This is a genomic window from Microbulbifer sp. NBRC 101763 (genome assembly GCF_040371615.1).
GTDB lineage: Bacteria > Pseudomonadota > Gammaproteobacteria > Pseudomonadales > Cellvibrionaceae > Microbulbifer > Microbulbifer variabilis.
On the sequence record NZ_BAABQV010000005.1, the window covers coordinates 230,685 to 288,355 of the forward strand.

The 57,671-nt window shown below is 49.7% G+C and carries 46 protein-coding genes (1 of these 46 only partly in view); 16 read left to right on the top strand and 30 right to left on the bottom strand.

Annotated elements, in window-relative coordinates; genetic code table 11:
• Positions 1–457 precede the first annotated feature (457 nt).
• Positions 458–1,573, top strand: coding sequence for an agmatine deiminase family protein (locus ABWV76_RS13880; RefSeq protein ID WP_282953363.1), 1,116 nt, complete (start codon positions 458–460; stop codon positions 1,571–1,573).
• A 159-nt stretch (positions 1,574–1,732) separates the two neighbouring features.
• Positions 1,733–2,149 carry an EamA family transporter gene (locus ABWV76_RS13885; protein ID WP_353376492.1) on the top strand — a complete coding sequence of 139 codons (417 nt, stop codon included), beginning with the start codon at positions 1,733–1,735 and terminating at the stop codon, positions 2,147–2,149.
• An 84-nt stretch (positions 2,150–2,233) separates the two neighbouring features.
• Here ABWV76_RS13885 and ABWV76_RS13890 read toward each other — a convergent pair whose 3' ends face one another.
• The 7 genes from ABWV76_RS13890 to ABWV76_RS13920 form a co-directional block, all read right to left on the bottom strand.
• Positions 2,234–2,479, bottom strand: coding sequence for a DUF2164 domain-containing protein (locus tag ABWV76_RS13890; protein ID WP_020412969.1), 246 nt, complete (start codon positions 2,477–2,479; stop codon positions 2,234–2,236).
• Between the two features lie 173 nt (positions 2,480–2,652).
• Positions 2,653–5,280 (bottom strand): TonB-dependent receptor, encoded by a 2,628-nt coding sequence (locus tag ABWV76_RS13895; protein ID WP_353376276.1) that lies wholly within the window; start codon positions 5,278–5,280, stop codon positions 2,653–2,655.
• 438 nt (positions 5,281–5,718) lie between these two features.
• Positions 5,719–6,897, bottom strand: coding sequence for a 2-methylaconitate cis-trans isomerase PrpF (prpF, locus tag ABWV76_RS13900; protein ID WP_353376277.1), 1,179 nt, complete (start codon positions 6,895–6,897; stop codon positions 5,719–5,721).
• A 3-nt stretch (positions 6,898–6,900) separates the two neighbouring features.
• Positions 6,901–9,498 carry a Fe/S-dependent 2-methylisocitrate dehydratase AcnD gene (acnD, locus tag ABWV76_RS13905; protein ID WP_353376278.1) on the bottom strand — a complete coding sequence of 866 codons (2,598 nt, stop codon included), beginning with the start codon at positions 9,496–9,498 and terminating at the stop codon, positions 6,901–6,903.
• A 126-nt stretch (positions 9,499–9,624) separates the two neighbouring features.
• Positions 9,625–10,752: a bifunctional 2-methylcitrate synthase/citrate synthase gene (gene prpC / locus ABWV76_RS13910; protein ID WP_353376279.1), complete on the bottom strand. Its 1,128-nt coding sequence runs from the start codon at positions 10,750–10,752 to the stop codon at positions 9,625–9,627.
• Between the two features lie 84 nt (positions 10,753–10,836).
• On the bottom strand, positions 10,837–11,715 hold the full coding sequence (prpB, locus tag ABWV76_RS13915) for a methylisocitrate lyase (RefSeq protein ID WP_353376280.1): 879 nt from the start codon (positions 11,713–11,715) through the stop codon (positions 10,837–10,839).
• A 3-nt stretch (positions 11,716–11,718) separates the two neighbouring features.
• Positions 11,719–12,384, bottom strand: a complete 666-nt coding sequence (locus tag ABWV76_RS13920; protein ID WP_026305046.1) for a GntR family transcriptional regulator — start codon at positions 12,382–12,384, stop codon at positions 11,719–11,721.
• A gap of 124 nt (positions 12,385–12,508) precedes the next feature.
• Here ABWV76_RS13920 and ABWV76_RS13925 point away from each other — a divergent pair, with 124 nt between their 5' ends.
• On the top strand, positions 12,509–13,228 hold the full coding sequence (locus tag ABWV76_RS13925; RefSeq protein WP_353376281.1) for a DUF2062 domain-containing protein: 720 nt from the start codon (positions 12,509–12,511) through the stop codon (positions 13,226–13,228).
• On the opposite strand, the gene ABWV76_RS13930 is transcribed toward ABWV76_RS13925, so the two are convergent.
• The 6 genes from ABWV76_RS13930 to ABWV76_RS13955 form a co-directional block, all read right to left on the bottom strand.
• Positions 13,221–13,634 carry a hypothetical protein gene (locus tag ABWV76_RS13930; protein WP_157533447.1) on the bottom strand — a complete coding sequence of 138 codons (414 nt, stop codon included), beginning with the start codon at positions 13,632–13,634 and terminating at the stop codon, positions 13,221–13,223. The two genes, ABWV76_RS13925 and ABWV76_RS13930, sit on opposite strands and share 8 nt — an antisense overlap.
• Positions 13,635–13,645: 11 nt before the next feature.
• Complete coding sequence (locus ABWV76_RS13935) at positions 13,646–14,905, bottom strand: lipoprotein-releasing ABC transporter permease subunit (protein WP_353376282.1); 1,260 nt, start codon at positions 14,903–14,905, stop codon at positions 13,646–13,648.
• A complete protein-coding gene (lolD, locus tag ABWV76_RS13940; RefSeq protein WP_282953354.1) occupies positions 14,898–15,650 on the bottom strand; it encodes a lipoprotein-releasing ABC transporter ATP-binding protein LolD in 753 nt (250 codons plus the stop codon). Before lolD ends, ABWV76_RS13935 begins: the two co-directional genes overlap by 8 nt.
• A 72-nt stretch (positions 15,651–15,722) precedes the next feature.
• A complete protein-coding gene (locus ABWV76_RS13945) occupies positions 15,723–16,964 on the bottom strand; it encodes a lipoprotein-releasing ABC transporter permease subunit (protein WP_020412980.1) in 1,242 nt (413 codons plus the stop codon).
• Positions 16,965–17,015: 51 nt separating this feature from the next.
• Positions 17,016–18,653, bottom strand: a complete 1,638-nt coding sequence (locus ABWV76_RS13950) for an alpha/beta hydrolase (protein WP_020412981.1) — start codon at positions 18,651–18,653, stop codon at positions 17,016–17,018.
• A gap of 131 nt (positions 18,654–18,784) precedes the next feature.
• On the bottom strand, positions 18,785–20,419 hold the full coding sequence (locus tag ABWV76_RS13955) for an alpha/beta hydrolase (RefSeq protein WP_020412982.1): 1,635 nt from the start codon (positions 20,417–20,419) through the stop codon (positions 18,785–18,787).
• 174 nt (positions 20,420–20,593) lie between these two features.
• Here ABWV76_RS13955 and ABWV76_RS13960 point away from each other — a divergent pair, with 174 nt between their 5' ends.
• The 3 genes from ABWV76_RS13960 (at position 20,594) to asnS (ending at position 23,344) form a co-directional block, all read left to right on the top strand.
• Positions 20,594–20,890, top strand: a complete 297-nt coding sequence (locus tag ABWV76_RS13960; protein WP_020412983.1) for a hypothetical protein — start codon at positions 20,594–20,596, stop codon at positions 20,888–20,890.
• A gap of 417 nt (positions 20,891–21,307) precedes the next feature.
• Positions 21,308–21,781, top strand: a complete 474-nt coding sequence (locus ABWV76_RS13965; protein ID WP_353376283.1) for a L,D-transpeptidase family protein — start codon at positions 21,308–21,310, stop codon at positions 21,779–21,781.
• 156 nt (positions 21,782–21,937) lie between these two features.
• Positions 21,938–23,344, top strand: coding sequence for an asparagine--tRNA ligase (asnS, locus tag ABWV76_RS13970; RefSeq protein WP_020412985.1), 1,407 nt, complete (start codon positions 21,938–21,940; stop codon positions 23,342–23,344).
• A gap of 60 nt (positions 23,345–23,404) precedes the next feature.
• Here asnS and ABWV76_RS13975 read toward each other — a convergent pair whose 3' ends face one another.
• A complete protein-coding gene (locus ABWV76_RS13975) occupies positions 23,405–25,366 on the bottom strand; it encodes a GMC family oxidoreductase (RefSeq protein WP_353376284.1) in 1,962 nt (653 codons plus the stop codon).
• 715 nt (positions 25,367–26,081) lie between these two features.
• On the opposite strand from ABWV76_RS13975, the gene ABWV76_RS13980 reads away from it, so the two are divergent.
• The 3 genes from ABWV76_RS13980 (at position 26,082) to ABWV76_RS13990 (ending at position 27,848) form a co-directional block, all read left to right on the top strand.
• Positions 26,082–26,465, top strand: coding sequence for a hypothetical protein (locus ABWV76_RS13980; protein ID WP_020412987.1), 384 nt, complete (start codon positions 26,082–26,084; stop codon positions 26,463–26,465).
• Positions 26,466–26,753: 288 nt separating this feature from the next.
• Positions 26,754–27,395: a hypothetical protein gene (locus ABWV76_RS13985; protein WP_020412988.1), complete on the top strand. Its 642-nt coding sequence runs from the start codon at positions 26,754–26,756 to the stop codon at positions 27,393–27,395.
• Between the two features lie 183 nt (positions 27,396–27,578).
• Positions 27,579–27,848, top strand: coding sequence for a DUF1330 domain-containing protein (locus tag ABWV76_RS13990; protein WP_353376285.1), 270 nt, complete (start codon positions 27,579–27,581; stop codon positions 27,846–27,848).
• A gap of 134 nt (positions 27,849–27,982) precedes the next feature.
• Here ABWV76_RS13990 and ABWV76_RS13995 read toward each other — a convergent pair whose 3' ends face one another.
• The 12 genes from ABWV76_RS13995 to ABWV76_RS14050 form a co-directional block, all read right to left on the bottom strand.
• Complete coding sequence (locus tag ABWV76_RS13995; RefSeq protein ID WP_353376286.1) at positions 27,983–28,855, bottom strand: alpha/beta hydrolase; 873 nt, start codon at positions 28,853–28,855, stop codon at positions 27,983–27,985.
• Between the two features lie 182 nt (positions 28,856–29,037).
• Positions 29,038–30,390, bottom strand: coding sequence for a M23 family metallopeptidase (locus tag ABWV76_RS14000; RefSeq protein ID WP_353376287.1), 1,353 nt, complete (start codon positions 30,388–30,390; stop codon positions 29,038–29,040).
• An 18-nt stretch (positions 30,391–30,408) separates the two neighbouring features.
• The gene (locus ABWV76_RS14005; protein ID WP_353376288.1) at positions 30,409–31,905 is read right to left on the bottom strand and encodes a peptidoglycan DD-metalloendopeptidase family protein; all 1,497 of its coding nucleotides are present in this window, start codon (positions 31,903–31,905) and stop codon (positions 30,409–30,411) included.
• A 21-nt stretch (positions 31,906–31,926) separates the two neighbouring features.
• The gene (locus tag ABWV76_RS14010; protein WP_020412993.1) at positions 31,927–32,304 is read right to left on the bottom strand and encodes a BlaI/MecI/CopY family transcriptional regulator; all 378 of its coding nucleotides are present in this window, start codon (positions 32,302–32,304) and stop codon (positions 31,927–31,929) included.
• A 461-nt stretch (positions 32,305–32,765) separates the two neighbouring features.
• Positions 32,766–32,930, bottom strand: a complete 165-nt coding sequence (locus ABWV76_RS14015; RefSeq protein WP_083922707.1) for a GNAT family N-acetyltransferase — start codon at positions 32,928–32,930, stop codon at positions 32,766–32,768.
• Positions 32,931–33,602: 672 nt separating this feature from the next.
• Positions 33,603–34,196, bottom strand: coding sequence for a L,D-transpeptidase family protein (locus ABWV76_RS14020; protein ID WP_353376289.1), 594 nt, complete (start codon positions 34,194–34,196; stop codon positions 33,603–33,605).
• 503 nt (positions 34,197–34,699) lie between these two features.
• The gene (locus ABWV76_RS14025; protein WP_353376290.1) at positions 34,700–37,828 is read right to left on the bottom strand and encodes an efflux RND transporter permease subunit; all 3,129 of its coding nucleotides are present in this window, start codon (positions 37,826–37,828) and stop codon (positions 34,700–34,702) included.
• Positions 37,825–39,186, bottom strand: coding sequence for an efflux RND transporter periplasmic adaptor subunit (locus ABWV76_RS14030; protein WP_353376291.1), 1,362 nt, complete (start codon positions 39,184–39,186; stop codon positions 37,825–37,827). Before ABWV76_RS14030 ends, ABWV76_RS14025 begins: the two co-directional genes overlap by 4 nt.
• Complete coding sequence (locus ABWV76_RS14035; RefSeq protein ID WP_353376292.1) at positions 39,176–39,868, bottom strand: TetR/AcrR family transcriptional regulator; 693 nt, start codon at positions 39,866–39,868, stop codon at positions 39,176–39,178. The genes ABWV76_RS14030 and ABWV76_RS14035 overlap by 11 nt, the downstream gene beginning before the upstream one ends.
• Positions 39,869–40,189: 321 nt before the next feature.
• Positions 40,190–41,587 carry a tryptophanase gene (locus tag ABWV76_RS14040; protein WP_020412999.1) on the bottom strand — a complete coding sequence of 466 codons (1,398 nt, stop codon included), beginning with the start codon at positions 41,585–41,587 and terminating at the stop codon, positions 40,190–40,192.
• Positions 41,588–42,436: 849 nt separating this feature from the next.
• Entirely contained in the window at positions 42,437–42,802 is a 366-nt protein-coding gene (locus ABWV76_RS14045; RefSeq protein WP_353376293.1) for a VOC family protein, read from the bottom strand.
• Between the two features lie 107 nt (positions 42,803–42,909).
• Complete coding sequence (locus ABWV76_RS14050; RefSeq protein ID WP_353376294.1) at positions 42,910–44,133, bottom strand: CaiB/BaiF CoA transferase family protein; 1,224 nt, start codon at positions 44,131–44,133, stop codon at positions 42,910–42,912.
• Between the two features lie 143 nt (positions 44,134–44,276).
• Here ABWV76_RS14050 and ABWV76_RS14055 point away from each other — a divergent pair, with 143 nt between their 5' ends.
• Positions 44,277–44,594, top strand: coding sequence for an Mpo1-like protein (locus ABWV76_RS14055; RefSeq protein WP_353376295.1), 318 nt, complete (start codon positions 44,277–44,279; stop codon positions 44,592–44,594).
• A 7-nt stretch (positions 44,595–44,601) separates the two neighbouring features.
• Here ABWV76_RS14055 and ABWV76_RS14060 read toward each other — a convergent pair whose 3' ends face one another.
• Positions 44,602–46,026: a TyrR/PhhR family helix-turn-helix DNA-binding protein gene (locus ABWV76_RS14060; RefSeq protein WP_353376296.1), complete on the bottom strand. Its 1,425-nt coding sequence runs from the start codon at positions 46,024–46,026 to the stop codon at positions 44,602–44,604.
• Positions 46,027–46,221: 195 nt separating this feature from the next.
• Here ABWV76_RS14060 and phhA point away from each other — a divergent pair, with 195 nt between their 5' ends.
• The 3 genes from phhA to ABWV76_RS14075 all read left to right on the top strand — a co-directional run bounded on the left by phhA (position 46,222) and on the right by ABWV76_RS14075 (position 49,063).
• Positions 46,222–47,028: a phenylalanine 4-monooxygenase gene (gene phhA / locus ABWV76_RS14065; RefSeq protein WP_353376297.1), complete on the top strand. Its 807-nt coding sequence runs from the start codon at positions 46,222–46,224 to the stop codon at positions 47,026–47,028.
• Between the two features lie 302 nt (positions 47,029–47,330).
• Positions 47,331–47,807: an Lrp/AsnC family transcriptional regulator gene (locus ABWV76_RS14070; RefSeq protein WP_020413005.1), complete on the top strand. Its 477-nt coding sequence runs from the start codon at positions 47,331–47,333 to the stop codon at positions 47,805–47,807.
• 86 nt (positions 47,808–47,893) lie between these two features.
• A complete protein-coding gene (locus ABWV76_RS14075) occupies positions 47,894–49,063 on the top strand; it encodes a cation:proton antiporter (protein WP_020413006.1) in 1,170 nt (389 codons plus the stop codon).
• A 21-nt stretch (positions 49,064–49,084) separates the two neighbouring features.
• On the opposite strand, the gene ABWV76_RS14080 is transcribed toward ABWV76_RS14075, so the two are convergent.
• From ABWV76_RS14080 to ABWV76_RS14090, 3 genes are read right to left on the bottom strand one after another with little or no spacing between them, the layout of a single operon-like run.
• The gene (locus tag ABWV76_RS14080; RefSeq protein WP_353376298.1) at positions 49,085–52,240 is read right to left on the bottom strand and encodes an efflux RND transporter permease subunit; all 3,156 of its coding nucleotides are present in this window, start codon (positions 52,238–52,240) and stop codon (positions 49,085–49,087) included.
• The gene (locus ABWV76_RS14085; RefSeq protein WP_353376299.1) at positions 52,233–53,462 is read right to left on the bottom strand and encodes an efflux RND transporter periplasmic adaptor subunit; all 1,230 of its coding nucleotides are present in this window, start codon (positions 53,460–53,462) and stop codon (positions 52,233–52,235) included. The genes ABWV76_RS14080 and ABWV76_RS14085 overlap by 8 nt, the downstream gene beginning before the upstream one ends.
• On the bottom strand, positions 53,462–54,898 hold the full coding sequence (locus ABWV76_RS14090) for an efflux transporter outer membrane subunit (protein WP_353376300.1): 1,437 nt from the start codon (positions 54,896–54,898) through the stop codon (positions 53,462–53,464). The genes ABWV76_RS14085 and ABWV76_RS14090 overlap by 1 nt, the downstream gene beginning before the upstream one ends.
• A gap of 320 nt (positions 54,899–55,218) precedes the next feature.
• Here ABWV76_RS14090 and ABWV76_RS14095 point away from each other — a divergent pair, with 320 nt between their 5' ends.
• The 3 genes from ABWV76_RS14095 to ABWV76_RS14105 all read left to right on the top strand — a co-directional run.
• The gene (locus ABWV76_RS14095) at positions 55,219–56,403 is read left to right on the top strand and encodes an acyl-CoA dehydrogenase (protein ID WP_020413010.1); all 1,185 of its coding nucleotides are present in this window, start codon (positions 55,219–55,221) and stop codon (positions 56,401–56,403) included.
• Positions 56,404–56,624: 221 nt separating this feature from the next.
• Entirely contained in the window at positions 56,625–57,242 is a 618-nt protein-coding gene (locus ABWV76_RS14100) for a trimeric intracellular cation channel family protein (RefSeq protein WP_020413011.1), read from the top strand.
• A 60-nt stretch (positions 57,243–57,302) separates the two neighbouring features.
• A protein-coding gene (locus ABWV76_RS14105; RefSeq protein ID WP_353376301.1) for an alpha/beta fold hydrolase crosses the window boundary here: on the top strand, positions 57,303–57,671 show its 5' portion. Its footprint extends 1,311 nt past the window's final position; only the first 369 of its 1,680 coding nucleotides appear in the window; the start codon lies at positions 57,303–57,305; the stop codon falls past the right edge of the window.

The following is a 57,671-nucleotide window of genomic DNA, read 5'->3' on the forward strand; positions in this document are numbered from 1 at the left end:
GGTTTCACCCCTATACATAAAGCTCAGGTGGTTATCGATACAAAGGGTACACTCCACCAATGAAAGGAGTAATTATTCTCCCTTACAACTAAAAAGAGTGCTGAAATCAGGAAGCTTTAGCTACTAAATCCTGGACATTATCATAACCACCCCGTGATATGTAGCGGCTAATACGAACCGAGCACTGCAGAAATAAATTATTTATTTATTTTAATATTTGATTAATTATATCTTAAATTAATAAAAAAATTATAAAGATATAGACCGCCAACCCACAGGATAAACCCTCCCCTTAGACGCAGCAAATCCACCTAAAAAGAAAGAATCAGCAAGCCCCTTGAACTATCACTTTCCACAGAAATATCACATAAATATGTAGCCTAAGACGCAAAAGAATATTAAACTCAACTCCATGAAACTGCAAAAAAGCAACAATCTGAAATAACAGAAAACCACCATGATTGACCGAAGACTATTTATTAAGATTAGCAGCCTTTTACTTGCAGCCCCGCTATTCGCAAAAAAATCATTAGCCATGCAGGACTTAACCTTCAGCTCGCTGCACATGCCAGACGAAAGCGATCAACACAAGAGAACATGGATGGCTTTTGTTGCCAATGATTATATTTGGTCACATAAGCAAATTCCTGAGGTAAAAAGGAATCTGGCATTAATTGCAAATACAATTGCCAAATATGAGCCCGTATCTCTCCTGGTGAGCAGAAAAAATTTACATGAAGCAGAAGAGCTACTGGATATAGATAATTCAAATTTTAAAATCGAGCTTCACACTTTTGAAGTCGATGATCTATGGCTTCGTGACACGGCCCCTATCTTTGTAAGATCCACCTATGGGGAGAAAATTGCACTAAATTTCAATTTCAATGGTTGGGGCAACAAACAGGAACACTCGTTAGACAAACAAGTCGCCAGGTATATTGCCAATACATCTGGAGCAATCCATGAGAGAGCCAACATTGTACTAGAGGGTGGGTGCTTTGAAGTTGATGGAAATGGCACAGCGATTATGACTGAGAGCTGCATCCTCAATAAAAACCGTAATCCAGGATGGTCAAAAATAGATATTGAGAAGGAACTCAAGGCACTGCTCGGATTACGTAAAATTATTTGGCTCAAAGGCATTAAGGGAATGGATATCACAGACGGCCATACCGATTTTTACGCACGTTTTATCAAACCTGGGGAAGTTATAGTCAGCAGGGATAATTATCAATCCTCCTATGACTATGAGGTTACTCGCGAAAATATCAACACATTAAGCAATAGTGTCGACGCAAATGGAAATCCGCTAAACCTACACGTCCTGGATACACCAGAAATTATTAATGAGAGATTTGGTACTAAAGACTTTGCCGCAGGCTATATTGGTTACTATGTTTGTAACGGCGCAATAATTGCTCAAAAATTTGGCGATAGAAATGCAGATGAGAAAGCCAGAGCTGTTTTGCAAAGCGCCTTTCCCAATCATATAATTGAGCAAATAGCAATTGATGGAATTGCTTCAGGTGGAGGCAGCGTCCACTGTTCTACACAGCAAGAGATTATTGTTTGATTCTGCTTTTCTTTAAAAATTTTCTGCATCACTTGCAAAACTTTCCATAAGTACCCAGAAAATTATTGGGTTATTTCTGGGAACCCTGGGTGCAGCCTGGATAGGCTTCAAGAGAAATATGGCTGCATTAACACTGGACCTAAACCGGGGGCGAGCTGGATCTTCTTATCAGGTGCAATTTCACTTAGCCTGTATAACCCACTGGTTAAGCGGGTTCACTCTGATGAACCTACAGAGGTCATGGCCTATTGGGTAATTTTATTCGGTGCACTCTGGTTATTGTTTTTTACCCTCCCCCTCTTAGGCACCATAAACTGGCAAAATACATCTTTTCAACTCAATGGCAGCTTACTTTATTTAGCGCTATTCACCACACTAATGAGTTTCTTTCTGCTGCAGTTCGACACGGTAAAAATTGGTCCCACCAAGGTAGCCGCTTATGGATTCTTGAACCCGATTTTTGTACTGGTACTAACCCTGCTTCTGGAAATGTCAGAATTCAGTAGTTCCTTTTTTCCAGGCATTATTCTGGTCTTCTTGGCTATGTTATTTATTCAGGCAGAAAAGACAGCATAAAAGGCACCCCAAATATTGAACTACAGATCACTGTTGTACCCTCTTAACCCTCCCCTTACCCACACTGCAGGAGGAGTGATAGATCTAATTCACAGGCTTCTCAATCTCATAAATTGCATCAGATATATCTTCCAGTTTTGAAGACACAATAGCCAGTGCATCATGCAGCCCTTGATTGTAGAAGCCAGCCCCCATCTCCCTTGCAAGAAAATCGATCAAGAACTCCACCTCAAAGCCACCAGCTTCGAGATCAAACTCCTCAGAAAGGTATTTCCTTATCTTCTCCACCAATACAGATTTACGTTCTTTTTCAAGTACAATTTCTGGCATAAGAATAACCCTGTCATTACTTCATTTTTACCCGGAAAAGCTATTAAACATATACTGGGATATATTAGTAAACAAAGACTACGATGACTTCCATAGGTATACAAGACAGAATGAAAAAAATCCGAGCAGCCCAAGGCTGCTCGGATTTGAGGGGCTCTTATTGGGAACTTTACTTAAAAATTGTAGTTGAAACGTACTCCGTAGCTCACAGGTGTGGAGAATGGACCGGATACCAGGCCATCACTTCCATCTGCGTAGTACGGAACAATTTCATCGGTAATATTGTTACTATAAGCTTCAACATTCCACTGATCATCTGGGCTTGCATACTTGATGGACGCATTGATCATCCAGAAAGAATCTCGGCTATCACCATAAGCCGAAGTATCACCAACCGGGAAATCATGCTTATCAACATTCCAATAAGTCAGGTAAGACTCATCCTCCCAGTGAATGCCGATAAACGGAATAATTGCACCGCCGTGGGCCAGCTCAAAAGTGTGATCGTAATTGATAGTGAAGCTGAAATCCGGTGATACCGGCAACTCATTATCCTTCAAATTTCTGAAGAGTCCTTCATTAGTATTGTCGTGAGCTAAACCATAATCCGAAAGTTCAAACAACGCTTGGTTGTTGAAATTCCAGCGGTTCCAAAAATCAGAGGTGATTTCTGTTTGCATCCAGGTAGCAAAACCACTGATTCGGCCATTCGGATAGGGAGCCCAGTCAAACTCTAATTCTAACCCCATAATTTTTGCGCTAGCAGCATTCTTGGTAAGGTAAATAACAACAGGCTCGGTCGTAATTTCACCGGCATTCTCACCTTCTCGCTCTACCGCATAGTACGAGTACGCGGTATCAGGTGCAGCTAGCTGCATATCCTTATAGTCGGAGAAAAAGAAGGTACTGGCCAGATTCAGGCGTCCATCCAAGAAGGTACCTTTTGCTCCTAGCTCCCAAGTAATGACCTTCTCCTCATCATAGCTAGTGTCAATTACCTGTTGAACAACCCGATTTCCTTCATCATCGTAGATGTACTCAGCCGTACCCGGGTCTTGCTCATATTGGATGACAACGTCACCCAAACCTCCGGATTTAAATCCACTTGCAACATATGCATACAGCATGACGTCATCTGTCAGGTCATAATCAAGACCAATTCGGAAGTCTGATGAATCCCAGCTCTTGCTGACATCATTGTAAGTATCGATTGTATAAATTGAACTATCGACGAAGTGACTAATAGAAAAGCTATTAAAGGTGTCCTGTAAATAGGCAGGGAAGCAACCATACACTTCATCTGATCCAGTGGACCAGTCACGAGTACAGCTCAGGTTATTACCACCTTCATCACTCTTCTTATCTTCAGTATAGCGACCACCAAGAGTCAGGTGCAGGGTATCAGTAAGGTCATAGGTAGCCTGAGCAAATACCGCGCTGGCCTCTACAGTTCTGTCTGGCTGTCTCCAAAATACGGCATTATCTAATGAGGCCAGGAAGTAGCCATTCAGATCAGTGGTCTCATGGAAATAAAACAAACCTGTAATCCACTGTAGGGGACCATCACCTGTAGATTGCAGCTGCAACTCATGGGAGTAGGAGGTATTTTCTGAGCCTGTAATGCTCATACTCATATCCCAGGTATTGCGACCAGCATCAATATCAATCAGATTACTTCGTTCCTGAACTGCATATCCGGTGTTATACACAAAGGCCATTGTATCGCTGAGATCCCAGCGGAAGTTAGAACGGAATGAAGTCATGGTGAGATCAAGTTCACCTGGTACATTCACAGCTACGCTGTACTCATCAGCACCAAAGCCGTAGTAGGTTTCACAAGTTGTTCCATCTTCGCGCTGCTCAGCCTTTTCACAGTCGATAGTGTTGATGCCGCCCGCACTGCTATCCTGATAGTGTTCCGCTAAGGCATACCAAGAAATATCGTTTGTCGGCTCCCATAGCGCACCAATACGTACTGCCTGCTGATCAATATTCCCATAAAAATCTTCAGCATCAGCCCTGACCAGCTGGTAGTCTCTCGCTTCTTCAGTATTATTCGCCTGAATAAAAGTTCTGGTCGCGTTATCAGCTAATACACCCGCACCTACAGATTCAGCATCAATATAGCGATTATCCCACTGGTTAACGTCATAAAACCCGGTAAGGTAGGAGTCCCGTGTCTCATCCATAAAGGACGCACGAAGAGCAAAGGTGTCTGAAACTGGAATATTGATAACACCTTTTACCAGCTCTTGATTCCAGCGACCAAGTTCAACTCCGACTGAACCTTCAAACTCGTCAATTACCGGTCTCTTGGAGATAACATTAATGGCACCAACAGTAGAGTTACGTCCATAAAGGGTACCCTGCGGCCCACGCATGGCTTCAACCCTTTCGGAGTCAAACATCATTGCCATAGCAGACTGGGGGCGCGAAGAATAAATACCGTCGAAGTGCAGACCAACAGCAGGGTCACCAAACTCGGTAGTGTTAGTTGAGCGCACGCCCCGCATAGAAATTACTGGTGAAGACTGGGAGGCATCATAGCCAATATCCACATTAGGGATAGTGTTGCCCAAATCCTTTACGTTCTTTATCCCTTGTCGATCCAGCTCTTCTTGAGTAAATGCACTGATCGCTACCGGGGTTTCCATCAGGTTGGTTTCGCGCTTGGTTGCGGTAACCGTTACTTCTTCTAGTACCCAATCATCATCCTGTTGGCTTTCTTCCTGAGCCCAAGCCGACACTACCGCAACATTTGCCATTGCAATCGCAAGGGTAAGTGGTTTTTTAATTCTCATTGATGTCTCTCCAATCTGCTGTAAAAGGAAAGCCAAATTTGATTGTTATACGTGGCTAACCCTAAAGGCCGTCGGCTATACGGCGACTAGATTAAAATCTCAGAAAGGAGAGCTCTGTGAAACCAAGATACGACGGGAGGGATCGCGATTAGGACAAATCGGACCAATCTGCTTTAAGCCAGGATATCAGCCAACTACTTAAATATTTGGAGGAATGGAAGCAGACTCTAGAAGTATTTTTTTATTTTACATAAATTAAGGAGACAAATTCCCACAGAAAGCGGTGAAATTTTTTACACCAGCCAGAGAGAAAAATGTCTTGGCTTCAGATCAAGCTTACTCAATTGGAAAAAGCACTTATTAAATAACTAGAAGTAAAGGAGATAAGCAGTGAAAAATAGCGGGAACCTTACAGGGCCCCCGCCAAAGTGACGCCACCTAGAAACTATCGCCAGGCACCCTTACCCACCCCTCCATCAGGATCCGGGCACTGCGACTCATAATGGCTTTGGTAGCAGTCCATTGACCACTCACCTCTTTTGCCTCCGCGCCAACGCGTAGAGTGCCAGAAGGATGGCCAAAGCAGACGGAACTGCGCTCACCACCACCAGCGGCAAGATTCACCAAAGTACCAGGGATAGCCGCAGCTGTGCCGATAGCTACCGCTGCCGTGCCCATCATGGCATGGTGCAGTTTGCCCATCGAGAGCGCTCGCACAAGCAAATCAATATCTTGCGCCGCTACCTTTTTTCCACTGGAGGCAATGTAGTCCTGCGGCTTGGCGACAAAGGCAATCTTCGGCGTGTGCTGCCGGGCCGCGGCCTCCTCCACAGAGGAAATCAGGCCCATCTTCACTGCACCGTAGGCACGGATGGTCTCGAACATGGCGAGTGCCTTGCTATCGCCATTAATGGCATCCTGAAGCTCAGTGCCGGTATAGCCAATATCTTCCGCATTGACGAAGATGGTGGGGATACCGGCACTGATCATGGTCGCCTTGAGCACACCGATCCCGGGCACGTCCAGATCATCGACGGGGTTACCGGTGGGAAGCATGGCACCCTCGCCGTCCGAGGGATCCATAAACTCAATTTCTACTTCGGCTGCCGGGAAAGTTACGCCATCCAGCTCGAAATCTCCGGTTTCCTGGACTTCACCGTTGGTAATAGGCACATGGGCGATAATGGTTTGGCCAATATTGGCCTGCCAAATGCGCACTGTACAAATACCATTCTCTGGAATCCGCGCAGCATCCACAAAGCCGCTATTAATCGCAAAGGCTCCAACAGCCGCAGTGAGATTACCGCAGTTGCCGCTCCAATCGACCATGGGCTTATCGATGGAAACCTGGCCAAACAGGTAGTTCACATCGTGATTGGGCTTATCACAGGCAGACAGGATCACCGTTTTGCTGGTGCTCGAAGTGGCGCCACCCATACCATCGGTTTGCTTACCGTAGGGGTCCGGACTGCCAATCACGCGTAGCAGCAAGTTGTCACGGGCCTGCCCGGGTACTTGGGCAACTTCGGGTAGATCCTGTAAACGGAAGAAAACACCCTTGCTGGTTCCCCCGCGCATATAAGTCGCGGGGATTTTTACTTGAGGAATAAACTTCATAACTCAGGCCGTCGCTTCTGCTTCGAGGAAATCTTTAGCAAAGCGCTGCAAAACACCCCCAGCCTCATAAATGGAAACCTCTTCTGCGGTATCCAGGCGGCATGTAACTGGAGCCTCAACTGTCTCACCGTTGGCGCGGTGGATTAGCAAGGTCAGCGTGGCATGGGGAGTGCGCCCACCAACCACATCGAAAGTTTCAGTACCGTCGATATCCAGGGTTTCACGGGTAGTGCCCGGCTTAAACTCCAGCGGCAACACGCCCATGCCAATCAGGTTGGTGCGGTGAATACGCTCGAAGCCTTCGGCAACAATCGCCTCCACGCCGGCCAAGCGCACACCTTTCGCAGCCCAGTCACGGGAAGAGCCCTGCCCGTAATCAGCGCCCGCAATGATAATCAGCGGCTGCTTGCGATCCATATAGGTCTCGATGGCCTCCCACATACGGGTAATCTGCCCTTCCGGCTCGACACGAGCCAGAGAGCCCTGGCGAATCTCGCCCTTATCATCACGCACCATTTCGTTGAGCAGCTTCGGGTTGGCGAAAGTTGCACGCTGGGCAGTGAGGTGGTCACCGCGGTGGGTTGCGTAGGAGTTAAAGTCCTCTTCCGGCAATCCCATCTTCGCCAGGTATTCACCGGCAGCACTGCTGGCCAGAATGGCATTGGAGGGAGACAAGTGGTCGGTAGTGATATTGTCACCCAGCACCGCCAGCGGGCGCATGCCCTTCAAGCTGCGCTCGCCTGCCAGGGCACCTTCCCAATAAGGTGGACGGCGAATATAGGTGCTCGTTGGACGCCAGTCATAGAGTGCGTGACCCTGCTCTTCTGCGGCATCCCGCTCTTCAAACATGGGAATATACACATCGCGGAACTGCTGCGGCTTCACGCTCTGACGTACGATCGCATCGATCTCTTCGTCGCTGGGCCAGATGTCTTTCAGGGTAATCGGATTGCCATCGGCATCGTATCCCAGCGCATCTTTTTCAATGTCGAAACGGATGGTACCGGCAATAGCGTAGGCAACGACCAGCGGAGGTGAAGCCAGGAAAGCCTGCTTGGCATAGGGGTGAATACGACCGTCGAAGTTGCGGTTGCCAGACAGGACTGCAGTAGCATACAGATCGCGGTCGATCACTTCCTGCTGGATTTTCGGATCCAGGGCGCCGCTCATGCCATTACAGGTGGTACAGGCGAAAGCCACTACGCCGAAGCCCATCTGCTCCAGATCCGGTAGCAGGTCGGCCTCTTCCAGATACATTTTTACCGTTTTGGAGCCCGGTGCCAGGGAGGATTTCACCCAGGGTTTGCGGGTCAGGCCGAGCTTGTTGGCATTGCGGGCAATCAGGCCTGCGGCAATCATATTGCGCGGGTTGCTGGTATTGGTGCAGCTGGTAATCGCCGCAATAATTACAGCACCATCGGGCATCTCACCAGCTTTCTCTTCCCAGGCCTTGGCGATACCGCGATTGGCCAGTTCCGAGGCCGGCAGCAGCGCGTGGGGGTTGGAGGGGCCAGCAAGGTTGCGACCCACTGTGTCCAGATCGAACTTCAGTACGCGCTCGTACTCGGCACCCTTCAAGGTGTCGGACCAGAGGCCCGTTTCCTTGGCAAACTTCTCTACCAGGGCTACCTGCTCATCATCGCGGCCGGTGAGTTTGAGGTAGTCGATAGTTTGCTCATCGATAGAGAACATGGCCGCAGTAGCGCCATACTCCGGAGTCATATTGGAAATAGTGGCGCGATCGCCCAGGGTCAGGTTGGAAGCCCCTTCGCCGTAGAACTCCAGGTAGGCACCAACCACGCGCTCGCGGCGCAGGAATTCAGTGAGAGCCAATACCAAATCGGTACCGGTAATACCCGGCTGCAATTTTCCGGTGAGCTCCACTCCAACAATATTCGGCAGACGCATATAAGAGGCGCGGCCGAGCATCACACTCTCAGCTTCCAGGCCACCAACGCCCACAGAAATCACACCCAGGGCGTCTACCATCGGTGTGTGGCTATCAGTGCCGACACAGGTATCCGGGAAAGCTACGCCCTCGCGCACCTGCACCACCGGAGACATTTTCTCCAGATTGATCTGGTGCATGATGCCGTTACCGGGGGGAATCACATCGACGTTTTCAAATGCGGTTTTGGTCCAGTTGATAAAGTGGAAGCGATCTTCGTTGCGGCGTTCTTCTACCGCACGGTTTTTTTCAAAAGCATCCTTCTCAAAACCGGGATGCTCTACCGCGAGAGAGTGATCCACAATCAACTGGGTGGGAACAACTGGATTTACCTTGGCGGGATCACCGCCTTTATCGGCAATGGCATCGCGCAGACCGGCCAAGTCTACCAGCGCAGTCTGGCCGAGGATGTCGTGGCATACAACCCGGGCCGGAAACCATGGGAAGTCCAATTCGCGCTTGCGTTCGATAATCTGTTTCAGGGAGTCGGACAGTTTTTCCGGCTCGCAGCGACGCACCAGGTTTTCCGCCAGAATACGTGAGGTATACGGCAGTTTGGCATAGGCTCCGGGCTGGATCGCGTCAACGGCGGCGCGGGTATCGAAAAAATCGAGGTCCGTACCGGGCAGTGATTTGCGGTAATCAGTATTCATAGCAGGTAAATCAGTCGAATCTTTTTTTAAAATCGTGTCTCTTCTGAGAATGGCTTCAGGCCACCAATCACTGGTAACCTGAAACCTGCACACTGGGTGTGCATCACTTCAATAATGAAATGAAAATTAACCACGCTCGGCGATTGGAGTGACTGTACGAGGCTCAACACCTACGTACTCTGCACTCGGGCGAATAATGCGGTTGTCAGCGCGCTGCTCAAATACATGTGCAGCCCAGCCAGTAACGCGGGACATTACAAAAATCGGCGTGAACAACTTTGTGGGAATCCCCATAAAGTGATACGCGGAAGCGTGGAAGAAGTCTGCATTGCAGAATAATTTTTTCTCGCGCCACATCACTTCTTCACAACGGACTGATACTGGGTAAAGCACAGTATCACCCACATCTTCAGCCAGCTTTTCGGACCAGGCCTTGATGATCACATTGCGTGGATCGGACTCGCGATAAATAGCGTGCCCAAAACCCATAATTTTTTCTTTACGCTCCAGCATTCCCAGCAGTTCTTTTTCTGCCTCATCAGGGCTGGAGAAACGCTCGATCATTTCCATCGCCGCTTCATTAGCACCACCGTGCAAGGGCCCACGCAGGGTACCGATCGCTCCAGTAATACAGCTAAACAGGTCAGACAGAGTGGATGCACAAACACGTGCGGTAAAAGTAGATGCGTTGAACTCGTGCTCTGCATACAGGATCAGGGAAACGTTCATGACCTGCTCATGCAGTGCGTTAGGTTTTTCACCACGCAACATATGCAGGAAGTGACCGCCGATGCTGTCATCATCGGTTTCAGTTTCAATACGCACATTGTCGTGGGTGAAACGGTACCAATAGCAAATAATGGATGGGAAAGCAGCCAACAGGCGGTTGGCTTTCTCCAGTTGCTGCGCGAAAGACTCTTCACCTTCCAGGTTACCCAGCATGGAGCAACCGGTACGCATGACATCCATCGGGTGGGCATCAGCGGGGATGCGCTCAAGAACTTCTTTCAGCGCTTGCGGCAGGCCGCGCATGCTTTTCAACACCGCCTTGTACTCAGCAAGCTGACCGCTAGTAGGTAACTCTCCGTAGAAAATCAGGTAGGCCACTTCTTCAAACTGACAGTGCTCAGCCAGATCTTTGATATCGTAACCACGGTAAGTTAGGCCGGAACCGGATTTGCCCACTGTAGACAGTGCAGTTTTACCCGCAACCTGGCCGCGCAGACCGGCACCACCCAATGCTTTCTCTACCATCTTCTTATCTCCCCTTTTTAAATACGCAGTTTCTTTATTCGTTGAGTAAATACCACGCTGGTATCTACTCGAAACGAAAATCCGTTACTTCTTGAACAGCTCGTCGAGTTTCTGCTCAAACACGTGATAATTGAGGTAGTCGTACAGCTCCTCACGGGTTTGCATGGTATCCACAACCGCTTTTTGGTCGCCATTTTGCAGAATGCTGGTGTACACATTTTCCGCAGCACGATTCATAGCGCGGAACGCCGACAACGGATACAGTACGATATCTGCACCGGCGTCACCCAACTCTTTGGTGTTATACAGTTCGGTTTTACCAAACTCGGTAATATTTGCCAAAATCGGCACGTTCAATGCCTCTTTAAACGCTCTGTAGTGCTCTAATTCAGTGACTGCTTCAGCAAAGATACCGTCGGCACCGGCCTCAATGCATGCCTGGGCACGCTCAATGGCCGCATCCAGCCCTTCCTGAGCAAAGGCATCGGTGCGGGCCATAATAAAGAAGTCATCATCGGTACGGGCATCTACTGCAGCCTTGATACGATCCACCATTTCCTGCTTGGAAACGATTTCCTTATTTGGGCGATGGCCGCAACGCTTTTGTGCAACCTGATCTTCAATATGCACTGCACCTGCGCCTGCACAAATCATCTCTTTAATGGTGCGAGCGATATTGAAAGCACCGCCCCAGCCAGTATCTATATCTACCAACAGCGGCAGGTCACTGGCAGCGGTAATACGGCGAACATCCTCGAGTACATTGTCGAGGCTCGTCATACCCAGGTCGGGCAGACCGTAGGAGGCGTTGGCAACACCTGCACCGGAAAGGTAAATTGCCTTGTGGCCAATACGTTCGGCCATGATCGCGGAATACGCATTAATGGTACCGACTACCTGTAACGGTGAATTTTCTGCAAGTGCGGTGCGAAAACGCGCGCCGGCGGAAGGCTTTTTGCTCATACTCTACCTCAGTTTATTTTCAATATTCTGCCTGGAAGCGCGGATATGCCGGCGCATTAATAACTCTGCCAGCTCCCCATCCCCCGCTTCTATGGCTTCGATGATATGGCTGTGTTCGCGAAACGCACGCTGGGCCCTGGGACTGGCCATACCCAACTGGTAGCGATACATACGAACACGGTAGTAAAGACGATTGCATAGCGTGTCGATCAGTAAATCATTTTTGGACGCCTGCACTATGCGAAAATGAAAGTCGAAATCCCCTTCCGGTTGGAAATAGGCCTTGCCAGCCTGCAGCTCCTCCTGTTGCTCGTGGCCCGCAAGCATTCTGCGCAAAGCCACCAAGTCCTCGTCACTGCGCTGTTCAGCTGCCAGCCTACAGGCCATGCCCTCAAGGGCTTCACGCACCTCATAGAGCTCCAATAGGCCCCGCTCACTCAGCTCGACCACACGGGCGCCCACATTCACTCTGCGCTCCAACAAACCCAGGGACTCCAGGCGCATTAGAGCCTCGCGCAGGCTCCCCCGGCTAGCATTGAAACGCCGGGCAAGCTCAGGCTCACTAATTTTGCTGCCCGCAGCGATGCGCCCCTCTACAATCTCACCGCGCAGTGTCAAAAAAAGACGCTCAGCCAGACTCTGATGGGCTTCACGTATCGGGACGTTCATACCAATAGTAGCCATTTGCCCTTAACATTGTCGACAATCTTAAAATCCCGCAGACCTTAAAACACTACGACCTGAGCGTCAACTAATGTACTTAAGACAGATTGTTGACAATTTGAAGTGAAGAATGACTTTTGCGGCAGCAGTAGTCTTGCAACACCGAAGTGGGCATAATAGCGCCCGCGCCAGATACGCCATGCTCCACTACCGGGGGCGCTCTATGCTTATCTGGGGTGGGAAAAAATCCCTACGCAAGAATTTCCAAACCCCGGTACAGCGCTCATTTAAAAAGGCTGCCAGCACCCAGGTTTCAGACAGAGTTATGCCGAAGAGTATTATCAGGCGATGGCTGCCAAGCCCCGAAGAAATCCGAGCCAAGAACGGGCTCAAGTTTCTGGGGACTCTTCTCCACGATCCCAACCTATTTCATCTGAATAGGCACTCGGTTTCAGTTGCATTCGCAGTTGGCGTATTTACCAGCTTCCTGCCCTTGCCCGGACAGATGATTATTGCCGCACTGTTAGCCCTATGGCTGCGCTGCAATTTGCCGCTATCGATAATTCTGGTGTGGATTAGCAATCCTCTCACCATGCCGGCTATCTTCTACAGCACCTATAAACTGGGTGCCTGGATTCTGGGCACCCCACCAGTGGACTTTGATATCGAGCTATCCTGGGAGTGGCTCACGGAAGAAGTAGGAAAGATTTGGATGCCGCTATTTTTCGGCTCACTATTGGCGGGTATTTTCTTTGCTACCCTGGCCTATTTTTCTATGCGCGCCCTTTGGCGCTGGCACGTGGTAAAACGCTGGAAACTGCGCCTGGAACGGCGCTCCGCTGTCAGCTAGCACCCCTACGGCAAAACTGCCTGACACTCCATAAAGCCCCTGCGCCCACACCAACAGCTACTAGCGCGGGTAGAGAGTAGTCGGTAGCGATACCCAGCCCCAGTGCAGCAAGAGCCCCAAACAGGAAAGCTATGGTTGCCGCCTTTGCACGATCTCCGCTGGCAGAAAGTGCAACGACCCAAATAACCGCAAGGGCAGAAAGGGCGGCTCCCATACTCACCAACCAGAGAGGGTGCATCTCCCACCCCTCCGCATAACAGACGGAACCTTCACGCAAGCCAGGTGGACAGAAGGTTTTCACCCGCCACTCATCAAACCACAAAGTACCGAACAATACTGCTACCCACGCTGTGGCCGCCAAAGGAACAGGTAATAATTTACGCATCACTCCGGCAACGCTTCTCACGCTTGGGCCCTCTACTCATTGCGTAACGCCGCGGCTGGCTGCACACGGCTAGCCTGCAACGCAGGGTAGAGAGTAGCCAGGAGACTGAGCAGGAACCCTGCACCTACGACTAACGCTACATCTGCCCAGGATAATTCCGAGGGCAGGTAGTCCACCGGATAGACATCAGACTTGAGGAACTGGATACCAAAGAGTGACTCAAGGCCCGCCACCAGGTCTGTCACTGTGAGCGAACCCAAGACCCCAAGGGCACCGCCAACTAGAGCCCCGACCAGGCCGACTAATGCGCCCTGGCTAACAAAAGTGAGCAGGATCTGGCGGGTGCTGGCACCCATGGTACGCAGAATGGCGATATCCGTGTGCTTATCTATCACCACCATTACCAGTGTGGAAACCACATTGAAGGCAGCGATGGCAATTATCAGCAAGACCAGCAGCCCCACCAGATTGCGGGACATCTGGATCGCCTGGTAAAGATTGCCATGGGTTCGACTCCAGTCCGTGCCATAGAAACCCTCCCTGGGCAGCTCCTGCAGCAGTCGGCGCATAATCCAATTGGCCTCCAGCATCTCTGTAACGCGCAACTGCACCCCTGCTCCGCCCTTACTGCCTGCCAGTGCCTTGGCCTGGTCCCAAGAGACCAGAGCCAGCGTTTGGTCAAGGGCGGTTCCAGAGTGAAACACCTCCGCAACCCTAAAACCAGCCACCCTGGCAGCACGGCGACCACCAGAGGCCGCATCGTTGTTTGGCACAATCAGGGAGAGGTAATCGCCCTTTTCCACCCCTAGCTTCTCGGCGATACCACGCCCGAGCACTACGCCGGGCTCAACAGTATTAAGCATTGCCGGAAATGCCTCGGGGCTCAGAAACTCGCTGATATTCGAAACTTCAACAATGGTTTCGGGGTTAACCCCCTGGACCAGCAGTGGTGTTACCTCGGCGCCACGCCGAGCTAGTGCGTTTACCTGCCAAACCTCAGCCGCAGACATTACCTGAGCATCGGCAGCCAGCTTTTTTCGCATCGCTGCCCAATCTACCTCGGAGCTGGCGTTGTAAATGGTTGCATGGGGCATAATGCCGAGAATTCTGTCGCGCAGCTCACGATCGAAACCGTTCATCACCGACATCACCACAATCATCAGAGCGACGCCGAGGACTAGGCCGATCATCGACAAGCCGGAAATAAAGGAAACCAGTCCGGCGGAGTCATCACTTCGCCGCTGGGCGCCGGCATAACGCAGGCCAATAAATGCGGGAAGCGGCTTAAACATGGTCACCCTGATGCCAGTCGCTGAGAAGTTCGCCATCTATCAAGTGCAAACAGCGATCCAGTGCTGCAGCAAGGTCCGGGTCATGGGTAACGATTACAAAACTGATACCCATATCCTGGTTGAGTTGATCCATCAGCCTGTGAATTTCCTGGGCTGTTGCCCTATCCAGGTTGCCAGTAGGCTCGTCCATTAACACGCAGGCTGGACGGGTAACCAGCGCACGCGCGATAGCCACACGCTGGCGCTCACCACCGGAAAGCTGCGAGGGCTTATGGCCAATTCGCTCACCTAGACCCACTGCCTCCAACATGGCTTTTGCCTCGGCACGGGCATCCGCCACACTGTGCTTTCCAATCAGCAGTGGCATAGCCACATTTTCCAGGGCGGTGAATTCATTAAGAAGATGGTGAAACTGGTAGACGAAGCCAAGACTGGTATTGCGCAGCCAGCCGCGTTCATTGGCATTCAAGTCCGCCAGATTTTGGCCCGCCACCCGCACTTCGCCAGAGCTTGGCGTATCCAGGCCGCCCAACAGATTGAGCAGAGTGGATTTACCAGACCCGGAAGCACCAACAATTGCCAGCTTTTCGCCACGCTTCACTTCCAGCTCAACACCTCGCAAGACTGCGAGATCCCTACCCCCCTGTCGGTAGCTCTTGCACAGCTTATGACAGGCCAGCACGGCATCATGGGTATCCAGTGCCGGACGAGCTTGCTCGGTATCTATTTCCACTCGGCTATTCATCAATCTATTCGTCGTCTCTCAATTCGTATAAATCATGTCAACAATCATTACTAATCAATTGATTTTTGACATTTATTCGTAGCGCAAAGCTTCTGCAGGCTCGATCTGAGCCGCGCGCCAAGCTGGAAAAAGGGTCGCCAGAAGACTCATGCAAATAGCCACGGAAAGCACAACAACGGCGTCACCAACTCGGAATTCTGATGGCAGATAACTGACAAAAAATACCCGCGGGTCAAATATTTTGGCCCCCAGCAGGTTCTCAACCCAAGTAACCATCTCGGTCAGGTTGAGTGCTATCAATATCCCCAATACCGCGCCACTAAAAGCACCTATCAGGCCGATTGCACTGCCCTGCACCACGAACACCGCCATAATCTGCCGGGATGTAAGTCCCAGGGTCCTAAGCACTGCGATATCAGAGCGCTTATCTGCCACCATCAAGACTAGGGCCGATACGATATTAAAAGCAGCGACGGCAACGATAATCATCAGCATCAATGTGACTACCGTCTTCTCCATCTTCACCGCCTGGAACAGGTTGCCCTGGGAATGGCTCCAGTCTTCACCGCTAAAACCCTCTCCCAACTCGCTGGCATACAGGGGAACCCTACCTAAAGCGTTATCCATATCATCGAAGCGCAGCTGCAGCCCCTGGACCTTGCCCGGTATGCGCATTAGACGGGCCGCATCTTCAATATTCATCAGGGCAATATTTTGATCCACCTGGGCACCAACGGAAAATACGCCAGCTACTGTAAAACGTTTAGTACGGGGAAAAATACCGGCAGGGGTTACCGAAACTTGAGGCAGAGTGAGTATCACAGACTCACCGGGCATCACATTCAACTGCTGAGCCAGGATACGGCCAAGCACAATGCGATAGCTACGCGGCTTCAACTCATCCAGGCTGCCCAAAATCATGTTCTCGCCCACTTGGGAGACATTGCGCAAGGCAGCCGGTTCCACTCCCTGAAACTGCACTCCATGACTGTCACCATAGGCGCTCAACAGAGCAAAACCCTTAACGAAGGGGCTGACCGCCTCAACGTGGGGCTGCTGCTCAATCTGCTCTGCCACCCCTTGCCAGTTCTGTAGTCCCCCTTCACGCTCAATAAAACCGTGGGGAACCACACTGAGAATCCGTGTTTTAAGCTCACGATCGAAGCCATTCATTACAGAAGTCACAACGATCAGCGCAAGAACGCCCAGCGCCATGCCCACCAAAGAGAAGCCATTGATAAAGGAAATGAACTGCTGCCGACGCCGGGCAGCCACATACCTCAGGCCGATAAATAGGGGTACAGGTTTTAACATAGAGCAGATTTAAACGGAAAAGGACTAAGAAATCCAAGCATTTACACAACATCAGCGCTTTGACTGAGTTTTTAGCGTCATCCGCAGGCGTTTGAGTTCCGCTTCACTCCAATCGGGAGGCTCCGTCAGGGCTATCCAAGCGAGGGTGTATCCAGCCGGTGAATAGCGATGCCCAAAATCCCGCGGTGTTACCCCCACATTAAAGTCCGCGATCAACTGCAGCATGGTAACTACAGGAAACCACCGAAGATCCGGGGACACATCCGGTCCTCTGGGGCGCTCCAGCCAATCAGGCCTTCGGAACATCCAGCGTAAATCAAAGAAGACTATTGGATCACTGGCGTGCTGAAGGAATGCAATGCGGAACCTACCCCAGGGTTCTTGCCCCAAGTAGCCACCGTATTGATTGCCAAAGCGCACTACCTCACCACCCTTAAACTGAGGTAACCAGGCGGGCGTGCCTGGATCACGATTATCGGTAATCATTCGCCAGACGCCCATTCCAAATGGAGGCCCTGCCCAAAGCGCACCGTCGATGGGATTGTCGATAATATCGTAGAACTCAAATGAATCCTCGGAAAGCTGTGCACCCAAACTAAGTCCAAATAGATAAAGCCTTGGGCGCGTACTGGCAGGCAAAGTCTCCCAGTAATCATAAATCACCTTAAACAGCCAGCGAGCCGACATTCGGATATATTTGTCATCCGTCAGCAATGCGATCGGACCCGGCAAGTATGAGTACTGAGCCGCTATCGTGGCCACATCACCCCGATATAGGAATTCGAGGGAATTCACCGCACCCGGATCAACCCAACCATCCCCTACCGGAGTTGCAATCAGCAAAATTTCCCTTTCAAACGCTTTGAGTCGCTTCAATTCCTCGAGCGCCAAGAGAGCGCGCTGCTTAGGAGTTTCAGCAGAGTGCAGCCCCACATAAACCCTAATAGGATCTATTCCCTCTCCGGCAATCTCCTTGATTTCCTCAGCGGTAGGTCCCAGCGTCAGAAATCGGCGCCCCTGGTGTCCCATGCTGTCCCAAGACAAAAACGAATTTGCCCCACCTGTCTGATTGGGATCTTCCGGCGGAGGCAGATCGTCGGCAATAACCTCATCTAACTGTTCATAAACAACTGAAATTGTATGCAGACCCGACTGCAGAAGTACCCCGTTTAAAATGCCCCAGTAAAGCAACAGTGCCACCAGCAGCCCAGCAAGAATTGCCACCCGCTCAGGAATCCTTTTTCCCAGCCGTGCCGATACTGCAAGAACTATCTTGTGGAAGCCTTTACCTAGCTGCCTGAAGAATACAAATATAGCGAATGCCACAACCCCAATCGTAATAAGGCCGGTACTAGATACCGCAGGCATACCCATCAATGAGCGCACAGAGTTCTGCCAGTAGGTACCCTGCCAGAGAAACCCTGAAATCAGGAAAAAACCAAAAATAATTACCCAGCGCTTCAGTATTTGCCGCTGCCGATTATTTAGTGGAATATCTGGAATATCTAAGTACTTCCAAAGTCGGCGAAAAAGTACACCAAAGGAATAGCCGACGGTAAAAGAGACTCCAGAAAGGATGCCTTGGACAATAGCACTGCGCGGAATCAGTGAAGGGGTCAGGCTCAGAGCAAAAAAAATCGCGCCCAGCAGCAGGCCAGAAACTGAAAAAGCGACTACTGTTGTTCGCATCCATGCCTGCCTGCTAGACCAAGCTTAACGTCAGCCTAGCATAGAGCCCCGCAACTTAAGGCGGGTAGATCTTTAAGCCACAAACTGCTTTTAACAAGAAAAACCCACGGACTCATGGCGTCTGGGAAATCTCACCGCACCGGATAGGATCTCAGTTTTACGCGCAGACGCTTTAATTCCTCTTCACTCCAATCCGGGGGTTCGGTCAACGCCATCCAGGCCAATATATACCCGGCAGGGGAATATCGATGTCCGAACTCCAGGGGGGCTATACCCACATTCAGGTCCGCCAACAGTTGTAACATTGTTACTACAGGGAACCATTGCAGATCCGGCGATACATCAGGCCCCCTGGGGCGCTCCAGCCAATCGGGTTTACGAAACATCCAGCGCAAGTCGAAAAAGACTATGGGATCGCTGGCATGTTGCAAAAACGCAATACGGAACCGGCCCCACGGCTCCTGCCCCAAATAACCACCATACTGATTGCCAAAACGTACTACCTCCCCCCCTTTAAACTGGGGTAACCATGCCGGGGTTCCAGGATCGCGATTATCGGTGATTATGCGCCAAATGCCTGTACCGAAGGGAGGGCCTGCCCAGAGAGCGCCATCCAGGGGATCATCGATAATGTCATAGAAGTCAAATGAATCTTCAGATAACTGCGCACCCAGGCTAAGACCGAATAAGTAGAGCCGAGGGCGGGTCTCTACGGGAAGGTTCTCCCAATACTCATATATCACTTTGAACAGCGCCCTGGCGGACGTCAATCCATACTGATCATCAGTAAGCAGAGCCACCGGACTGGGCAGATAGGAATACTGGGCTGCAACCGTCGCCACATCCCCCCGATATAAAAACTCCAGTGAGTTGACCGCACCTGGATCGATCCAGCCAGCCCCCGTGGGCGTAGCAATCAGGAGTATCTCCCTGTCGAAGGCCTGAAGGCGTTTCAGTTCTTCCAGGGCCAGGTATGCTCGCTGCATCGGGGTTTCGGCTGCATTCAGCCCCACAAACACACGTATTGGTTCAATGCCTCGCCCTGCTACTTCCCTGATATCCTCTTTAGTTGGGCCGAGTGAAAGGAAGCGCCGCCCCTGGTGCCCAACACTGTCCCAAGACAAAAGGGAATGTGCTCCACCAGTCTTATTTGGGTCTTTTGGTGGTGGTAAACCCTCGGCAACTGCGGTATCGACTCTCTCAGATATCAGCGCAATCGTATGTAGCCCCGCGTTAAGAAGTACGCCATTTAAAACACTCCAATATAGTATTAGGGCCACAAATAACCCCGTGAGCAAGGCCACCCGCTCAGGGATATATTTTTCCAAACGGACCGTGACTACCCGAATAATCCTACGGAACCCTTTACCCAACAACCAAAAGATTAGAAAGACCAGGAGGGCAACCACTCCTACGGTCACAGGCCCAACTCCAGATACTGGCGCCATCCCCATCAATGCACGAATTGAGTTCTGCCAATGAGTTCCCTGCCAAAGAAAACCGATGATCAGACAGATGCAAAAAACTAAAGCTCCACGTTTCAATATACGCCGCTGCCACTGATTAACCGGGATATCAGGAATCTCCAGGTAATTCCATAACCAGTGCACAAACAGACCGAAGATATAACCAAAGGTGAAAGCCGTACCAGCCAGAATGCCCTGCATAAATGCACTGCGGGGAATCAGGGAGGGCGTAAGGGACAGCGCAAAAAATATAGCGCCAATCAGCAAGCCGAAAACCGAAAATATTCTTGTAAGTCGCATCCGAGCCTGCTCGCAGGACCAAGCGTACTAGTCAGCCTAGCACACCCTATCCATCCCTTTTCTTTGGTCAAAATGCTTTTTGACAATGAAAAACGTGAAGAAAGCCAAGTGTTTTGGCATTATTTCTGTTCTAATGAGGTGGCGTAATCGAACACCAAAATTGGAGAACAATAAATGTTCAGCAGAAATCGCAACGGGGTCGCCCATATTGCTGGTACCGTCGCACTGCTTTTTGCATTCGGCGCCCAGGCAAAGCCCATCGAGATGCCAGTGGGCACTCAGGGTGGCGAATCCTCCTTCGAGGAAGTTCGCGGAATGAAGAAAAATGACGTAACCACAAGACTGGGTGAGCCCCTGAGCATCAAGGGCCCTATCGGTGAGCCAGCTATCACACGCTGGGAATACACCGATTTTTACGTTTTTTTTGAGCAGGATACCGTTTTACATACGGTAGTTAAGCCCCGAGGCTAAGCTAAAGCTCCCATAAGCTACACCGGGCAGGATTCCCTGCCTGGCTCTCAACGAACCTCAAGCAGGCTCCCTCAAAATTAACCCAACTCAAAAACACAGTTAACTACAGACCTGAAAATCGGGAGAGGCCAGCGACTACTAGCTTCAATATCAGTCAGCTGGTTGGTTTACTTAAGAACATCGACACTGCCCAACACTGGCATCTCAACTGAAAAAACTGGCAGCCAATATCAACGGCTTTGCTCGCATTCCCCTCTCCACTAGATTTCTGGCCCATGCAATTTCTCCAGGGACATTGGTTAGCAAAAAATATAAATCTCCCAGAAAGCCCCCGCAGACCACTCATGGTCAAACGACCTACTTACCACTCCTTTCCTCTTTATTTCTGCAAACATTAAATAACCGGAGAGCCCAGGAATGAAACCTATTGCAATTTTACTCCTGCTTTTAACTAGCTTTGCCAGAGCCGAGGTCACTCTGGTTCGAGTTATTAAGTCGGAAAACAAGATGTTACTTATGGATGGACAGGGGATAGTAAATACCTACCGGGTCACCTTTGGTGCATCCCCCAAGGGGCACAAGTCAGAGGAGGGAGATGAGAAAACGCCTGAAGGGCGTTACATACTGAATCATAAAAAAGAGGACTTTTCCTACTACCGCGCTATGCATATCTCCTGCCCCAACGCTCAAGACAAGGCCCAGGCCCTGCAACGAGGCGTTTCTCCAATAGGCTTTATCATGGTGCATGGCCAGCGTAATGGTCTGGGCTGGCTTGCGGCACTCGCCCAACGGATTAACTGGACGGATGGCTGTATCGCTCTCAGCAACGATGAAAAGGATGAGTTTATGGCCCTGGTACCAACCGGAACACCCATAGAGATTTCCTGGTAACCCCCTGCCCTCTGGGCACCCAAATGGTCAAGGGACTGGATTTCCCCTCGGCAACAGGTCAATATGCCCGCCGTAACTTCAGCTTGGTGGATTGTACAACTTTTAGGCAAGTTGGCGATATTCCACCTTTTAGGACCAGCGAGAAACCGATAGAAAATGACAGTAAAAGTCGAATCCGTAGATAGCCTATTGAAGTCCAGCGGCCGCGAAGGAGAACAAGTTCGCGTGCAGGGCTGGATCAGAACCCGCCGCGACTCCAAGGCCGGCCTATCCTTCCTGGCCGTGCATGATGGCAGCTGCTTTGACCCGATCCAGGTAGTCGCTGAGAATCACCTGCACAATTATCAGTCAGAAGTGCAGCGCCTGACTACCGGCTGTGCAGTGGATATCCTCGGTACCATCAAACCTTCTGAGGGTAAGGGACAATCCATCGAGCTGCTGGCCACAGAAGTTCGAGTTGTAGGCTGGGTTGAAGACCCGGATACCTACCCTATGTCGCCAAAGCGCCACACCATGGAGCACCTGCGGGAGCACGCCCACCTGCGCCCACGCACCAACGTTAGCGGTGCCGTAGCCCGCGTACGTAACTGTATCGCCCAGGCTATTCATCGTTTCTATCACGAGAACGGCTTCCTCTACGTGCATACTCCAATCCTCACCGCTTCTGACTGTGAAGGCGCCGGGGAAATGTTCCGGGTCAGTACCCTGGATATGGAAAACCTACCGCGCACTGATAAGGGCGCTGTGGATTACAGCAAGGATTTCTTCGGCGAGGAGAGCTTCCTCACCGTATCCGGCCAGTTAAACGTGGAAAGCTACTGTCTGGCCATGTCCAAAGTATACACCTTTGGCCCTACTTTCCGCGCAGAAAACTCCAACACCACTCGCCACCTGGCGGAGTTCTGGATGGTTGAGCCAGAAGTCGCCTTTGCGGATCTGGCAGATGTAGCCGATCTCTCCGAGCAAATGCTGAAGTACGTTTTCAAAGCGGTACTGGAAGAGCGTGCCGATGACATGGCCTTTTTCGCCCAGCGTATCGACAAAGAGGCTATCAGCCGCCTGGAGAACATCGTTGATAATGACTTTGCCCGCATCAACTACTCCGAAGCAATCGAAATCCTGGAGAAGTGCAAGGAGAAGTTTGAATTCCCTGTATCCTGGGGTATCGACCTGGCTTCCGAACACGAGCGCTACCTGGCCGAGAAACACTTCAAGAAGCCGGTTATCGTGATGAACTACCCGAAGGATATCAAAGCCTTCTACATGCGCATGAATGACGACGGTAAGACCGTTGCCGCCATGGACGTACTGGCACCGGGAATCGGCGAGATTATCGGCGGTGCCCAACGGGAAGAGCGCCTGGAGAAACTCGATGAACGCATGGATGAAATGGAAGTTCCCAAGGAGCACCTGGACTGGTACCGCGATCTGCGCCGCTACGGCACTGTGCCCCACGCCGGCTTTGGCCTGGGCTTTGACCGCATCGTATCCTATGTTACCGGGATGGGTAATATCCGCGATGTGATCCCCTTCCCGCGCACGCCAAAGAACATCTCGTTCTGATGCAATAAAGCCCCGCACGCGGGGCTTTTTCTTTTCCTGCTTTTATTTAAACGGGATACCTCAGGCAATTTGCCCCGTAGCCGTTGCGATAATGTCATCGCTGGCCTTCTCGCTGATCATATAGACCGGCACTACGATAAAGAATCCGGGGATCCGAGGGAACACAGAAGCATCCACAACCCTCAGGTTATTGGTACCGTGAACTCGGAACTTGCTATCAACCACCGCCATGGGATCACTGGCAGGCCCCATTTTGTTTGAGCAGGAGGCGTGATGCCCCCAGGATTGGTTTTTAACGAAGTCACCAATCTGTTGATCTGATTGGATGTCAGCCCCAGGTAATAATTCTCTTGATACCTTCTTGCCAACAACGGGACCAGACATTATATCTCTGGAGATCTTCACCCCCTCGATAACAGCCGCAAGATCATCACCCGAAGCATCATTACCCTCACCGAAATAGTGGAAATTGATATCCGGTGTATCTCGTGGATCAGCAGAGCGCAACGTCACCCGCCCAGCTGTATTGTTTGTATGCCCTTTCAACACAATCCAGGAGAAACGGTCCTTGTAATTCCTTAGCGCCTCTGAGTAACCGGGGAAATAACCATGGAAATCTGAAGGTACTCCAAAGATAAACAGATCTGGATCTTCCAAATCAGGTTTTGAACGTTTCACCAGGGATAGCACTGGGCCATTGCCACTATAAGGGCCCTTATTCAACCAGCCATAGCGATATCGGTTCAAGCAGGGATCACCCTCCTCCCCCCAAGTGCAGTCTTTCAGCAGAGCCAGGTCTTCTGTCATCTCACTGACCACACCCACCTCATAACGATCCTGAAGGTTCTCACCTACCCCGGGTAAATCAACAACCGGCTCAATCCCGTAATCTCGCAGCTCACTCGCAGGACCAACACCGGAGAGCTTCAGTAACTGAGGGCTGTTGAAGGCCCCTCCCGACAGTATTACCTCGCGAGTGGCACGCACTTGCCGCAAAGTACCAGCGGAGCCGCTTTCATTGTAATAAGGGTCTGCTTTATACAAGCTTGCCCCATCAAGAAACTCTACACCCACCGCAGTTTTGCCTTCAAACAGCACCCGTGTAGCCAGGGCATTAGTGCGTATGTGCAATAAGTTGGGATAAATCGCCTGTGTATCCAGCAAATGCTCACGTACACCGCTGCGCCGACTCTTACTATCAGCCGCCATGGGTGCAATAAACGGCCCCTCTAAACCGCTGGCCACATCCCAATGATTGATATCAAGGTTCAAGCTGCCCGTAACTATCTGGTCGATAGCTCCTTCCAAGCCATATTTGGCCAAGGCCGCCTTAAAAATTTTCAGTATTGCGGGGTCTTCCAGTAACAAAGCCGGATTACCCCGATTGGTAGGCAACCAACCATCAAACCCATGCCGTGAAGGGTTAGAGAAAACCGGACGGGACACATACTCGCAGCGCTCTATACGCTGGAAATATCGCCGCATATTCCAGCTTTCCCAAGAGCTGTCCCCGGTACTCTCTGCAATACGATCAAAGTCATTATTGTGGGGATAGACGGTGATCAGCGCATGGTGGGTAGTACATCCACCTATAGTGGCTGCTCTGGGATACAGAATACCTTTGCCAGGTATATATTTACTATCCAGTTTTTGCTGGCTTAGATCTGCATAGTGCTTAACGAAAAAATCCCAGCTGAGCTTGCGGTCCTCTGATGCGAAGGGGTGCCAGGCAGGGATATTATGTGTGTTATCACTAGGATCATTGGCACCCGCTTCCAGCACCAGAACCCTGAAGCCGGCTCTCGCTAAGTTTGCAGCCAGTGGGCCACCCCCCGCACCGGACCCCACTATCACATAGTCATATTCATCATAGAACTGATTTGACGTATCAGACAGTGCCGAGCTAACACCTGTAGCTACAGCTCCTGTTGCCAAACCGACTTGTAAAGCTCGCTTGGCGAAAGTTCTCCGACTAACGCTTTCTATTTTATTTTTTTTATCCGGTGTTTTTTTACTATCCATACTGATTGTTCACCCTAATAGTTTGAGGATCGCATTGCGCGCTATGAGAGGATGTAAACATCACAACCTTAAACAGCCACTGGAATTTACAACTAAAACGTCTCAAACTTAATGCTCCCGGCTTCTTTAGCAACAAGAAACTTCTCGCTTTTCAACAGACATCTCAAAAAAACAGCAGAAAAAATAATTCACTCTCCCCATTTTTCAATTACATAAACCAGCCAATCACAATCACAATGAACCGCCGGCCCGCCAGCTCCAACCATCCTGAAAACGATCGGTTATAAAACCACAACAGGAAAAAATGAAGGAGTGATTTGTTCACTCAATAAGCCTACCTAGGTTCTTATTAAGTACTTACTCCAGTCACACCCTCACCACAAGCACTCACTGCTTATTAAAAAATATTTATATAGATAATTTTTGATTAACCCTCAACAAAAAGTGCCAGCCAGTTACAAAAAGCGACGAATTGATACAAGGTGTGAAATTTACACCCACCCCTCCTCAAATTATCTAAAATATAACTGTTAAACAGTAGTACTTGTTGCACCAAAGAACTTGGCACAGTTATGATTCACCAAAAGAAGTTAAATAAAAACAAAAAAATATTTTCCATTTTGAAGCCAGGTAGAAACTGGGAATTGACCCTTAAACATTAGATTACCAACAACATAAAAGCCTATTGACCGAGCTATTTTTCAGGGAGATCAAAATGCCCCTCAGCGAAATTTATATAGCCTCAGATTCCCTACCTAAATATGGTCTCCACAAATGCGAGAAAACTTCTGAGCTCTTGACAGCCAACCTTGACACAACCTTGCTGAACGACAGGAAAATCATTATTGCAAATGGCAAAGGAGTGAGAATTTTTAACCAAGAAAGGATCAATCAGTTAATCCAAGATGGCTGGATTTGCCGATTTCCCGCCGGGACAACTCTTCCAGAAGGCCTAAAAATTGTCGAGCAATCTCCGGGAGAGTTTTATATTTCTCCAGAAAAAAATATGGCCGAGAGGCAGTTTATCGCACTATTAAAAGAAATGTCTCTCAGAGCAATAACGATATTTAAGAGAGCTGATAGAGCCGTACAAATATGAATTTGCACACGCTAAGAGCACCCATATTCTAGCCAAAACAGAGTATAGATATTGATTACAGCAAAAAATAAAACCCTCACAAGGGTGCTCCGATAGAATAGCTCCCTATTTCAATTCTGGGGAATTACTCTTAGCTCCGAGCAATGATCATTAGGCAGACCTTATAGAGATCAATATGTAAGCGACCAATATAACTCAAAGCTAACTTCAATAAATCGCTAAAGAGAAAACCTATTAAAAAACCACCTTAAATTTCACCCCCCCATATGCAAGAAAGGAGAGCAAGCAATGCCTAACCTTGTACGGAGCCGCACCGTTGCGACCAGCTGTAATGACCTGCTGGCTGATCTAAGCGCCGCGCTTGATGTAACCCCAGCCAATATGCGCTGTGTCGGTGTAATGATACAAGCGGGAAAAACACTAACTTCACTTAGCAATATAAAAAAGACCATGGGTGGCGGACACGTTTCTCCATTTGTAGTGAATGCGAATGGACTTCAAAGCTGGGACGAAGTCTGTGACAGCAGTTGGCAAACTTGGGCGCAAAATTCAGCTTCCGGTGAAACTCATGGCACAGTGAATGATGTGATGTTCTACCCAAGCTCAGCAAATGACATAACTGTCTATGTCCACCCGGCAAGTGACACCGAAGTAGCCACCGTAGTAACCAGAGCCCAACAACTCTTGAATGCCACCAATCTCGTGTACAATCATAACCCTACCCTAACATCCAGCTTCCCAACCAAAGGGGACTGTGTAACTAAGAGCGCATGGGTAATGGGATCCTTCTCCTATTCTAAGCCCATGCAAGGAGCTGTGACGCCCTGGGGTCAAGCGGTTATCTATGAAGCCTACACATCGCCAGTCAACTTTATGAGCAAATGGGTGAAGATTAAAAACAAGGGCTGCAAACTTGGTGTGATGAACTAGTCTTCTCCCGTAAGAAAAATTTCACATCAGGCAACCTAGCTTTCGTAACCCGGCAATGAAATAGATGAACTCTTATTCTCTACTTGCCGGGTTCATAGCACCTCACCTCATAACCAAGTTATTCAATGCTATAGTTAAATCGATTGACAGCACGGACTTAAAAATCCAACTGAGAGACATAAAATGATCTATCTATTTATGCATGCCGAGGTAGAGGATTTTAATAGATGGCAGGAAATACTTACAGATTTTAAACCGATACTGAATCAAATGGGGGCCACCAAGACCTCGATATATCAGGAGATAGGTAGCCCCAATAATATTACTGTGATTCATGAGTTCCCCTCAAAAGAAAAAGCCGAAGCTTTCGTCAATAGCAGTGAACTCCACAAGGCAAGAAAAAAGGCCGGGGTCATTGGCGCGCCTAGAGTTTGGTTTACTGAAAAACTGTAGTTACATTACCTTCAAGCACGATAAATCATCACTCAAGGAACAATCAACTAGATCAAGAAACAGACAAGTAACTCAACGCATATCAGAGCAAATCATAACTTCGTTGACTCACTTCAGGTTATACTTTTTAACTGCTAAGGCAGGTTCCATTGGTCCTGATAAATCCACCTGAGGCCTTTTGCCAAACCAATGGGAAAGGTCGAGTAATGATCAGCTCCACTTACTATCTCATCGTTGATAGATATGCCTGTATACTTTCGCGATCGTAAAATCTCGACAAACCTCTTATGACCATCCACCATGTCATTACTCATTCGGCCATCTTCTTTGGTTTCCAGAGCTCCGGTAGCCAAGTAAACATTGGCATTTAACGATTTATACTTCTTTGAATACTCTTCCTCAATATCAAAAATCATTTCATTCTTATACCAAAGTGACGGACTCGTCAGGACATAGCTGGAAAACAATTCCGGCTTGCTCAACAGCACCCAGACGCCAAATGATCCGCCTAAAGATTGGCCAGCCAAAATTCTCTTCGCAGGATTTGCACGATAATTTACCTCAACAAACGGTATCACTTCTTCTTCGATAAATCTCAGGTACTCCGGAGCACCTCCAGTCCTATAGCGCTTCCAGCTCTCATCAAGTACAGGAGTAAGGTCACGCACTCGACTAAACTGCCCATTCTCTCCATGGGCAAAAGAGATACCAACCAAAATAGCCTTATTCATACTTTTTAGGTGTGTAACACCTGCAGCAACTTTAAAGGCATAAGGCCCATCATTAAGATATAGAACCGGATACTTTAATTTCTCCGCAGCCTTATCATTATATCCTGCGGGGGTTTTGATATATAAATCATATTTTCGCCCCAGAATCTTTGAATAAACTGTAAAAATTTCAGAGCCTTTTATATTAAATTCCCCAGAAGTCTCAACAACAAGTTCTTCTGCCACGGCAAAATCAAAAGATAATAATATTGTTAACAAAAAAGTGAACCTACGCAAACCCCACCCCTCTATATATCCTAAATAGTCGAAAACTATATTCCTGGAAGATTGTATTCTGCCCACAATATTGAATCCCTATTAGCACTGAAATTTCATAGATAAGAAATCTATAAGGACATTGGGGATGAAATCACATTAAACTCATGGAGCTGGATATTACAAAGAGCTACAACCCGTTATTACTTTACAGCTCTGTGGACATCCAAATCTTTATCTACCGCTTTAACATATTCAAAAAAACGATCCAAAGCCCTCCCCGATAAATTATTAGAAGCTGGGAGATCTAATCTGAGAGGATCAACTGGCCTTCCATTTTTATGTATTTCGTAATGCAAATGCCGCCCTTGAACCCTACCTGTAGCGCCCAGATAGCCTATAACCTGCCCCTGCTCTACTCTCACACCTGCCTTTATACCTTTGGCATAACCTCTTAGGTGTGCATAAATGGTTTGGACTCCCGATTGATGACCAATTCGAATATAGTTACCAAAACTACCAAAATATGAAGCCCTCTCAATAATACCATCACCTGCAGCCAGTATAGGAGTGCCTAGAGGCGCTCCAAAATCTAGTCCTTTATGCATCCTGGTAAAACCCAGTACCGGATGCTTACGTCTACCAAAATATGAGGATAACTGAGCATTCTCTAGAGGGGTTTTCATTAGGAAACTTCTTGAACTTTTCCCATCAGGGTGGAAATAATCAACCACTCCTGAATCGCCATCCTGATAGCGATAAAGAGATATCACGTCATTCGACAATGACACTTCTGCAAAATGTATCGATTGAAAAACTTCGTCACCCTTTAACTCATCCCGACGAGTACTATAAAAAACAGAGAAGCTATCTCCAGATCTAATCTCACGCTGAAAGTCTACTTCATAGCTCAATATTTCATTCAATTTAACCAGTACCGCATTATTTAGACCAAAGTTTAGTCCTGTATTATATAAACTACCGCTGATCTCTCCCTCGACATAGTAATTTTGTAAGGTCGTTGGATTTTGTTGTTTTACAGAAATCAATTCTTGGCCATCTTTCTTTATTTCCAAACTCTCAGCAAATGCTAAATTTACACTAAGGCTTTGAAACCGTGACTCTTCATCGAAGGCCAATAGAAACTTCTTCCCAACCGCTACTGCATTGATATCGAGGTACTCTGATAAGAGCTTTACAATCATTAAAGATTCTTCTTTCCCTATTGAGTTTTCAGCCAGTAACGAAAGCACTCCTTGATTTTTTGAAAGAGATACCTCTTTTACCCTGGCAACCATGCTCTCTAAGGCAGAAGAACCCTCTTGATTTACACCTACTATTGGCCCGTTTCCTAGCCTCAAAGGCATTTGACTGGGCTTTGAAGAGAAAAAAATTGTCAAGATATCATTATTGATCTTAAAAAAACCTTCATGCTGAGATAAACCCTTTGCTTCCATCACCGTTAACGGGGATATCACCACCAACAAAATAGAGATACACTTAAGAATCGTTTTACTGTAGGAGCTAAAAAACCCACCGGATGTGACATTACTCATTAGAACCCCGGCCATAAATCAACCAAACCACAACTTCAGTAAGTATTCAGGATTTACTCTCTCACCTTGTTTTATCAGCTCAAAGTGAAGATGAGGGCCTGTTACTTTTCCAGTAATACCAACTGTTCCAATCTTCTGCCCCATTTTTATACTTTGTCCTACCTTTACTTCCCGAGTATCTAAATGTGAGTAAAGTGTTTGGATGTTTTGCCCATGATCAATGATAATAATCTTTCCATAATTTTTGTGCCTATAGTGATCAGTTGAAACGATAACAACTCCTCCAGCAGGAGCTACTATCTCTGTACCGAGCGGCGCGGCAAAATCAGTGCCTCGATGTGAATTATTTCTAACTTTATTTAAATCGCCAAATAGGCTACTGATACGAGCATTTTGAATTGGCACTATCCAATTCTCTACTTCAGGATTAACTATCGACAAGCTTGGTTTTGCCATAGCCCCCACAACTGTAAAAAACACTGTAAAGAATATAAGTGATCCCCTTAAAACTCCCATTTTAAACTTGTTAGATGAAGCACTCTCTTGAGTAGCATCTCTAATATTTAACATTCTCTTTTTAATCAAGGATAACTGGCTGGTCTTATCAAATATTGAGAAAGCCACAACACCATTGCGATTATCTGGCCCCGAACACTCCTGTAATGTGCGAAGCATAGCTTGAGCGTATACTTTGCCTAAACCCATACCAGCGGTCCTCAAAACCTCTCGATCGCAACTTAGCTCAATAGCCCACGACAATTGTTCTTTAAACCACTTCAAAAATGGAATAAACCATAAAAAACAGCCCAATATATGAGCAGCCATGATCAACATCGGGTCATGTCTTCTTATATGTGTTAGCTCATGCTCCATTACTAGCTGCTTTTGTCCTGCATCCATCGATAATAAGTAACTAGGCAAAACGAGATTCAACTTGAAAAGACCGAAAACAAATGGAGAGCACTTAGCCTCTGTAACAATCACTCGTACATTATTCTTAGACAAGTATTCATATTGCGCGCTAGTTAATAGGCTACCAATGACTTTTTTCTTAATCACTGTTTTAGCCGTTATCTCTAAGCCTCTATGCAGCCGATAATGCCGTCGAAACATCAATGATAGGCTCAGTAATGTTCCACTAATATAAAAAATCAACCAGCCGCTGGCCAAAATATCGATATCACTTAACTTTCGCGCTCCATCCTCCAATAAAGGGCTTGCTCCCAGACGATGGCCAAGATTTACATCGAGTGGAGCGACTTCATAACTGACTTCCGGTACCAACCCTGTTGGTGAGATATCCAACAATTGCGAAAGGAAGAATGGCAAGCTAATCACGCATAAAGTACATATCCAGAAGCTACGCCAGTAGTAAACAATCTTAATCTTGGTGCTAACCAGAGAGGATATTCCCCTCACAACGATATATATGAGGCATGCCCAAAGAAAAGAAAATATAGATACAACCAGAAGATTGAAGGCAAAGGGTGACAAAGAGAATATTAATTCCAACATATTACTTCACGCCTCTTGCCTTCAATCTGCATCTGGCCAGCTATTCAACATTTCTTGCAGTTCTTCCAGTTCCTTTTCATCCACTAGCTTACTGTTAGCAAACATGGCTATAGGAAGAGGGCCATCCAGCTCAAGAACCCGCGTTGCAAAGTCAGTAGCATAGTGAGCTAGTGTTTCAACCTTATCGAGAGCCGCCTTATAGACCTGAATACCATGCACCTCAGACTGAATCACAAGTGATTTATCACGCATTCTGTCCAGCGTTTTTCGGGTGGATGAATAGGACCATTGGAGTTCAGATTTCACCTTTTCATGTATTTCTCTTGCACTAAGGGGACTTTGCTTCCAGAGCGCTTTCAGCAGAGCCAACTCAGTGGGGGAAGGTTTAATTTCTTTCATTTATTTTATTCTCGCGACACTTGGTGTATTTCCGCTACACAGAAGGCAAGTATGCGACAAGTGTCGCATTGCGTCAAATCTCAAGTTATGACAAATGCCTGCCTGCCTTTGATTAATTTTTAACCAAAGGCAGGCAATAGAGAGGACTCTTAATAAAAGTTACTACGCATAAAATATTTAGAGGCGCTGACCCAGCGACTAAAAGGAGTAGTGCAAAAGAGAAGTAACAGGCTAAAAAGAGCAGCTATGCATAAGCATTCATAAAGGCGATACGAAACAATCTGATTAACTCCGCTTCACGGTTTTTAGAACTAACCCCAATGGAGAGGAATCGGGATACCTACCGCCCCTGGGGTAACCATGGTTTAAACCTGCCGTAAGAATTTTATTTTTGCACATCGGAATTCATCTGTGTACTTCCCATATTTAAAGATAGCCTTTTTAAAAACGCCTTCCAATTCCTAACCAGATTTTTCCAAAACTCTTATCGACGCTCTATTTTCAGGTGCTACTGAAGCAAACAGCCCAACGATAGGTCCCTTTGAAAAGATATAATTAATAAATTTATCAAGGGCTGTAGATCCAATTCCCTTTCCCCAGAAATCACGAGCAATCCAGCACCCCATTTATGCAGAGTGAACATGCTCATTAGCTTGACTATTAGCAATAATTACCCCGCAAAAAATTCCTTCAAACTCAATAATTTTTACAACCCCAATTTCTTTACTTCCGGTACGTACCCACCATTCAGTATCTTTAAGTATATAGGGTTGAGGTATTTTGGATGATAGATATTTAACCGTTTTTTGACATTCAAGTATTGGACTAGCATTGCTTCATCCGCTTCGCTCAAACCTCTAAACTTAATCATCTTCACGCGCCAGCGCGTTTAATTGCTCCAGACTGTTCCCATCGAGCCCTACGTTTATCAAGAGTCATCATCAGAGCGCACCTGATTCAATTGCCCAAGTGCAAATTTGCCCCTCTCAGATACGGAATCTGACTTATCACTAGCAAAATGCTCAGCTAATCTCCGTCCCTATTGTCCTAACTTATCAAAGCCCCTGATAGGAATTCAGCTGAAACACGCCTTACAAAGGAAGAGGGATCTAATGCAGTTTTTTTAACAAGGAAAGCACTGCTATAGCTCTATTTAACTTCCTCTCTGCAACAACAGCTTGCACTCCACCTTCACAGTAACGAATATCCGTCTATACCCACTACTTTGGAAGTAAAAGGCCTATAGCTTGTTTAGTGAGTGCTTGAGTTTGCATCTTACTTGAATCCACAAACCCAAATTATACCCCAAAAACATATTTACCTTGCTCCACCTCAACATTTGGTGGCCTGCCATGAACCAGGAAGTACTTATAGCCACCTTGCAAATTTCTCCAAAATTCATACCACCTATGATCCCGATACTTATCTAAATTTTCATCTGTCAATTTGAACGGAAAAGCATGCACCCTGAAGAACGGCTGCCCCCCTTTGAGAGCTTCTGTTGCCAATGTATATATTTCATTAATATTAGTATCTGTCATGGCATAACAACCAATAGAAACGCAATCACCATGAACCATTAAAGCGCTGCCTGTCCTACCCTGCATACGATCATATTTATTCGGGTAGCCTAAGTTAAATGACAGGTGGAATTGACTCCAAGGATTTAAGCGACCTGCGTTAACAAAGTAAAACCCTTCAGGGCTTTGTAGATCCCCCTCCTGTTCTTTTGGCCCCAAATCTCCGGAGTAGGCACATATCTCATACTCTTTGAATAGCTTGAACTTTCCATCATTAGACTCCATCCAAAGCTCCAAAGTGCTTGACCCTTTGAAAATCCTGATGAAAATCGGGGCGCCATACTCCAAGTTTTGTGCAGTCAGCTCACTCACGAGCCTACTCTTTACACTCTTAGTAGCAGCTTCAGATCGCTCACTCGAGGGAAGCGTGGAAGCCACTACCTCTCCAACTAAGAAGCTTAAAACCAAAAATAAAGTTAAGTTATTCATTTTCCCAAACAAGTAAAAACAAGAATCTGTGGCTTTGAAAAAATCACATCAAGAATTTTCAGTTATCCAATTGTTACTATTTTGATAGGCATTACCAGTTCAAAGAACTAATCACTGTACATATTTTCTGGTGAAGGCCAATTTCGGGCAATCACTTTATTCAATTTCACTGGCACGGCATTTACTGATAGATAAATAGTCAATCTGTTAACATTCTAAATGCCTACCGTTCATTTCAACTTTATCTGACAATTCTAAGGGCACCTCAATTTATTCTTTGAGTTCATGACACTTATTGCACGCAAAGCCCTATAAAAATCTCTCACGCGGCTATCTGCAGATATAAAGCGCCTGGAAACCACTAACTATACTTAAGCATATAGTCACTATGCCACTACAACTGTTCCCTTATGAGACGAATCTGCTTTTTCTTCCTCTTCTTGTGGCTCAGTAAACCCAAAGTCTTCCAGTATCCCATACAGTGCTGGAAGCACCAGCAATATTAAAATGGTTGAGCTGCTGATACCAAATACAATACTGGTTACCAGAGGCACTAACACCTGGGCCTGTAAGCTCGTTTCAAACAGCAGGGGTAAGAGGCCAGCAATAGTTGTAAGCGAGGTTAGGAAGATTGCCCGGAAGCGGTCGCGACTGGCCTGGCTTGCAGCACTGTGCACGTCCATACCCTCACGTACTCGCCGTTTTACAAATTCCACCAACAAGATGGAATCATTCACCACTATGCCAGCAAGGGAAACAAATCCCATCATGCTGGGCATAGACATATTCTGCCCCATTAGCAGGTGCCCCCAGATTACGCCGATCAGCGCCAACGGAATCGCAACCAATACGATAAAGGGTTCCACATAGCTGCGGAATTGCAAAGACAAAATCAGGTATATGCCAATAGCACCTATCAGGAGTGCACGCCCTATGGATTTACCGGTTACTTCACTGTTCTTCATCTCCCCCTGCATATCCACACGCAGACCGGGGAACTCTTCCGTGAGCTCTTCCAGAAATTTTTGCTTGGTATCCCCAAGTACCTGCCCTGCGTTAGCCTTCTCGGTGAAAACATCGGCGTACACGCTCACAACACGTTCACCATCTACGCGCTGAATGCGCGCATAATCCCGATTCATTTCAATATCTGCAACGGCTATCAAAGGGACCCGCTGCTTGGTAACCGGGTGAATAATTACCAGTTCATCGAAGCGACTAAGAGCTCCACGGGAATCCGCATCCATACGCACTTGAATCTCATAGGTTTCCCCAAGGTATTGAACTTCATCGATCTCCATACCCTGGTAAGCGGCACGTAGCTGGTTCGCAACATTGCTGGCATCTAACCCGGAAGCGTATGCACCTTCACGCATTTTTACAGTTAATTGCGGCTTCCCTGGGCGCAAGTCATCCACTACATTCACCACACCGTCGTATCCGCGCAGCCAGTTTTGCAGACGGATAGAGGCTGCTTTCAGTTGATCCAGTTCCAGCCCGGCAAGGCGCAAGTGGATGGCACGACCTGCGGGACCGAGAGCGGGCTCTTTGTAAAGTATGGCGATAGCTCCCGGTGTTTCACCAGCAGCCTCTCGCCAGGCGTGGCGCAATTCATCCATACTGGTATTGCGCCCCTCTGCTGCAAGTAGGTCCACATTAATAGTGGCCACATGAGGCCCAGTTTCAAAAGCATCTCCATTTACGCCGAAGGTTACGCTGGTATGATTTACAAGGGGTGCGCTTTCATTTCCAGAAAGTTCATTGGCAACCCGGTCTAAAGCATCTAACTGCCGATCAACCAGGCTTTCCATATCTACCAGAGAAGTCCCCTGGGGCATCAGAATACGGGCCTGTAAAAGATCCCCCTCAAGAGTTGGAAACCCCTGAAACTTTACAACCCCGGCAGGCAGCAAGCTCACCGTTAAAAAGAACAGGCCCAGCACAGCCCCAACAAAGGCGTAGCGATATTTAACAGCCCAGTCTGCCGCGCGGCCCATGCTCTCACGCCAGCCTTCAAAGCGCTGAGCGAAAGCCTGTTTCCAGGCTGGCGTACGGCTTTCTTGATCGAGTGCATGGCGCAGGTGCGCCGGTAAAATTAAGAAGGCTTCCACCAAGCTCACAAGCAAAACAGAAATCAGGACAATCGGCAGTACCTTAAGCACCTGCCCCATATCTCCCTTAATAAAAATCAGCCCACCAAATACCATCACAGTAGTAGCGAAGGAGGACAACACCCCGCGAGCTACACGCTTGGTACCATTGACAACTGCTTCGAGCGGAGAAAGACCATCGCGGTGTTCACTAGCGATGCTTTCCGAGAGCACGATGGCATCATCCATCAAAATACCGATGGCAATCAGTAAACCTACCAGGCTGATCATATTAATGGACACACCCATGGCAGTAATCAGCGCAAAAGAGCCGAGGAAAGATACCGGTAACCCCATCACCACCCAAAATACATAGCGGCCACTAAAGAAAAGATACAAGGCGAGAGCCACCAGGATCAGGCCCTGCCAGGCATTAGAGATGATCATTTGCAGGCGATCTGCGACGATGGAAGCACTATCTTGGGTGAGGGTCATCTTCATACCCTCTGGCAACTTTTCATTTTCGCGATCAACAAAAGTGCTTACGGCTTCCAGTACGCGCAGGCTGTCATCTACGCTGTTCTTTTCAACATTGAGCAATGCTGCGCGGTGGCCATCGAAAGTAATCTTGTCTTCCGCCAATTCAAAGTCATCATAAATTTTCGCAATATCACCGAGACGCACTTCAGCTCTATCATCACCTTTAATAACAACCAGGTTTTCCAGCTCTTCCACAGTGCGGCGTTCTTCAGTAAAGCGCACCTGATATTCACGATCCGGTGTAGATACTTTGCCGGCTGGCATATCGACCGCTTGCTGATCGATAATATTGGCCAGTTCCATCACACTGAGCCCGTACTGGCGCAGGTTGTAATCAGAGATTTCGATCTGTAGTTGGTGGTCCGAGAAACCCGAGATTCGGACGATCGGTATAGCAGGGTCACGCAGTAATTCACGGCGGTAGTGCTCTGCCATCTGGTTCAGTTGCGGCAATGGCAAGTCAGCACTAATAGCAATACTGACAACCCCTTGAGTACGCCCCAGCTCTTCAATTACCGGGCGCTCGCTCTCTGCTGGCAGGGAGTCGATGCCGTCTACCGCAGATTCAACATCCGCAAGAAACTGGTTCATATCACCAGTTTCTTGCATTTTTAGGGTCATCAGGCCTAGGTTGTCTTTCGCTTCACACAAACGCTCATCAACAAAGCTAATCCCATCGGTGGCCTCTTCCAATGGAAGACAAATACTATCTTCCACCCCAGCAGCTGCAGCACCGGCATAAGGAACAGAAACCTGCACCTCAAACTTATCGATTTCCGGCATGGTTTCGCGTTTCATACTGGGCAGGACAAACAGGCCACTCAACATCAGCGCTACCATCAGCAAGTTGGCCGCAGTAGGGTGGCCGGCAAAAAAACGAATCACTGCTGCGTACCTCTTGGACTCAGCGCCACTGGCTGCTGACCGCCGGCTACAGAAACCGCCATGCCATTAATCGCCGGAATTACATCGGTGACAATTACCTGCTCACCGGGGTTCAAACCGGCACGAATCACTGAGGTATCTCCCTGATGATAATCCACCTGCACAGGACGAGCGCGCAATTGGCCATTTTCAACCAGGTACACCCTACCCTCGTGCAATGCCCGACGAGGAATAGCCAGTGCCGACGCAGCAGGAGCAAGCAACTCTACGCGGGCATACATACCGCGAAATAGCGGTGGTTTTTCACCCGCAAGGGCTTCGCCATAGGGATCGTCAACTGCAACAACAACGGAAAGGGTGCGACTGGTACTGTCAAGAGTTCCGCCCAATCGAACAACCCTGCCCTGCCACTCGTTTTCCCCTGGGCCACCGACCAGGGTGATGCGGGCCTCTAAGCCCAGCAGCATTTTGGGCAGATCATCCGGCGTCGGAGCACTGCCTTCTCCCGGCCTGAGGTTTCGCAACAGTGGGGCCACATGAACCATAGGAAGCTCTGCGGCAATCTCCACCTGCGCGAGGCCACTGGCGTCAAACAAGCGCGCGTTACCGGCTACATACTGATTTTCCTCCACATGGACGTCTCCAATACGTGCATCGAAAGGCAGGGTCACTTGGGTTCGTCCCAGGTTGTACTTACTATCACGCACCTGGGCCTCAGAGCGTGCTATTTGGGCTTCGATTACTTTGCGGCGCGTGGGAAAGAGTGACAGCTGACTGGTCTGGTTCTGCACTTCCTGGCGTAGGCGCAGCATGTTTTGCTCTTCAAGATCTACTGTGGAGCGGGAGACAGTGCCGTTGGCTACCAGCTTCTGCTTGCGCGCCAGTTCTTTTTCACCCAGCTTTAGCGCACGCTCGGCAATTTCCAGAGAGCGCTGACTATTGGCTTCTTCTACATCTAACTCCTGTAAATTAGCCCGGTTAGCCGCCAGATCACTCTCAGCCTGGGCCAGGGCCAACTGATAACTGGTGTCATCAATCTTCAGAACCAGAGTACCCGCAGGAATAATATTTCCGCGCTCCAATTCTGGGGCTATGTAAACTACCCGACCGCTAATTTCAGCATTCGCCTCCAGAAATGTACTGGGCTTTACCTCGCCGTAAGCGACAGCCTTAGCTCGCAACTGCTGTTCCTGCACCTCCACCACCTTAACCGGCGTTATCAGTGCTTCTATCCCATCGTGTTTCGGTGGGCGCTTGCTCATCACCACCGCCGCAGCCAAAAACATACCAATGGTAATCAGCGCAGGTAGTGCCAGGCGACGGCTCATCTGTTTTTCCAGTTGGGCTTTAATTCTCACCGCCTGTCTCCTGCTGTTCAGCTATAGAAGTATTTGCTACTCCGTGGAGCAACATCTGTACTGTGTGATCAATCCACTTCTCGCTGTTATCCCCATCTACCATAAAGGCGAACACTTTCTTCAGGGGGTCTCCCGCTATAAACGGGAATGCAATCAGGCTGATAAAAGAAATGGGCATCAAGTTGATATCGAGATCTTGACGCAGACAACCGGCTGTCTTGAGAACACCCAGTAATTCACGAAGCTTGGGCCCCAGCTGGGATGCCAGCCTATCTGCAAACAAGTCACGCATACGGCCCGGTTTAGACGCCACTTCGTCAACAATAAGCCTGGGAATCCAGGGCTCACGAGTGTAAAGGCGAATCATTCTGGCCATCGCCTCCTTCAGCATATCTAAGGAAGGTTCTTTTCCATCCAGCCCCACATTAAGGAATGCAGGGCCGTACTGCAGGAATTGGCTTCGCATTACCTCAATAATCAACCCTTCCTTGCCGCCAAAGTGGTAGCTGATCATTGCGGAATTCACCCCTGCCCCTTTGGCAATCTCGCGGATAGAAATATCGCGAAAGGCCTTCTCACGCAGGAGCACATAGGCAGACTGTATCAAGGCCTCGCGCACCTGCATTTCACGTTCCGGATCCCTGGGCCGTCCGCGGCCACGGCTGGATATGGATTCACTCACCTTAAACAACCAATTAATTAATCACTTGATTAATTAAATAACAGACCTCAAATAAGAACAAGCTAAAAAATCGACCTAATAGTCATATTTTTGGGCTGCACAAGGCAATTAACCCTTTGGGTGGCACACTAGGCTTGCTTCCCTTTTTTGGTCAGTCGCCCTTTTGCAGGCTTGAGAGCGTTGGCCACGATATCTCGCGGCACTATGAAGATCTAAGCGATTTTGTAAGAAAAGAAAAAAGGCCCACAAGGGGCCTTTTTAGAGGGGAGAGGCTTAATAAAGGCAACAAGGTCCTATCCCCTGCTGAGCACAAGCCATATATCAGAGAGATTTAAATCTCGCCGTGAAATGTCGTAAAACCGGCGGCTCATACTCAAAGGTCAAACCCTTCAATTCATGGGCTCGATTTTGCAACTCAATAATGGCATCAGCGATATAATCCATATGATCATTGGTATACACACGGCGCGGAATGGTTAAGCGCATTAACTCCAAATCCGCCTTCTTCTGCTCACCTGTTTCCGGATCACGCCCCAACAGTAAAGAACCAATCTCCACCGCGCGAATACCCGCCTCCAAGTACAGTGCATTAGTTAAAACCTGAGCAGGAAATTGCTCCGGCGGAATATGTGGCAGAATTTTGGCAGCATCTACAAACACTGCATGGCCACCTGTCGGGTACTGGATAGGCACTCCACCCTCTCGCAAACGCTCACCGAGATACGCCACCTGGCTAATACGGTAGTGTAGGAAGCTCTCATCAGCTGCCTCATAAAGACCTCGGGCCAAAGCCTCCATATCCCGCCCAGCCATACCACCATAGGTAACAAAGCCTTCCATAGGTACACAGCGTGTGCGTACGGCCTGGAACAGCTCTTCATGATCGCGAATACAGCACAGACCTCCGATATTAACCATTGGATCTTTTTTAGCAGACATAGTCAGCATATCGCCGTACTGATACATCTCGCGAATAATTTCCAGGATCGACTTATTCTGGTAGCCCTCTTCCCGCTGCTTGATAAAGTAGGCATTCTCACAATAACGAGCGGAGTCAATCACCACTGGGATATCGTATTTTGTGGCTATCTCATAGACTGCGCGCATATTCGCCATGGAAACCGGCTGCCCACCAGAACTGTTACAAGTTACCGTAGTGATAATTGCACAAATATTGTTCGGCCCATGCTCTTCAATCGTTTCAACCAACTTTTCCAGGTTGAAATTTCCTTTCCAGTCATAGGCAGTAGTGGTATCAAAGGCCCGCTCATCCACCACATTGATCGCTTTACCACCATTCAGCTCAATGTGACCAGCAGTTGTGTCAAAGTGATAGTTGGAAATAAAAACCGGCGTAGTGCCGCCACGCACTTGGCGCATACGCTCGATCAACGCAGGGAACAGGATTTGCTCAGCACCACGCCCCTGATGTGCAGGAACGGTTAATTTATAACCAAAAAAATGTTCAACCGCTTTACACAGATTGTAATAGTTGCGGCTACCTGCATAAGATTCGTCACCCAACATCAAGCCAGCCCACTGGTTATCGCTCATGGCGCCTGTACCAGAGTCAGTCAGCAGATCGATGTACACATCATCACTACGTAATAAGAAAGGGTTCAAACCAGCTTCCGCCAAAGCCTCTTCCCGGTCGGCCAAGGTTGTCATTTTGATCGGCTCAACCATCTTGATACGGAATGGTTCAGGAATACGCTTCATCGTTATTTTCCTTATAAGTCCTGACAGCGGGAACTAAATCTTGGACCTTAGTCACACCGCACACTGTTTTAACGCGGGTATAGTACAGAGGAAGGGGGAAATAGGCGAATGAGGAGCTCGCCATCACAGAAAACTATTCTTGTAGCCGGCTATCAGGCATAAATTATGTTCATTTTATATACCCGATACCGCCAGCTCTTTTCTGAATTAGCTGAAAGCAAATCCAATTTCCACGAGAACAGCTGCTAGCTTTAAAGCGCTTCCCATTCTGCCCAACGGTTTGAGTTAGCCCCCAATTCCAGTAAACCCAAAACCCCAGTATAATTCAGCTTGGCAATAAGCTACATTAAAAGAGTCATACTTTCTGCTTCCAAGCTATATAAATCTATACTTTGTCTAACAAACAAACCTCTTTTTTTCCGTAAAGTTATCAAAAAAAATATTCAACGTTCATAATCCAAGTTCATATTGAGTAAAATCCTTATCATTAATATCATTCAGGCCATTACAGTCAAAGAAAATAACCGCAAAATAAAAACCGGATTATCCAAAACTTTAAAATGGAGCGCCCGACTAGAGCATACCCATTGATCGACATGGGGTATCATCCTGCCAGTTATCTTGCTGCTAAAAAATGATAAATTCTAAGGAGAGTTTTAGATGTCCCCGAAAACTATTGGATTTTGTGAGGAACTCTAAGGATAGAATAAGACAGAAGCGCAATAGCATTAAATATAATCGGAAATAATCTTCTGTAAAAGCCACCAAGATAACTAAAAAAGGAAATTATCGACTAGTTGAGAAAGCAGCCTTCACCCCGCTCCTATCAACTGCCTATTTACCCTCGATCTATATTCTTGCATTCACCTCAATCTTAATTCCCACCGGATCAAAAAACACCAGCTGCCGCATATCTCGCCCCGGGATATCCATTTGCTTACTATCGACTCCCAAAGAGTCCAACTTGGCCTTAATAGGTTGAAGATCATCCGTATGGAAAGCTACATGATCAAGATGCGGCTTAGCCGGTTGTTCACTAGCAACCTCTCCCTCAATCAAATGGAGAATAGGTTTCCCATTCCCATATAACCAAAACCCCTTACGATTGAAGTTTGGGCGCTCACCCTCGATCAGACCGAGAACCTCGGTGTAGAAATCCCGCAAGCGGATCAATTGCTCCATAGATGCGGTAATGTTGAAGTGATCCAATTGCATAACGCTTCCCTGTATTAACCAGCTGACTGAAAAGCGGCGCAAAAATGCACCGCTTAGCTATGCGAGCCCCAATTCCGAAGGGTGTACTACCGGCCAATTAGGAGGCTCTACACAATCCCTTTTTGGCGCAGAGCACCAATCTGGTCTTCGTCTTTACCTAAGAAGTCCCTCAGAACTCCTTCAGTATGCTCACCCAATACGGGGGGGGCTTGCCGATAGTCGAGGGCAGTCTCAGAAAAGATAACCGGGTTACGCACGGTTTTTACCTTACCGGCTTCCGGGTGATCCTGCTCAATCACCATGCCACGGGCTTGAACCTGGGGGTCGGTAAAGACCTCTTCCAATGTATTAATCGGTCCACAAGGTACATGATCATCGCTGAGTTTTTCGAGCCACCAGGCAGAGCTTTGCTGGCGAGTCGTCTCCTCTATTTGCGGTATCAGTTCCTCACGGGCAATCACTCGCGCAGAGTTGGTGGCATAGGCAGGATTATCTGCTAGCTGCTCAATGCCAGCGATCGCACAGAAGCGCTTGAACTGATCGTCGTTGCCTACCGCCAACATAAAATAGCCGTCTTTTGAGGGTACTGCTTGGTAAGGCACGATATTGGGGTGGCCAGTGCCCTGCCGCTCCGGGCTTTTACCAGAGGTGAGATAGTTTTGCGCTTGGTTGGCAAGCCAGGCCACCTGGGTATCCAATAAGGCCAAATCGATATGCTGTCCCACTCCGGTCTGTTGGCGATGCACCACCGCCGCTAGCACGGAGGACACGGCATACATACCAGTCATCAGGTCGGCAACCGCCACCCCCACTTTTTGCGGACCGGCACCAGGCTGGCCTTCCGGCACTCCGGTAATGCTCATCAGGCCACCCATACCCTGGATCATGGCATCATAACCAGCACGATTCTTGTAGGGGCCAGTCTGGCCGAAGCCGGTGATGGAGCAATAAATGACACCAGGGTTAATTTCCTTGATGGATTCATAATCCAGACCGTACTTTTTAAGTCCGCCAACTTTGTAGTTTTCCAGCAGGATATCGCAACGTGCTGCCATTTGCTTAATCAGCTCCTGGCCCTCTTCCGTGGTGATATCCACTGTGACGGATTTTTTGCCACGATTGGCGCTCAGGTAGTAAGCCGCATCGGCAGTATCATTACCCTGCCCATCTTTCAGGTAGGGAGGGCCCCAGTGACGGGTATCATCCCCTCGTTCAGGGCGCTCCACCTTGATCACTTCTGCGCCAAAATCGGCGAAAACCTGCCCCGCCCAGGGCCCAGCAAGAATCCGACTGAGATCAAGTACCTTTAAATGCGCGAGCGGACCTGCCATAACTTCCTCGTTTCGCTAATACAGGGAATAAACCGGAAAAATTTTTGCGGCAGCCTAACAGATATTTAACGCTCACGCCCAACTTGGAAGCTGGCAAAATTCGCCGTACACTGAGGTGCGCAATAAAAATAAGGAGGCGCAGCATGGCCGCTATAGAAGCCCAAAAATTTGAATCTTTTCGCGACTTTTATCCTTTCTACTTACAAGAACATAGCAATCTCACTTGCAGAAGGCTTCACTTCCTGGGCACCACCCTGGTTTTTGCAACCGTGATTGCAGCGATCATTTCCGCTAACCCTATGTGGTTCGCGGCTACCCCCATTGCAGGTTATGGATTTGCCTGGATCGGACATTTCTTTTTTGAGCACAACCGTCCGGCCACTTTTAAGTATCCCTTTTACAGCTTTTTGGGAGACTTTGTGATGTTTAAGGACATGCTCCTGGGCCGTATTGAGCGCTGACCTACGCTTATTTTTTGTCCGCCGACAAGCCATATTTACGCAGCTTGTTGGCTACAGCGGTGTGGGAGATTCCCAGTTCTTTGGCAAGCCTTCGTGTTGAAGGACGCCCGGCAATCAGCTCTCTGAGCAATGCTCGCTCCATGTGCTCCATCATTTCCTTATAGCTGAGTCCTCGCCCCCAGCCTTTCCAAGGCAACTGGGCTTGCACGGTCAAATCCGGCAAATGCTGCAAGGCGATGCTGTCCATACCGTGCCTCCGGCAATTCCCAGCAGCAGCCACAAAGTAATCACGTAATCCGTTGAAGTTATCCGGCCAGTCGTGGCGGCAAATCAAGTTCTCGACTTCTTGATCCAAAGCCAAGTCCGCCTCGTCCGGGCACTCCTGTCGCAGCAGTGTCTTGGCAAAACGTGAGATGGCGGGGCGCATATTACGTAGCGGCGGCAAAGTTATAGAAAGCGAAGAAAATAATTGAGCCAGGGCAGGATGCAGGGTTTTAGGGGTACAACAGGTGGCCACCAACCGAATGGAAGGAGGCAGAGAGCGCAAACGACGCAAGAGTAAAACTTGTGCCTCACTGCTCAAACGATGAAGATCCTCAAGGATCAGAGTTCCACTGGAACGTAAGTGCAACGGGACTTCCATCCGGCCTTCTTGGGGGACAACCCGGTAGCAATCTGCTCGGGCAGCAGCTGGGGAGAGGTAATGTACCGCACCCGCAAAAGTGCTCTTGCCAGTACCCCGCTCGCCGGTGATCAATAACGGGGAGGCCAGCTCAGCAATATCTTGCAACTGCAGGCAACTGTCTCTGCGCAGGTCGAAATCCCATAAGGCCACAGGCCTGGGCAGCTCAGCATTAAACACACTCCTATCCCAGGATTGCATGCGCAATACTGCCCCCGCGAGGGAATCTACATCACTGGGACTATCCAACGCTAAAGGCGACCAGTCCACTCGAAAATTTTGCCCACGCACCACTACTGGCAGACCAAAGCGGGGAACGGCAAAATCCCTCAACAGCTCTGCCACCTGCATTAATGGAAGAAAGCGCTGTAACTGCAAACCCGGCACCTTATCCAGGCTTACGCCGAAAGCTCGTGCCGCTGCCAGATTTGCAGCCACCACCCTGCCCTCACGGTCCACACTCAAAACCGGGTCGGTCACATGTTGAAGCAGTGTATCAAGCTCAAAATAACGCCTTTCTAATGGCAGCAGTGAGATGCGGCGAACTCTCTGCACCCCTGGAACCCTGTAGAGGGACCTCTCTATGGTCTGGTACTGAGTGCCAAGCATCCCCGGCGCGAGCAGATATACCTTGTCGCCACTATCACCACCGAGCTCCCCAGAGGTAACGTTTATACGATATTCGCCGAATATTTGCATAATTTCATGCAAAATGCCGACTCGGTTAGCACAAGTTATTTCAATCCTCACCGGTCCACCTGTAAAGATAACTTTACAAGAAGTGTAAATTGACTGCCACAAGCGGCGCAATACAGCCCTCTCCACTCTCCCCTCCAGGCATCTGCCTGACTAAAAATAGAGGAGAGACATAACAACAAGGTTCAGCGGCAGGGCCAGGCTTACCCGGTACTTATTGGGGGCTGGTGGACCGCAGGAGACGAGCGCATGAAAAAAGAAGCAGCCAAGAAGGGCACCAAGTACGTAGCACGCGAACCCAATGAGCAGGGTTTTATCGAATATACGGATCTGGAACACCAGACCTGGCAGCGCCTGATAGAGCGCCAGTTGGAAGTACTGCCCGGTCGCGCTTGCGATGAATATATGCACGGCCTGGACCTCCTGGACCTTCCCCGCGATCGCATCCCCCAACTGGAGGAAGTTTCCAGCGTTTTACGCCGTGAAACTGGCTGGGAAGTGGCTCGGGTTCCCGCTCTGATCGGTTTTGAAACATTCTTCGGTCTGCTCGCCGACCGCAAATTCCCGGTAGCTACCTTTATTCGCACTCCGGAGGAGTTTGACTACCTGCAGGAGCCGGATATCTTCCATGAGATTTTCGGCCACTGCGCCATGCTCACCAATCCCGCATTCGCCAATTTCACAGAGAAATACGGGCAGCTTGGGCTACAAGCCACTCCCAAAGAGCGCGCGTACTTAGCCCGTCTCTATTGGTTCACCGTAGAATTTGGACTACTCAATACCAAAGATGGCCTGCGGATTTACGGTGGCGGCATCCTGTCCTCCCCAAAAGAAACACTGTACGCAATGAGTAATCAACCAGAGCGTTACGACTTCTCTGCGATTGATGCCCTGCGTACACCTTACCGGATCGACATCGTACAGCCGATTTATTACGTACTGGATGGCTTGCAACAGTTACAGGACCTCACAGAAATTGACCTGATGTCCAAGGTACGCGAAGCCATAGAGCTTGGCCTGTTCGAACCACGCTTCCCGCCAAAAGACGCCGCCTAAGCACTACTTTACCGGGCTGTAAACTGCAGCCCGGTAAAGCCCTCCCCGCCCCGTTATTTCCTGCATATGGAAAATTTACTCAAACCACTCTCATAAACATTGCACTTGGGGAAAATTCCACTACCGGCACAATCGGCCTGAGCCTATCGTTACAGCAGGTTGTGTAGTGGGAGGCCAACTACCTTTCAGCTCTGCCTACACCCGGAACGCCAAACTAACATTCGGGGCGGCATGCCAGCGGACGGCTTTAAAAATGCGTGCAAGGACACAGAACCCCGTAGTTTTGGGAGCGCTGTAGCACTATGTCCTCACTTGACGCGATTGATAGACAACTTCTTGCTATCCTCCAATCCGACGTCAGCCTTTCAATTGAGGAGCTGGCGGAGCGTGTTGGTCTAACCAAAACCCCCTGCTGGCGCCGGGTGCAAAAGCTGGAGAAAAGCGGCATTATCCGCCGCAAAGTTGCATTGTTGAATGCGGAGATCCTGGGCCTACCTGTCTCGGTATTCGCCCAGGTAAAGACTGACCAGCACACACCGGAGTGGGCGGATGCTTTTGCCGAGCATGTGGCCCAACTGCCAGAGGTGGTAGACTGCTACCGAATGGCCGGTGATTACGATTACCTGCTCAGGGTAGTCGTCAGTGATATCGCCGCTTACGACCGCTTCTATAAGGAGCTGATCAGGCGTGTAGGTATCAGTGATATTATTTCGAACTTTGCCCTGGAGCAGATTAAGAGCACTACTGAACTGCCGATCCCTGCGGAAAACAAGGATTAATACACGGGAGATAATCGGCGAAGACTACCGGCTGTCCACACAACTATGGATAATGATGGAATCTCGCTCACTCGCAAGGATGACATGTGGCGGACAGCTCTCTCTTCCAGTCTTTCTTTCTAATTTTTAGTGGCGCGGCGATATTCGCCACCCTGGCTCTCTTCGGCCGCCAGCCGCTATTGGTCGCCTATATCGCCCTGGGTGTACTGCTCGGGCCATCCGGGCTTGCAGTGATTGATAACCTGCGTCTGCTTTCTGACATGTCCAGTGTGGGCATTATATTTTTGCTGTTCCTGCTTGGATTAGACATGCAGCCGCAGGCCCTGATCTCAGTACTGCGAAAAGCTACCTTCGTTGGAATTGTGAGTTGCGCAATCTTTCTCGGACTGGGCTTTTGTATCGGTGAGCTATTTGGTTTTACCACCACAGAGAGCTGGGTAATCGGCATGGCCCTGATGTTTTCCAGCACCATTATCGGTATCAAGCTACTGCCCACAACAGTACTGCACCATAAACACTTGGGTGAGTTGATGGTGGGGCTGCTACTTTTCCAGGATTTTGTCGCCATCGTCTGCTTAATGATCCTGCTCAGCGACAGCACCGGGGATATGCATCTGGGACAAATTGCACTCTCTTTTGGCTCACTGCCTCTGATGGTGCTATTCGCCTGGGTAGTTGTGAAATATCTTTTACTACCGCTGTTCAGCCGTTTCGATCGATTCCACGAGTATATTTTCCTGATGGCCCTGGGCTGGTGCATGGGGATGGCTGAGCTGGGGGAATCACTAGGATTATCGCGAGAAATTGGTGCCTTTATTGCCGGTATTACTCTTGCTGCCAGCCGGATTTCCCAATATATCGCCCTAAACCTGAAACCATTACGGGACTTCTTTCTAATCCTATTCTTCTTCAGCCTTGGAGCTCAATTCAAACTGGCCATGCTGCCGGAAATCCTGGTGCCGGCAATAGTCACTGCTACGGTAGTTTTATTGGCAAAACCGGTGATTTTCCGCTATTTGCTGGGCAACCAGAGCGAGCTTAAAGTTCTGGCCTGGGATATTGGCTTCCGCCTGGGGCAAATCAGCGAGTTTTCCCTACTCATCGCCTTACTTGCCTATAGCCAGAACCTAATCGGCAGCGCTGCCTCTCACTTAATTCAAGCTACGGCAATTATTACCTTCCTGGTCTCCTCTTATATCGTGGTGATGAATTTTCCCAATCCCATCGCAATCAAAGACGAGCTGCGCAGGGATTAACCTTGCGCAGCTGGCTTGTATTTAATTTCCGGCTCGAGCGGTGCTAGTAAATGACTCAAGGGCGTTTTTCAGGGCGCTAAATAGACGGGGGATGTCTTTCCCAAACATCAGGTACAAGCAGGGCACCAATAAAAGTGAAATGGCCGTAGCTGCAAGGATTCCATAGCCCAGGGAAATGGCCATTGGAATCATAAATTTCGCCTGTACCGAGGTTTCAAAAATCATCGGCATTAAGCCACAGAAAGTGGTTACCGTGGTTAAAACAATCGGTCGGAAACGGCGCGCTGCCGCACGCTTGATTGCAGTCTCAACATCAACGCCTTCCTCTCGCAGGCGATTACTGTACTCGATCATTACCAGGGTATCGTTAATCACAACACCAGCAAGAGCGACCATCCCCAACAAGCTCACCATGCTCATGCCATACCCCATGACCAAGTGCCCCAGGATTGCACCAATAACCCCAAAGGGAATCGCCACCATCACAATTAATGGCTGCATATAGCTTTTCAAGGGAATTGCCAGCAATAGATAAAGCACAGCCATAGCCAGCAGGAATGTCAGGCCAAGGGAAGCGAGCCCTTCGCGCTCATCCGCCTGACGCCCTTCGTACGAAATAGTAAGACCGGGAAATTCTGCTTGCAGCTGCGGAATAACACTGCGATCCAGCTCATTGATGACCAATGCCGCCTGATCGCTGGGCTCTACATTGGCAGAGGCAGTCAGCACCCGGCGCCCAGCACGACGGTTAATAGTTGCATAAGCGCGCCCCTTATCGATAACCACGAGATCCGTAAGAGGCATCCATAGGCCGCTGCCCGCGCGAATCATAATGTTATTAACGTCATCCATACTGACACGCTCGCTCTCCGGCAAACGCACCATGACCTTGACCTGATCTCGGCCGCGCTGTTGCCGCAGCGCCTCATCACCATAGAGAGCCGCACGTATCTGCCGGCCAATCTCCTCAGCCGACAAGCCCAGACTCTTGGCGGTTTCAGTAAGCGTCAGGTCAAGCTGGGTTTTTCCCAGGGTAACGCCCGCATCGATATCGCTGACATTGGGAAATTTTGCCAGCTCGGCCCCCAATCGCGCCGCCGCCTGATCCAGGACTGCTGTATCGATATGGCGCAGCTCAACCGTGAGAGAAGAACCTGCGCCGGGCCCTCCCCGATCGGAGGCCGTAGTCGCACTTAAAGCTCCGGCAATTACACCAACTTCTTTCCGCCAGGCACGGACAAACTCACCGGTGGAAAATTCTCGCTGATCCGATGGCACGAAGAAAAAGTCCACCTGGACTGAGTCATCTCCCATCAAACCGCGATTACCGAGAAATACAGCGTCGCGATCGTATTGCTCCAGAACCTTGTTGCCACCGGCAATAATCTGGGATCTGGCTTTCTCCAGCTGGTGTTGCGCTGTTCCCGTGGGGAAAGTCACCGCAAAGCGACCGGAATCCCGCTCTACCCTGGGCATCAACGTAAAGCCCATACGACCACTGGCGGCATAGCCACCAACTACCAGCAGCGTGGAAATGGCAATAGCGATAGTGGTGTATCGGTGTCGCACACAGGCTTCAAGCAACGGGCGGAATCGCTCCTGTACAAATCGATCCAGGCCACGAGCCAATCTCTCCTGGCGGGCTGCAAAACGTTGCGCCCGCGGACTTTTATAGCCTCGGCGCGAATGGGCCAGATGCGCGGGAAGAATAAACAGTGCTTCAACCCAGGAGATAATAAATACCGAGCCCACAACGAAGGGAATAACGCCAAAGATTTTGCCCATAAATCCAGGCAGCGCCATCAACGGGATAAAAGCGACAATATTGGTGAGGATGGCGAATGTCAGGGGAACGGCCACCTGCCTGGCACCAGCAATTGCCGCCTGTAAATTACTATAACCCTTCTGGCGCCACTCGTGAATATTTTCGCCGGCAATAATTGCATCATCCACCACAATACCCAGGGCGATGATAAAGGCGAACATACTCACCATACTAATAGAAATATCCAACCCGGGCAGGAAAAGCAACGCGCCGAGGAAACTAATTGGAATACCCAGTGTTACCCAGAAAGCCAGGCGCAATTCCAGGAAAGCCCCAAGTACAACAAAAACCAGCAACAAACCGATAAAGCCGTTTTTTAGTAACAGCGACAAGCGCTCCTTAAAAATCTCGGAATCATCATCGCGGATAGTGAGGCTCACTCCCTGCGGCAACGACGCCCGAACCTCATCAATAACTTCCCTTGCAGCATCGCTCACACTCAGTGGAGTCTGGTCTCCCACCCGATAAATTTTGATACCAACGGCCGGCTCACCGTTAAACACCATATTGCGGGCCTCATCCTCGAGGGCATCGCTGATAGTAGCGATATCACGCAAATAAACCGCGCCACCGCCACCACCCTGGGTAACAACAATATCGCCAAATTCCCGCGCCCAATCACGCCGTTCGGTAACCCGCACCAGAATTTCACCGGCATCGGTTTTAACACTACCGGTGGGAATATCCACTGCAGCGTTTTGAACAATTGTGGCCACCTGGGCCAGAGTCAGGTCATAGCGGCGCAGGTCGTCACGGCGTATTTCCACCGCCACTTCCAAATCGCGGACGCCCTGGGCCTCCAGCTGGGTTATGCCACTGTGGGCCTCCAATTTGTCATATACCTGCATGGCAAGTGCGCGCAGGCTCCGCTCATCCAGGTTGCCATGGAGGACCAGATCCAATACATCGCGCTTGCGTTCGGCCAGGTTCACCTGGGGCCGCTCAATATCGGCGGGAAATGTCGTTACCGAATCGATCGCCTGTTGGATATTTTGATAGACAAGATTGGCGTCGGCATCACCTTCCAGCTCCAGGTTGAGTACGGCAGAGCCTTCCCGGGCACTGCCACGCATCTCCTTAATACCCACCAAGCCCTGCACCGCCTGCTCGGCCGCTACCAGCACCCCGCGTTCAACTTCCTCCGGACTGGCGCCAGGATAAGAAATGGAAACGCTGACCAAGTCCAAACTGAATTCAGGAAAAACCTCTTTCTTGACGATCACGGAAAATATCAGCCCGCCGACAAGAAACACCAGCATCAGCAAGTTTGCGGTGACATGATTTCGCGCCATCCAGGCGATGGCGCCCGTTTTGGTATCGATATCTCCGTCTTCCACTCTCAGCTCATTCATTCGCGCCTCCGCCACGAGGGCCTTTTCTAGTGGAATTTTCGGCTGAGGCCGCTGCATCTGCCGGTGGCAGACGGGACAGGTTAATCTCTCCAGCGATCCTCACGGGCATTCCCTCGGTCACTGTAATCAGGCGCGTAGTCACCAGAGTTTCACCGCCACTGAGACCTTTCTCCAGTACTGCATAATCCCCGCTGGTATAAGCCACTTCAACCGGCAAAACCGCAGTGCGGTTATCCCGCACTACCCATACGTTATCGCCGTCCTGTAGTGCGCTTAATGGAATCCGCACACGCTCCTGCTCACTTTGGGAAACAATCTCGACCCGCGCGAGATCATTCAGTAACAACTGGGGCTGCGATGGGTCCTGAACAGATAGCGGGTCGTCTAATTCCACCAACACACTGGCAAGCCTGCCCTGCTCTTCCAACACTGGAATCACGCGAACGAATTCACCACGACGATAAATACCTGCGGGCCATTGGCTGCCATAAATACGCACTTCAATATCACTGCTATTCAGGCGATACAGCTGAGAGGCTGGCACTTCCACAGCAATCTGGAAGCGATCGGCACTGGCCAGGCTATAAAGCGTATCCCCGGGAGATACCCGATCACCCACATCCACACTGCGACTCACTACAAGTGCATCGAAAGGCGCTCGGACCTGAGTGAGACGGAGGTTGCGCTGGGCAAGTGCGACATCGGCCTCTGCAGCCTCCACGCCAGCCTCGGCAGCGGCCTGCTGGGGTTCACGTAGCACCAGTGCGCGGTCGGCATCTGAGAGAGTTGCGCCAAGCAGCTCATATTCCTCCAAAGCCACCTGCTGCTGGCCACGCTCCTGCTGGAGTTCCGCTCGGCTTTTGGCAAGGGTACTTTGAGCAGTTTTTAGCGCCAGCTGATAGGGTTCCTGCTCTATACGAAGCAACACCTTACCTTTTGGCAGAACCGCACCTGGCCCCAGATCGTAATCAAGCCATTCAACCTGTCCATCCACCTGCGGTTCCAACTCCGCCTGTTCGCGCGCTGCCACTGTTCCCAGGGCACTCAGGGTAAAAGAAAAACGCCCTTGCTCTGCCAGGGCAACATCCACCGCCGGTGCTGACACCTTGCGCTCACCACGTCCCACGGTGGGTTTCTCACGGATCAACCAGCTGGAAAGCAAAAATGCCAAAACCAGCAAAACTACAGGCATCAGCAAGCGCCAATTGAATTTATTCAGCATCAAGAATTTCCCTCCAGGTACAGCTCCAGATCCACTGGCTCAGGTACGGGAAGGTCCTCCTGAGGAAGCCCCCCGGAAAGTGCGCGGTAAAGTGTCACTCGGTTTTCAATCAACTGGCGTTCAGCGGAAAGCACCTCACGCGCCAGATTTTGGTAATCGGTCGTCGCAGTTAGAACATTGAGGAAGTCCACAGTGCCATTGATATAGGCGCGACTGCGCCGCTGGGCAATCAATTCCGACAGGCGCTCACGCTCCCGCAGGTGCCCAAGCTCCTGTTCAATGGCGCGCTCGCGAATTAAGGCCTGTTCAACTTCTGATAGCGCTTCATTCACCGTACTGCGATACAGCGCCCAGCTCTCCTGCAAGACCGCACCCTGCTGATCTCGCTTGGAAGCCAGTGCCCCACCATCAAAAATGACACCCTCAATAGACGCGGCAATCGCAATTAGCCAGTTCTCGGTAATATCGCTTATCAGACTGGTGCCATTACTGGCGACAGCGGACAAACTGAGCACAGGAAGCCGATCCGCCCAGGACTGGTCCGCCAAGTGGTAATCCTGAAGCAGATTGCGCTGGGCCTCACGCACATCCGGGCGGCGCAACAATAACTGGGAGGGAATACCGGTATCCGGCAGTCCTGGCAATACAGGCAAGCTTGCCACCTCTTGGATATAGCCTTCCAATTGGGGCTCATTGGTCCCAAGCAGAGCAGCTAACTGTACCTTGAGCGTTTCGATATCGGATTCGGTCTGCTCCAGTTCCTGCTCAGACCCCTGAACAAGCTGGCGTTGCTGCAACACATCGGCAGCATCTGTGACACCGCGACCAAATCGCAACTCCAATACCTTCAGACTCTTGCGATTGGTCTCAAGTTGCTGCTCCAGCAAATCGCGCTGCCCCCACTGCTCGCGCAGCTGTAACCAGGTAGCAGACACTTCAGAAGCCAAACTGAGAGCCGCAGTCTGAAGGTTTTGTTCCTGTGCCAGGAAGCCCGCCTCAGCAGCACTGGCACCGGAGCGTACGCGCCCCCACAAATCCACTTCATAACTGGCAGCGATACGGGTGCTCCAGCTGTTGCCCTCGTTAGACGGGTCAGTAAATTCACCGGATGAATAGCGCTGCTCGGTATTTTCCACCTGGGCGGTCACACTGGGCCAGAATCCCGAACGCGCTCCCCGGGCCGCGGCGGCAGCTTGCTCAAGGCGCCAGTAACTGGCCTGCAGGCTCGGATTGTCCTGCAGGGCCAAGTGAACCAGTTGATCTAATTGGAGGTCATTAAAACTACGCCACCAGCGCGATTCCGGAGCCACACTGCCGGAAGCACCAAAAGTTTGCGGCAGCCCTAAAATTTCCTGCGATTGAGGGGGTTCGACAGGTTGCGAAGAACAGCTGGCAAGCAAGGGAATACAAATTGCCAAAACGCGGTAAAAGCACAAGGAATATCACCGAAAAAGAGTTTTAAGCCATTAAAAGTAGAGATTTATTGCGTGCATTATCTCCCCGAAAAAATGCCCGGCAAGGCGTTTTACTCTTGTTTACAAACCGCGGGGAAAATCCTGTGAAATTTTGCCGTCCGTAAGAGTGCCCCAACGCAACTACTTAGGTATGATGCGCCACACTAAACTGAATGGTCACCGGGATTTGCCGCGGGATTCTTCGATAGTCCCCAAGACAATCGGTGTTGGCCAGGCATCCATTAAGCCTGACCAGCTGGACATCCGGTGCAGATTAATAACGGAAGTAGAAGAGACAAGCCATGAGTAAACATCAGCCCCTCGCCCATTGGGACGACATTTTGCTGCTGGACCAGCAGCTGACCGACGAAGAGCGTATGGTGCGCGACGCCGCGCGCGAGTACTGCCAGGACAAGCTGATGCCCAGAGTCCTCGAGGCAAACCGCCACGAAATCTTTGACCGGGAAATCATGAGCGAAATGGGTCAACTTGGCCTGCTCGGTTCCACGATCGAGGGCTACGGCTGTGCCGGTCTCAACTACGTTTCCTACGGCCTGGTAGCGCGCGAAGTAGAGCGCGTGGACTCCGGTTACCGCTCCGCCATGAGCGTACAGTCCAGCCTGGTTATGCACCCCATCTACGCCTATGGCAGCGAAGAGCAAAAGCAAAAGTACCTGCCCAAGCTGGCCACCGGTGAATGGGTTGGCTGCTTTGGCCTGACCGAGCCGGATGCAGGCTCCGATCCCGGCGGCATGAAAACCCGCGCCAAGAAGGTTGACGGCGGCTACCGCCTGAGCGGTTCCAAGATGTGGATCACCAACAGCCCGATTGCCGATGTATTCGTAGTCTGGGCAAAAGACGATGAAGACATCATCCGCGGCTTCGTACTGGAAAAAGGTATGGAAGGCCTGTCGGCTCCTAAAATCGAAGGCAAGTTCTCCCTGCGGGCCTCCATCACTGGTGAAATCGTGATGGATAATGTTTTTGTACCGGAAGAAAACAAATTCCCCGAAATCGGCGGCCTGCGCGGCCCCTTCGGCTGTCTGAACCGCGCCCGTTACGGTATTTCCTGGGGCGCCATGGGTGCCGGTGAGTTCTGCTGGCACGCCGCTCGCCAGTACGGCCTGGATCGTAAACAGTTCAACCGTCCGCTGGCTCAAACCCAACTGTTCCAGAAGAAACTGGCAGACATGCAAACTGAGATCACCCTGGGCTTGCAGGCCTCCCTGCGCGTTGGCCGCATCATGGACGAGAATAAGCAATTCGACCCCACCATGATCTCCCTGGTGAAGCGCAACAACTGTGGCAAGGCCCTGGAAATCGCCCGTATCTCCCGCGATATGCACGGCGGCAACGGTATCTCCGACGAGTTCCACGTAATTCGCCACGTGATGAACCTGGAAGCGGTAAACACCTACGAGGGCACCCACGACGTACACGCCCTGATCCTCGGTCGCGCCCAGACCGGGCTACAGGCTTTCGTTTAAGGCCCGCATACAGGCGCCCCCCGGCACTTGCCGGCGGGTGCGCCAATACCCGTTTCTCTGCTCTTTCCCGCTTTTTAGCTCGGTATCTCAATATTCGATTTCAATACGGTTCTCTCTCCGTTCCAGTTGATTCTGTCACACACTGTCGACCCCTCTCTCCCCATGCCAAATAAGGAGTGCTATTCTCCCCTGCTTTGCGAGTCTGTGGATTTAAAGACACTATGGATCAACTGCTGCATTGGTTCGACCTGATCGGCATAGCGGTATTTGCCTTCAGCGGAGTGCTTGCCGCGGGACACAAACAAATGGACCTGTTCGGCGCCGTAGTACTCGCCTGCGTCACCTCGACGGGTGGAGGCACCATCCGCGACATCATTCTCAACATCCCGGTTTTCTGGCTACAGGAACCTTACTACCTGTGGATTGCCGTAATCACCGGTGTGGTCAGCTTTTACCTGATACGCTATTTACAGGTACCCATGCGCCTACTGATGTTTGCCGATGCTATTGGCCTTGCAGTATTTGTGGTGATCGGTACCCAGAAGGGCCTCGAAATGGGTTATTCCGCCACTATCGCCATAGTAATGGGAATGATGACAGGCACCTTTGGTGGTGTTATCCGCGACGTGCTGTCCGGAGATATTCCCTTGCTGTTGCGCAGGGAAATATATGCTACTGCAGCCCTCACTGGCGCAGCCGTTTTGGTTGCTTTAGATGCCAATGGCAAACTGCCAGGCGATTTGGTGGTGGCCATTGCAGTGCTTGTCACCCTGTCTATCAGGCTGGCTGCCATACGCTGGAATCTTTCCGCCCCCATAGCCCGGTTTGGTAATCATTGACTTTGGCCAACTCCGAAACCCAAACATCAGTATTCGACACTGCTCACAGGAATAGACCCAGTGCGTAACTTTCGCCCGCTCTCCGCCCTACTTTGCTTTCTCTGCCTGGTGCTGAGCGCCTGTGAGCGATCAGACCCGGACGCGAAACCAGGTAAAAACAAGGAGTCCAAGAGCCATACTCGCTTGATCTCCAAGCCCTGCTGGTTTGAAACCGACGACAGCTGGCCCTTTACCCAGTGCTTTATGATGGAAGTCCCAGAGGATTATGCCCATCCAACACGGCGGAAAATCCGCTTTCCGGTTATCCGTTTCCGCGCCAAAGAGCCCGATGCCAGCAAACCGCCCCTGCTTCACTTAGGAGCCGGCGGCCCCGGCGCAAGCATGGGCCTGGAACCAGAGAATGCCAGCGACTGGCTATGGCTAAACTAC

Excerpts from the sequence above, each read along its gene's own strand:
- ABWV76_RS13945 (WP_020412980.1), bottom strand. The coding sequence starts at position 16,964 with ATGTTAAAACCTGTACCCCTATTTATCGGCCTGAGGTATGTGGCTGCC.
- ABWV76_RS13925 (WP_353376281.1), top strand. The coding sequence starts at position 12,509 with ATGACTTTTGCGGCAGCAGTAGTCTTGCAACACCGAAGTGGGCATAAT.
- ABWV76_RS13985 (WP_020412988.1), top strand. The coding sequence starts at position 26,754 with ATGCCTAACCTTGTACGGAGCCGCACCGTTGCGACCAGCTGTAATGAC.
- ABWV76_RS13960 (WP_020412983.1), top strand. The coding sequence starts at position 20,594 with ATGTTCAGCAGAAATCGCAACGGGGTCGCCCATATTGCTGGTACCGTC.
- ABWV76_RS13895 (WP_353376276.1), bottom strand. The coding sequence starts at position 5,280 with ATGAGAATTAAAAAACCACTTACCCTTGCGATTGCAATGGCAAATGTT.
- ABWV76_RS14040 (WP_020412999.1), bottom strand. The coding sequence starts at position 41,587 with ATGAAGCGTATTCCTGAACCATTCCGTATCAAGATGGTTGAGCCGATC.
- ABWV76_RS13950 (WP_020412981.1), bottom strand. The coding sequence starts at position 18,653 with ATGCGAACAACAGTAGTCGCTTTTTCAGTTTCTGGCCTGCTGCTGGGC.
- ABWV76_RS13935 (WP_353376282.1), bottom strand. The coding sequence starts at position 14,905 with ATGTTTAAGCCGCTTCCCGCATTTATTGGCCTGCGTTATGCCGGCGCC.
- ABWV76_RS13965 (WP_353376283.1), top strand. The coding sequence starts at position 21,308 with ATGAAACCTATTGCAATTTTACTCCTGCTTTTAACTAGCTTTGCCAGA.
- ABWV76_RS14100 (WP_020413011.1), top strand. The coding sequence starts at position 56,625 with ATGGATCAACTGCTGCATTGGTTCGACCTGATCGGCATAGCGGTATTT.
- prpF (WP_353376277.1), bottom strand. The coding sequence starts at position 6,897 with ATGAAGTTTATTCCTCAAGTAAAAATCCCCGCGACTTATATGCGCGGG.
- ABWV76_RS14050 (WP_353376294.1), bottom strand. The coding sequence starts at position 44,133 with ATGGCAGGTCCGCTCGCGCATTTAAAGGTACTTGATCTCAGTCGGATT.
- prpB (WP_353376280.1), bottom strand. The coding sequence starts at position 11,715 with ATGAGCAAAAAGCCTTCCGCCGGCGCGCGTTTTCGCACCGCACTTGCA.
- ABWV76_RS14080 (WP_353376298.1), bottom strand. The coding sequence starts at position 52,240 with ATGAATGAGCTGAGAGTGGAAGACGGAGATATCGATACCAAAACGGGC.
- ABWV76_RS14010 (WP_020412993.1), bottom strand. The coding sequence starts at position 32,304 with ATGAAAGAAATTAAACCTTCCCCCACTGAGTTGGCTCTGCTGAAAGCG.
- ABWV76_RS14070 (WP_020413005.1), top strand. The coding sequence starts at position 47,331 with ATGTCCTCACTTGACGCGATTGATAGACAACTTCTTGCTATCCTCCAA.
- ABWV76_RS14015 (WP_083922707.1), bottom strand. The coding sequence starts at position 32,930 with ATGGGGTGCTGGATTGCTCGTGATTTCTGGGGAAAGGGAATTGGATCT.
- ABWV76_RS13890 (WP_020412969.1), bottom strand. The coding sequence starts at position 2,479 with ATGCCAGAAATTGTACTTGAAAAAGAACGTAAATCTGTATTGGTGGAG.
- ABWV76_RS13955 (WP_020412982.1), bottom strand. The coding sequence starts at position 20,419 with ATGCGACTTACAAGAATATTTTCGGTTTTCGGCTTGCTGATTGGCGCT.
- lolD (WP_282953354.1), bottom strand. The coding sequence starts at position 15,650 with ATGAATAGCCGAGTGGAAATAGATACCGAGCAAGCTCGTCCGGCACTG.
- asnS (WP_020412985.1), top strand. The coding sequence starts at position 21,938 with ATGACAGTAAAAGTCGAATCCGTAGATAGCCTATTGAAGTCCAGCGGC.
- ABWV76_RS14000 (WP_353376287.1), bottom strand. The coding sequence starts at position 30,390 with ATGAGTAATGTCACATCCGGTGGGTTTTTTAGCTCCTACAGTAAAACG.
- prpC (WP_353376279.1), bottom strand. The coding sequence starts at position 10,752 with ATGGTAGAGAAAGCATTGGGTGGTGCCGGTCTGCGCGGCCAGGTTGCG.
- ABWV76_RS13975 (WP_353376284.1), bottom strand. The coding sequence starts at position 25,366 with ATGGATAGTAAAAAAACACCGGATAAAAAAAATAAAATAGAAAGCGTT.
- ABWV76_RS14055 (WP_353376295.1), top strand. The coding sequence starts at position 44,277 with ATGGCCGCTATAGAAGCCCAAAAATTTGAATCTTTTCGCGACTTTTAT.
- ABWV76_RS14045 (WP_353376293.1), bottom strand. The coding sequence starts at position 42,802 with ATGCAATTGGATCACTTCAACATTACCGCATCTATGGAGCAATTGATC.
- ABWV76_RS14005 (WP_353376288.1), bottom strand. The coding sequence starts at position 31,905 with ATGTTGGAATTAATATTCTCTTTGTCACCCTTTGCCTTCAATCTTCTG.
- ABWV76_RS14095 (WP_020413010.1), top strand. The coding sequence starts at position 55,219 with ATGAGTAAACATCAGCCCCTCGCCCATTGGGACGACATTTTGCTGCTG.
- phhA (WP_353376297.1), top strand. The coding sequence starts at position 46,222 with ATGAAAAAAGAAGCAGCCAAGAAGGGCACCAAGTACGTAGCACGCGAA.
- ABWV76_RS13990 (WP_353376285.1), top strand. The coding sequence starts at position 27,579 with ATGATCTATCTATTTATGCATGCCGAGGTAGAGGATTTTAATAGATGG.
- ABWV76_RS13920 (WP_026305046.1), bottom strand. The coding sequence starts at position 12,384 with ATGAACGTCCCGATACGTGAAGCCCATCAGAGTCTGGCTGAGCGTCTT.
- acnD (WP_353376278.1), bottom strand. The coding sequence starts at position 9,498 with ATGAATACTGATTACCGCAAATCACTGCCCGGTACGGACCTCGATTTT.
- ABWV76_RS14085 (WP_353376299.1), bottom strand. The coding sequence starts at position 53,462 with ATGCTGAATAAATTCAATTGGCGCTTGCTGATGCCTGTAGTTTTGCTG.
- ABWV76_RS13880 (WP_282953363.1), top strand. The coding sequence starts at position 458 with ATGATTGACCGAAGACTATTTATTAAGATTAGCAGCCTTTTACTTGCA.
- ABWV76_RS13980 (WP_020412987.1), top strand. The coding sequence starts at position 26,082 with ATGCCCCTCAGCGAAATTTATATAGCCTCAGATTCCCTACCTAAATAT.